The organism is Azospirillum himalayense, assembly GCF_042657465.1.
In the GTDB taxonomy this organism is placed as follows: Bacteria; Pseudomonadota; Alphaproteobacteria; order Azospirillales; family Azospirillaceae; genus Azospirillum; species Azospirillum himalayense.
The window spans coordinates 284,739-337,671 of record NZ_JBHSLC010000118.1 but is presented as its reverse complement, the minus strand read 5'-3'; the positions used below and the strand labels follow the sequence as shown (position 1 = coordinate 337,671).

The 52,933-nt window shown below is 67.3% G+C and carries 62 protein-coding genes and 2 tRNA genes (2 of these 64 only partly in view); 44 read left to right on the top strand and 20 right to left on the bottom strand.

Annotation, left to right across the window (positions count from 1 at the left end; all coding sequences use genetic code 11):
* The 19 genes from rplB to ACFPMG_RS33490 form a co-directional block, all read left to right on the top strand.
* Positions 1–263: the 3' portion of a 50S ribosomal protein L2 gene (rplB, locus tag ACFPMG_RS33580; protein WP_014241035.1), read on the top strand. The gene continues 565 nt to the left of window position 1, outside the view; 263 of the gene's 828 nt are visible here — the last part of the coding sequence; the start codon falls outside the window, past its left edge; it ends in the stop codon at positions 261–263.
* 12 nt (positions 264–275) lie between these two features.
* Positions 276–554: a 30S ribosomal protein S19 gene (gene rpsS / locus ACFPMG_RS33575; RefSeq protein WP_014241034.1), complete on the top strand. Its 279-nt coding sequence runs from the start codon at positions 276–278 to the stop codon at positions 552–554.
* Between the two features lie 3 nt (positions 555–557).
* Complete coding sequence (gene rplV / locus ACFPMG_RS33570) at positions 558–953, top strand: 50S ribosomal protein L22 (protein WP_014241033.1); 396 nt, start codon at positions 558–560, stop codon at positions 951–953.
* A gap of 1 nt (position 954) precedes the next feature.
* A complete protein-coding gene (gene rpsC / locus ACFPMG_RS33565; protein ID WP_014241032.1) occupies positions 955–1,731 on the top strand; it encodes a 30S ribosomal protein S3 in 777 nt (258 codons plus the stop codon).
* 15 nt (positions 1,732–1,746) lie between these two features.
* Positions 1,747–2,178, top strand: a complete 432-nt coding sequence (gene rplP, locus ACFPMG_RS33560; protein ID WP_014241031.1) for a 50S ribosomal protein L16 — start codon at positions 1,747–1,749, stop codon at positions 2,176–2,178.
* Positions 2,175–2,381, top strand: a complete 207-nt coding sequence (rpmC, locus tag ACFPMG_RS33555) for a 50S ribosomal protein L29 (RefSeq protein ID WP_014241030.1) — start codon at positions 2,175–2,177, stop codon at positions 2,379–2,381. Before rplP ends, rpmC begins: the two co-directional genes overlap by 4 nt.
* Before the next feature lie 12 nt (positions 2,382–2,393).
* On the top strand, positions 2,394–2,648 hold the full coding sequence (gene rpsQ, locus ACFPMG_RS33550) for a 30S ribosomal protein S17 (RefSeq protein WP_014241029.1): 255 nt from the start codon (positions 2,394–2,396) through the stop codon (positions 2,646–2,648).
* Positions 2,649–2,665: 17 nt separating this feature from the next.
* Positions 2,666–3,034, top strand: coding sequence for a 50S ribosomal protein L14 (gene rplN, locus ACFPMG_RS33545; RefSeq protein WP_012973215.1), 369 nt, complete (start codon positions 2,666–2,668; stop codon positions 3,032–3,034).
* Positions 3,031–3,351 carry a 50S ribosomal protein L24 gene (gene rplX / locus ACFPMG_RS33540; protein ID WP_088123921.1) on the top strand — a complete coding sequence of 107 codons (321 nt, stop codon included), beginning with the start codon at positions 3,031–3,033 and terminating at the stop codon, positions 3,349–3,351. The genes rplN and rplX overlap by 4 nt, the downstream gene beginning before the upstream one ends.
* A gap of 11 nt (positions 3,352–3,362) precedes the next feature.
* On the top strand, positions 3,363–3,905 hold the full coding sequence (gene rplE, locus ACFPMG_RS33535) for a 50S ribosomal protein L5 (protein ID WP_035675042.1): 543 nt from the start codon (positions 3,363–3,365) through the stop codon (positions 3,903–3,905).
* Between the two features lie 19 nt (positions 3,906–3,924).
* Complete coding sequence (rpsN, locus tag ACFPMG_RS33530) at positions 3,925–4,230, top strand: 30S ribosomal protein S14 (protein ID WP_038526805.1); 306 nt, start codon at positions 3,925–3,927, stop codon at positions 4,228–4,230.
* A gap of 13 nt (positions 4,231–4,243) precedes the next feature.
* The gene (rpsH, locus tag ACFPMG_RS33525) at positions 4,244–4,642 is read left to right on the top strand and encodes a 30S ribosomal protein S8 (protein ID WP_035675041.1); all 399 of its coding nucleotides are present in this window, start codon (positions 4,244–4,246) and stop codon (positions 4,640–4,642) included.
* A gap of 13 nt (positions 4,643–4,655) precedes the next feature.
* Entirely contained in the window at positions 4,656–5,189 is a 534-nt protein-coding gene (rplF, locus tag ACFPMG_RS33520) for a 50S ribosomal protein L6 (RefSeq protein WP_114857557.1), read from the top strand.
* Between the two features lie 8 nt (positions 5,190–5,197).
* Positions 5,198–5,560, top strand: coding sequence for a 50S ribosomal protein L18 (gene rplR / locus ACFPMG_RS33515; protein WP_014241024.1), 363 nt, complete (start codon positions 5,198–5,200; stop codon positions 5,558–5,560).
* A gap of 12 nt (positions 5,561–5,572) precedes the next feature.
* Positions 5,573–6,154 (top strand): 30S ribosomal protein S5, encoded by a 582-nt coding sequence (rpsE, locus tag ACFPMG_RS33510; protein WP_035675037.1) that lies wholly within the window; start codon positions 5,573–5,575, stop codon positions 6,152–6,154.
* Positions 6,155–6,156: 2 nt separating this feature from the next.
* Positions 6,157–6,348, top strand: coding sequence for a 50S ribosomal protein L30 (gene rpmD, locus ACFPMG_RS33505; RefSeq protein WP_014241022.1), 192 nt, complete (start codon positions 6,157–6,159; stop codon positions 6,346–6,348).
* 4 nt (positions 6,349–6,352) lie between these two features.
* Positions 6,353–6,838, top strand: a complete 486-nt coding sequence (gene rplO, locus ACFPMG_RS33500; protein ID WP_014241021.1) for a 50S ribosomal protein L15 — start codon at positions 6,353–6,355, stop codon at positions 6,836–6,838.
* Positions 6,839–6,956: 118 nt separating this feature from the next.
* Positions 6,957–8,297 carry a preprotein translocase subunit SecY gene (gene secY, locus ACFPMG_RS33495; protein ID WP_014241020.1) on the top strand — a complete coding sequence of 447 codons (1,341 nt, stop codon included), beginning with the start codon at positions 6,957–6,959 and terminating at the stop codon, positions 8,295–8,297.
* Complete coding sequence (locus tag ACFPMG_RS33490) at positions 8,297–8,944, top strand: adenylate kinase (protein ID WP_377000277.1); 648 nt, start codon at positions 8,297–8,299, stop codon at positions 8,942–8,944. The genes secY and ACFPMG_RS33490 overlap by 1 nt, the downstream gene beginning before the upstream one ends.
* A 162-nt stretch (positions 8,945–9,106) precedes the next feature.
* Here ACFPMG_RS33490 and ACFPMG_RS33485 read toward each other — a convergent pair whose 3' ends face one another.
* Positions 9,107–9,865 (bottom strand): FadR/GntR family transcriptional regulator, encoded by a 759-nt coding sequence (locus tag ACFPMG_RS33485; protein ID WP_103041394.1) that lies wholly within the window; start codon positions 9,863–9,865, stop codon positions 9,107–9,109.
* A gap of 109 nt (positions 9,866–9,974) precedes the next feature.
* Complete coding sequence (locus ACFPMG_RS33480) at positions 9,975–10,889, bottom strand: DMT family transporter (protein ID WP_377000275.1); 915 nt, start codon at positions 10,887–10,889, stop codon at positions 9,975–9,977.
* Between the two features lie 186 nt (positions 10,890–11,075).
* On the opposite strand from ACFPMG_RS33480, the gene ACFPMG_RS33475 reads away from it, so the two are divergent.
* Positions 11,076–11,948: an N-formylglutamate amidohydrolase gene (locus ACFPMG_RS33475; RefSeq protein ID WP_377000273.1), complete on the top strand. Its 873-nt coding sequence runs from the start codon at positions 11,076–11,078 to the stop codon at positions 11,946–11,948.
* Between the two features lie 6 nt (positions 11,949–11,954).
* Complete coding sequence (locus ACFPMG_RS33470) at positions 11,955–13,088, top strand: carboxylate-amine ligase (protein ID WP_377000271.1); 1,134 nt, start codon at positions 11,955–11,957, stop codon at positions 13,086–13,088.
* Positions 13,089–13,180: 92 nt separating this feature from the next.
* On the opposite strand, the gene ACFPMG_RS33465 is transcribed toward ACFPMG_RS33470, so the two are convergent.
* Positions 13,181–13,450, bottom strand: a complete 270-nt coding sequence (locus ACFPMG_RS33465) for a type II toxin-antitoxin system RelE/ParE family toxin (RefSeq protein WP_377000269.1) — start codon at positions 13,448–13,450, stop codon at positions 13,181–13,183.
* Between the two features lie 362 nt (positions 13,451–13,812).
* Positions 13,813–14,064 carry a type II toxin-antitoxin system Phd/YefM family antitoxin gene (locus tag ACFPMG_RS33460; protein ID WP_377000267.1) on the bottom strand — a complete coding sequence of 84 codons (252 nt, stop codon included), beginning with the start codon at positions 14,062–14,064 and terminating at the stop codon, positions 13,813–13,815.
* Positions 14,065–14,322: 258 nt separating this feature from the next.
* Between ACFPMG_RS33460 and ACFPMG_RS33455 the strand changes: the two genes are divergently transcribed.
* From ACFPMG_RS33455 to ACFPMG_RS33445, 3 genes are all read left to right on the top strand, one after another.
* A complete protein-coding gene (locus ACFPMG_RS33455) occupies positions 14,323–15,633 on the top strand; it encodes an O-acetylhomoserine aminocarboxypropyltransferase (RefSeq protein WP_377000265.1) in 1,311 nt (436 codons plus the stop codon).
* Between the two features lie 10 nt (positions 15,634–15,643).
* Positions 15,644–16,441, top strand: coding sequence for an alpha/beta fold hydrolase (locus tag ACFPMG_RS33450; RefSeq protein ID WP_377000263.1), 798 nt, complete (start codon positions 15,644–15,646; stop codon positions 16,439–16,441).
* A gap of 131 nt (positions 16,442–16,572) precedes the next feature.
* Positions 16,573–18,429, top strand: a complete 1,857-nt coding sequence (locus tag ACFPMG_RS33445; protein ID WP_377000261.1) for a sensor histidine kinase — start codon at positions 16,573–16,575, stop codon at positions 18,427–18,429.
* An 83-nt stretch (positions 18,430–18,512) separates the two neighbouring features.
* Here the strand turns inward: ACFPMG_RS33445 and ACFPMG_RS33440 are convergent, their stop codons facing one another.
* Positions 18,513–18,974, bottom strand: a complete 462-nt coding sequence (locus ACFPMG_RS33440; protein ID WP_038526830.1) for an Hsp20 family protein — start codon at positions 18,972–18,974, stop codon at positions 18,513–18,515.
* 279 nt (positions 18,975–19,253) lie between these two features.
* Between ACFPMG_RS33440 and ACFPMG_RS33435 the strand changes: the two genes are divergently transcribed.
* Positions 19,254–19,661 (top strand): DUF1465 family protein, encoded by a 408-nt coding sequence (locus tag ACFPMG_RS33435; protein WP_377000301.1) that lies wholly within the window; start codon positions 19,254–19,256, stop codon positions 19,659–19,661.
* A 96-nt stretch (positions 19,662–19,757) separates the two neighbouring features.
* On the opposite strand, the gene rpmE is transcribed toward ACFPMG_RS33435, so the two are convergent.
* Positions 19,758–19,982: a 50S ribosomal protein L31 gene (gene rpmE / locus ACFPMG_RS33430; RefSeq protein WP_014241009.1), complete on the bottom strand. Its 225-nt coding sequence runs from the start codon at positions 19,980–19,982 to the stop codon at positions 19,758–19,760.
* Between the two features lie 390 nt (positions 19,983–20,372).
* Here rpmE and ACFPMG_RS33425 point away from each other — a divergent pair, with 390 nt between their 5' ends.
* The gene (locus tag ACFPMG_RS33425) at positions 20,373–22,148 is read left to right on the top strand and encodes an ABC transporter transmembrane domain-containing protein (RefSeq protein ID WP_377000299.1); all 1,776 of its coding nucleotides are present in this window, start codon (positions 20,373–20,375) and stop codon (positions 22,146–22,148) included.
* A gap of 66 nt (positions 22,149–22,214) precedes the next feature.
* Positions 22,215–23,012, top strand: a complete 798-nt coding sequence (locus tag ACFPMG_RS33420) for a DUF2243 domain-containing protein (RefSeq protein ID WP_377000258.1) — start codon at positions 22,215–22,217, stop codon at positions 23,010–23,012.
* A gap of 15 nt (positions 23,013–23,027) precedes the next feature.
* On the opposite strand, the gene ACFPMG_RS33415 is transcribed toward ACFPMG_RS33420, so the two are convergent.
* Complete coding sequence (locus ACFPMG_RS33415) at positions 23,028–24,560, bottom strand: class I SAM-dependent methyltransferase (RefSeq protein WP_377000256.1); 1,533 nt, start codon at positions 24,558–24,560, stop codon at positions 23,028–23,030.
* A 295-nt stretch (positions 24,561–24,855) separates the two neighbouring features.
* Here ACFPMG_RS33415 and ACFPMG_RS33410 point away from each other — a divergent pair.
* Positions 24,856–24,931: transfer RNA gene (locus ACFPMG_RS33410), tRNA-Lys, on the top strand.
* Positions 24,932–25,007: 76 nt separating this feature from the next.
* Positions 25,008–25,083 (top strand) — tRNA-Lys (locus ACFPMG_RS33405).
* Positions 25,084–25,169: 86 nt separating this feature from the next.
* Here the strand turns inward: ACFPMG_RS33405 and ACFPMG_RS33400 are convergent.
* The 7 genes from ACFPMG_RS33400 to ACFPMG_RS33370 form a co-directional block, all read right to left on the bottom strand.
* Positions 25,170–25,625 (bottom strand): MaoC family dehydratase, encoded by a 456-nt coding sequence (locus tag ACFPMG_RS33400; RefSeq protein WP_377000254.1) that lies wholly within the window; start codon positions 25,623–25,625, stop codon positions 25,170–25,172.
* A 238-nt stretch (positions 25,626–25,863) separates the two neighbouring features.
* Positions 25,864–26,187 (bottom strand): CtrA inhibitor SciP, encoded by a 324-nt coding sequence (gene sciP, locus ACFPMG_RS33395; protein WP_051657784.1) that lies wholly within the window; start codon positions 26,185–26,187, stop codon positions 25,864–25,866.
* A gap of 214 nt (positions 26,188–26,401) precedes the next feature.
* Positions 26,402–27,130: a flagellar hook assembly protein FlgD gene (locus ACFPMG_RS33390; protein ID WP_377000252.1), complete on the bottom strand. Its 729-nt coding sequence runs from the start codon at positions 27,128–27,130 to the stop codon at positions 26,402–26,404.
* 49 nt (positions 27,131–27,179) lie between these two features.
* Complete coding sequence (locus ACFPMG_RS33385) at positions 27,180–29,243, bottom strand: flagellar hook-length control protein FliK (RefSeq protein WP_377000250.1); 2,064 nt, start codon at positions 29,241–29,243, stop codon at positions 27,180–27,182.
* A 226-nt stretch (positions 29,244–29,469) separates the two neighbouring features.
* The gene (locus tag ACFPMG_RS33380) at positions 29,470–29,985 is read right to left on the bottom strand and encodes a flagellar basal-body protein (RefSeq protein WP_377000248.1); all 516 of its coding nucleotides are present in this window, start codon (positions 29,983–29,985) and stop codon (positions 29,470–29,472) included.
* On the bottom strand, positions 29,978–30,373 hold the full coding sequence (locus ACFPMG_RS33375; RefSeq protein ID WP_377000246.1) for a rod-binding protein: 396 nt from the start codon (positions 30,371–30,373) through the stop codon (positions 29,978–29,980). Before ACFPMG_RS33375 ends, ACFPMG_RS33380 begins: the two co-directional genes overlap by 8 nt.
* A complete protein-coding gene (locus tag ACFPMG_RS33370; protein ID WP_377000244.1) occupies positions 30,373–31,551 on the bottom strand; it encodes a flagellar basal body P-ring protein FlgI in 1,179 nt (392 codons plus the stop codon). The genes ACFPMG_RS33375 and ACFPMG_RS33370 overlap by 1 nt, the downstream gene beginning before the upstream one ends.
* A 252-nt stretch (positions 31,552–31,803) precedes the next feature.
* Here ACFPMG_RS33370 and ACFPMG_RS33365 point away from each other — a divergent pair, with 252 nt between their 5' ends.
* The 5 genes from ACFPMG_RS33365 (at position 31,804) to ACFPMG_RS33345 (ending at position 36,760) form a co-directional block, all read left to right on the top strand.
* Positions 31,804–32,220: a flagellar assembly protein FliX gene (locus tag ACFPMG_RS33365; RefSeq protein WP_377000242.1), complete on the top strand. Its 417-nt coding sequence runs from the start codon at positions 31,804–31,806 to the stop codon at positions 32,218–32,220.
* A 255-nt stretch (positions 32,221–32,475) separates the two neighbouring features.
* Complete coding sequence (gene dksA / locus ACFPMG_RS33360) at positions 32,476–32,895, top strand: RNA polymerase-binding protein DksA (protein ID WP_035675009.1); 420 nt, start codon at positions 32,476–32,478, stop codon at positions 32,893–32,895.
* A 681-nt stretch (positions 32,896–33,576) separates the two neighbouring features.
* On the top strand, positions 33,577–34,554 hold the full coding sequence (locus ACFPMG_RS33355) for a calcium-binding protein (RefSeq protein ID WP_377000240.1): 978 nt from the start codon (positions 33,577–33,579) through the stop codon (positions 34,552–34,554).
* 172 nt (positions 34,555–34,726) lie between these two features.
* Positions 34,727–35,773 (top strand): hypothetical protein, encoded by a 1,047-nt coding sequence (locus ACFPMG_RS33350; protein WP_377000238.1) that lies wholly within the window; start codon positions 34,727–34,729, stop codon positions 35,771–35,773.
* Positions 35,774–36,250: 477 nt separating this feature from the next.
* Positions 36,251–36,760, top strand: a complete 510-nt coding sequence (locus ACFPMG_RS33345) for a hypothetical protein (protein WP_377000236.1) — start codon at positions 36,251–36,253, stop codon at positions 36,758–36,760.
* A 183-nt stretch (positions 36,761–36,943) separates the two neighbouring features.
* Here ACFPMG_RS33345 and flgH read toward each other — a convergent pair whose 3' ends face one another.
* From flgH to flgF, 4 genes are read right to left on the bottom strand one after another with little or no spacing between them, the layout of a single operon-like run.
* Complete coding sequence (gene flgH / locus ACFPMG_RS33340; protein WP_377000234.1) at positions 36,944–37,729, bottom strand: flagellar basal body L-ring protein FlgH; 786 nt, start codon at positions 37,727–37,729, stop codon at positions 36,944–36,946.
* 12 nt (positions 37,730–37,741) lie between these two features.
* Complete coding sequence (flgA, locus tag ACFPMG_RS33335) at positions 37,742–38,515, bottom strand: flagellar basal body P-ring formation chaperone FlgA (RefSeq protein WP_377000232.1); 774 nt, start codon at positions 38,513–38,515, stop codon at positions 37,742–37,744.
* A 44-nt stretch (positions 38,516–38,559) separates the two neighbouring features.
* Positions 38,560–39,345, bottom strand: coding sequence for a flagellar basal-body rod protein FlgG (flgG, locus tag ACFPMG_RS33330; RefSeq protein WP_014240989.1), 786 nt, complete (start codon positions 39,343–39,345; stop codon positions 38,560–38,562).
* A 25-nt stretch (positions 39,346–39,370) separates the two neighbouring features.
* Complete coding sequence (gene flgF / locus ACFPMG_RS33325; protein ID WP_377000230.1) at positions 39,371–40,093, bottom strand: flagellar basal-body rod protein FlgF; 723 nt, start codon at positions 40,091–40,093, stop codon at positions 39,371–39,373.
* A gap of 487 nt (positions 40,094–40,580) precedes the next feature.
* On the opposite strand from flgF, the gene ACFPMG_RS33320 reads away from it, so the two are divergent.
* The 10 genes from ACFPMG_RS33320 to ACFPMG_RS33275 all read left to right on the top strand — a co-directional run bounded on the left by ACFPMG_RS33320 (position 40,581) and on the right by ACFPMG_RS33275 (position 50,714).
* Positions 40,581–41,102 carry a flagellar basal body-associated FliL family protein gene (locus tag ACFPMG_RS33320; RefSeq protein WP_014240986.1) on the top strand — a complete coding sequence of 174 codons (522 nt, stop codon included), beginning with the start codon at positions 40,581–40,583 and terminating at the stop codon, positions 41,100–41,102.
* Between the two features lie 18 nt (positions 41,103–41,120).
* Positions 41,121–42,203 carry a flagellar motor switch protein FliM gene (fliM, locus tag ACFPMG_RS33315; protein ID WP_014240985.1) on the top strand — a complete coding sequence of 361 codons (1,083 nt, stop codon included), beginning with the start codon at positions 41,121–41,123 and terminating at the stop codon, positions 42,201–42,203.
* Positions 42,200–42,925 (top strand): DUF6468 domain-containing protein, encoded by a 726-nt coding sequence (locus ACFPMG_RS33310; RefSeq protein ID WP_377000227.1) that lies wholly within the window; start codon positions 42,200–42,202, stop codon positions 42,923–42,925. Before fliM ends, ACFPMG_RS33310 begins: the two co-directional genes overlap by 4 nt.
* On the top strand, positions 42,922–43,866 hold the full coding sequence (locus ACFPMG_RS33305; protein ID WP_377000225.1) for a MotE family protein: 945 nt from the start codon (positions 42,922–42,924) through the stop codon (positions 43,864–43,866). The genes ACFPMG_RS33310 and ACFPMG_RS33305 overlap by 4 nt, the downstream gene beginning before the upstream one ends.
* Positions 43,867–44,068: 202 nt before the next feature.
* Positions 44,069–44,407: a con-10 family general stress protein gene (locus ACFPMG_RS35450; protein ID WP_377000223.1), complete on the top strand. Its 339-nt coding sequence runs from the start codon at positions 44,069–44,071 to the stop codon at positions 44,405–44,407.
* 462 nt (positions 44,408–44,869) lie between these two features.
* The gene (locus ACFPMG_RS33295) at positions 44,870–45,586 is read left to right on the top strand and encodes a protein phosphatase CheZ (protein ID WP_377000221.1); all 717 of its coding nucleotides are present in this window, start codon (positions 44,870–44,872) and stop codon (positions 45,584–45,586) included.
* Between the two features lie 4 nt (positions 45,587–45,590).
* On the top strand, positions 45,591–46,277 hold the full coding sequence (locus tag ACFPMG_RS33290; protein ID WP_377000219.1) for a hypothetical protein: 687 nt from the start codon (positions 45,591–45,593) through the stop codon (positions 46,275–46,277).
* Entirely contained in the window at positions 46,274–47,011 is a 738-nt protein-coding gene (locus ACFPMG_RS33285) for a flagellar motor protein MotB (protein ID WP_035674985.1), read from the top strand. The genes ACFPMG_RS33290 and ACFPMG_RS33285 overlap by 4 nt, the downstream gene beginning before the upstream one ends.
* Positions 47,012–47,016: 5 nt before the next feature.
* Entirely contained in the window at positions 47,017–50,448 is a 3,432-nt protein-coding gene (locus tag ACFPMG_RS33280; RefSeq protein ID WP_377000217.1) for a tetratricopeptide repeat protein, read from the top strand.
* 80 nt (positions 50,449–50,528) lie between these two features.
* Positions 50,529–50,714, top strand: a complete 186-nt coding sequence (locus ACFPMG_RS33275; RefSeq protein WP_377000215.1) for a hypothetical protein — start codon at positions 50,529–50,531, stop codon at positions 50,712–50,714.
* Between the two features lie 71 nt (positions 50,715–50,785).
* On the opposite strand, the gene ACFPMG_RS33270 is transcribed toward ACFPMG_RS33275, so the two are convergent.
* Complete coding sequence (locus ACFPMG_RS33270; protein WP_377000213.1) at positions 50,786–52,684, bottom strand: potassium transporter Kup; 1,899 nt, start codon at positions 52,682–52,684, stop codon at positions 50,786–50,788.
* A gap of 210 nt (positions 52,685–52,894) precedes the next feature.
* Positions 52,895–52,933 carry the end of a flagellar type III secretion system pore protein FliP gene (gene fliP, locus ACFPMG_RS33265; protein ID WP_377000211.1) on the bottom strand. Its footprint extends 735 nt past the window's final position, so only the last 39 of its 774 coding nucleotides appear in the window; the start codon falls outside the window, past its right edge; its stop codon occupies positions 52,895–52,897.

Genomic DNA, 52,933 nt, shown 5'->3' with positions numbered 1-52,933 from the left:
TGGCCACCCTGGGTGCCGTGTCGAACCCGGACAACATGAACACCAACAAGGGCAAGGCCGGTCGCAGCCGTTGGCTGGGCATCCGTCCGTCCGTCCGTGGTGTCGCCATGAACCCGATCGACCACCCGCACGGTGGTGGTGAAGGCCGCACCTCGGGTGGCCGTCATCCGGTCACGCCGTGGGGCAAGCCGACCAAGGGCAAGAAGACTCGTCACAACAAGAAGACGGATGGCCTGATCCTGCGCCGCCGTCATTCGAAGTAAGGAGGGCGGACGATGGCACGCTCCGTTTGGAAGGGCCCGTTCGTCGACGGCTACCTGCTCAAGAAGGCGGACAAGTCGCGGGCCTCGGGCCGCAACGAGATCATCAAGATCTGGTCGCGTCGCTCGACGATCCTGCCGCAGTTCGTGGGTCTCACGTTCGGCGTGTACAATGGCCACAAGTTCCTGCCGGTTCTGGTGACCGAGAACATGATCGGCCACAAGTTCGGTGAGTTCGCTCCGACGCGCACCTTCTACGGGCACGCGGCGGACAAGAAGGCGAAGAGGAAGTAAGCCATGGGCAAGCCCTCCAACCCCAGCCGTATCGCGGAGAACGAGGCCATCGCCTCCAATCCGATGATCCGCACCAGCCCGCGCAAGCTGAACCTCGTCGCCCAGCTCATCCGGAACAAGGATGCCAGCAGCGCCGTGGCCGAGCTGACCTTCTCCAAGCGCCGCATCGCCGGCGAGGTGAAGAAGGTCCTCCAGGCCGCGATCGCCAACGCCGAGAACAACCATCAGCTCGATGTGGACCGCCTGTACGTCTCCTCGGCGACGGTCGGCCGCGCCCTGGTGATGAAGCGCTTCCACGCCCGTGCCCGTGGGCGCGGCGCGCGGGTCGAGAAGCTGTTCTCCAACCTGACGATCATCGTGCGTGAGCGCGACGCCGCCGCTGCCGAAGGGGCCGAGTAAGATGGGTCAGAAAGTCAATCCGATCGGGCTGCGCCTCGGCATCAACCGGACCTGGGACAGCCGTTGGTTCGCCAAGCGCGACTACGCCAACCTGCTGCACCAGGACCTGAAGCTGCGCGGCTACCTGCAGGGTCGCCTGCAGCAGGCCGGCTGCTCGCGCGTCATCATCGAGCGTCCGGCCAAGAAGGCCCGCGTCACCATCCACTCGGCCCGTCCGGGCGTGGTGATCGGCAAGAAGGGCGCGGACATCGAGAAGCTGCGCACCGAGCTGTCGAAGATGGCCGGCGGCGAGGTGAGCCTGAACATCATCGAGATCCGCAAGCCGGAGATCGATGCCAAGCTCATCGCCGAGAACATCTCCAACCAGCTCGAGCGCCGTGTCGCCTTCCGCCGCGCCATGAAGCGCGCGGTCCAGTCGGCCATGCGCCTGGGCGCCCAGGGCATCCGGATCAACTGCTCCGGTCGTCTCGGCGGCGCCGAGATCGCCCGCCTGGAGTGGTACCGCGAGGGCCGCGTTCCGCTGCACACCCTGCGTGCGGACATCGACTACGGCACCGCGACCGCGAAGACCACCTACGGCACCTGCGGTGTCAAGGTGTGGGTCTTCAAGGGCGAGATCATGGCGCACGACCCGATGGCGCAGGACAAGCGCATGGGCACCGAGCCGGTGTCGACCGATGGCGAGCCGCGGCGCGAGCGTCGCGAGCGTGGTGACCGTGAGGAGCGTGGGGGCCGTGGTCGCGGCGACCGTGACCGCTCCGAGCGGGCTGACCGCTAGTAAGGGGCACGAGCGATGCTTTCTCCGAAGCGTACCAAGTACCGCAAGGCCCACAAGGGCCGCATCCACGGCAACGCGAAGGGCGGCACCCAGCTGAACTTCGGCTCCTTCGGCCTCAAGGCCCTGGAGCCGGAGCGCATCACGGCCCGCCAGATCGAGGCGGCCCGCCGCGCGATCACCCGCGCCATGAAGCGTCAGGGCCGCGTGTGGATCCGCGTGTTCCCGGACCTGCCGGTCTCCACCAAGCCCGCCGAAGTCCGCATGGGTTCCGGTAAGGGCACGCCCGAGTACTGGGCGGCCCGCGTTCATCCCGGCCGCATCCTGTTTGAGCTGGACGGCGTGCCCGCGGATGTGGCAAAGCAGGCGTTCGCCCTGGCGGCCGCCAAGCTGCCGATCAAGACCAAGCTGGTGACCCGCCTCGGCGGCGGTGAGGAGGTGGCGGCATGAAGTCCGTCGACGTTCGTGCGAAGAGCACCGAGGAGCTGAACGATCAGCTCCTCCAGCTCAAAAAGGAACAGTTCAACCTGCGTTTCCAGCGGGCCTCCGGCCAGCTGGAGAACACCGCGCGGGTGCGAGTGGTGCGTCGCGACATCGCGCGCATCAAGACGATCCTCGGCGAGCGTTCGCGCTCGGCCGAAGCCGGCAAGTAAGGAGGGCTACCTATGCCTCGCCGCGTTCTGCAGGGCACGGTGGTCAGCGACAAGGGCGACAAGACGGTTATCGTCCTGGTCGAGCGCCGCGTCATGCACCCCGTGTACAAGAAGTTCATTCGTCAGTCGAAGAAGTACGCCGCCCACGACGAGGGCAACCAGTTCAAGGTCGGCGATACCGTTTCGATCATCGAATGCCGCCCGATCTCCAAGCGCAAGCGCTGGACGGTCGTGCTTGAGTCCGCCGCCGTTAGCGGCGCCGCGTAAACGGAAGGGTACAAACCATGATCCAGATGCAAACCAACCTGGAAGTCGCCGACAATAGCGGGGCGCGCCGGGTGCAGTGCATCAAGGTGCTTGGCGGGTCCAAGCGGAAGGTGGCCACCGTCGGCGACGTCATCGTCGTCTCGGTCAAGGAGGCCATTCCGAAGGGTCGCGTCAAGAAGGGCGACGTGCATCGCGCCGTCATCGTCCGCACCGCGAAGGAACTGCGCCGGGAGGACGGGTCCGCGATCCGTTTCGACCGCAATGCCGCCGTGCTGATCAACAAGCAGGGCGAGCCGATCGGCACGCGTATCTTCGGGCCGGTCACTCGTGAGCTTCGCGGCAAGAAGTTCATGAAGATCATCTCGCTGGCGCCGGAGGTGCTGTGATGGCCGCGAAGATCAAGACCAAGGACAAGGTCGTCATCCTTGCCGGCAAGGACAAGGGCAAGACCGGTGAGGTCCTCAAGGTCATCCCGGCGGAAAACCGTGTCGTCGTGCAGGGCGTGAACGTGGTGAAGAAGCACCAGCGTCCGAGCGCCACCTCGCAGGGCGGCATCGTTGAATTCGAGGCGCCCATCAACGTCTCGAACGTTGCTCATGTCGACCCCAAGGACGGCAAGCCGACCCGCGTCGGTTTCAAAGTCCTTGAGGATGGCCGCAAGGTGCGTGTCGCCAAGCGGTCCGGCGAAGTCATCGACGTGTGAGGACCGGACCAATGGCTGCACGTTTGAAGGAAGTGTACGACTCCAAGATCCGCGCCGCGCTCAAGGCTGAGTTCGGCTACGCGAACGACATGGAAGTTCCGCGGATCGAGAAGATCGTCATCAACATGGGTGTCGGCGAGGCTGTCGGCGACTCCAAGAAGATCCAGAATGCGGTGAGCGAACTGACGGCGATCAGCGGCCAGAAGCCGATCGTCACGAAGTCCCGCAAGTCGATCGCGCAGTTCAAGCTGCGTGAGGGCATGGCGATCGGGTGCAAGGTCACGCTCCGCCGTGAGCGGATGTACGAGTTCCTGGATCGCCTGGTCACGATCGCGTTGCCGCGTGTCCGCGACTTCCGCGGCATCCCCGGCAACAGCTTCGACGGCCGTGGCAACTATGCCATGGGCGTGAAGGAGCAGATCATTTTCCCGGAGATCGACTACGACAAGATCGATCAGATCCGCGGCATGGACATCATTTTCGTCACCTCGGCGAAGACCGACAAGGAGGCCAAGGCTCTCCTGAAGGCCTTCGACATGCCGTTTGTGGCCTGATTGGCTGGAGCACGACCCCATGGCTAAGACCAGTGCCATCGAGAAGAACAAGCGTCGCACCAAGCTGGTGAAGCAGTTCGCCAACAAGCGTGCCCGCCTGAAGGCCATCGCCTCCGATCGCTCCCTCCCGCCGGAAGAGCAGTTCGCCGCCCGCCTTAAGCTGGCCGAACTGCCGCGCAACTCGTCGAAGGTGCGCATCCGCAACCGCTGCGAAATGACCGGCCGTCCGCGGGCGTTCTATCGCAAGTTTAAGCTGTCCCGCGTCACCCTCCGCGAACTGGCCTCGACCGGCCAGATCCCGGGGATGGTGAAGTCGAGCTGGTAAGGAGGGTCGGAGAATGTCTTTGAGCGATCCGCTCGGCGATATGCTGACCCGCATCCGCAACGGTCAGCACGCCCGTATGTCTGTTGTGCAGAGCCCGGCGTCGAAGCTGCGCAGCAACGTGCTTGAGGTTCTCAAGCGCGAGGGTTACATCCGCGGCTACTCCGAGGAGGAGCTGCGCCCCGGCATCAAGAACCTGAAGATCGAGCTGAAGTATCACGAAGGCGAGCCTGTCATTAAGCAGATCGCCCGCGTGTCGAAGCCCGGCCGCCGCGTTTATTCGAAGATCACCGATCTGCCCCGCGTCTTCAATGGCCTCGGCATCGCGATCCTCTCCACGCCGCGCGGCGTGATGTCGGACAATGAGGCCCGCGCCGCCAACGTCGGCGGTGAAGTCCTCTGCCGCGTGTTCTAAGGGGGACCCTTCGATGTCGCGCATTGGAAAGCATCCCGTGCCGGTTCCGGCTGGTGTTGACGTCTCCGTCAACGGCCAGCAGGTGTCGGCCAAGGGCAAGCTGGGTTCGCTCAGCCTGACCCTCATCGACGACATCACGGCCAAGCTGGAAGACGGCAAGGTCGTGGTGGCCCCGGCGAACGACAGCAAGCGCGCCCGCATCATGTGGGCAACCTCGCGCACCCTGATCAACAACATGGTCACGGGCGTCAACCAGGGCTTCACCATCAACCTCGAGATCAACGGCGTCGGTTACCGTGCCGCCGTGCAGGGCAAGGAGCTGGTCATGCAGCTCGGCTACTCGCACGACGTCAAGTACCCGATCCCGGAGGGCATCACCATCAAGTGTGACAAGCCCACCGCGATCTCGGTGTCGGGCTTCGACAAGCAGAAGGTCGGTCAGGTGGCCGCGGAGATCCGCGGTTGGAAGAAGCCGGAGCCCTATAAGGGCAAGGGCATCAAGTACGACACCGAGACGATCATCCGCAAGGAAGGCAAGAAGAAGTAAGGTCCGCCATGCTCAAGCCAAAGCAACTCCACGAGCGCCGCAAGCAGCGCGTGCGCGCGCAGATTGCCAAGAAGGCCGGCGGGCGGGCTCGCCTCTCGGTTTTCCGGTCCAATCTGCACATCTACGCCCAGATCATCGACGACGAGAACGGCCGCACGGTCGCCTCGGCCTCGTCCGTGGAAAAGGAGCTGCGCGAGCAGCTCAAGCACGGTGGGAACGTCGAAGCCGCCCAGAAGATCGGCGCGCTCATCGCCGAGCGCGCCAAGGCGGCGGGCGTCACCGAGGTCGTGTTCGACCGTGGTGGCTACATTTACCACGGCCGGGTCAAGGCCCTGGCTGACGCCGCCCGCGAGGGCGGGCTGTCGTTCTAAGGAGGCTCCGAAATGGCACGTGAAAGAGGCGAGCGGAGCGACCGTGATCGGCAGCCGCGCGATCGCGACCGGGAAGAGAGCGAGCTGATCGAAAAGCTCGTCGGCATCAACCGCGTCGCCAAGGTTGTGAAGGGCGGCCGTCGCTTCGGCTTCGCCGCCCTGGTGGTGGTCGGTGACGGCAAGGGCCGCGTCGGCGTCGGATCGGGCAAGGCCCGTGAGGTGCCGGAGGCGATCCGCAAGGCGACCGACCAGGCGAAGCGCGGCATGATCCGCGTTCCGCTCCGCGAAGGCCGCACGCTGCACCACGACTCCAACGGTCACTTCGGTGCCGGCAAGGTCGTGCTGCGCACCGCTCCGGCCGGTACCGGCATCATCGCCGGCGGTCCGATGCGCGCGATCTTCGAGGCGCTGGGTGTGCAGGACGTGGTGACGAAGTCCATCGGCACCTCGAACCCGCACAACATGATCAAGGCGACCTTCGACGCCCTGTCGCAGGTTTCCAGCCCGCGCAGCGTCGCCGCTCGTCGCGGCCGTCGCGTAAGCGACATCCTCGGCAAGCGTGAAACCGGCGCCGCCGGTGCGCAGGAGGCTTGATCATGGCCGAGAAGAAGACCGTCATCGTCACCCAGACCGGCAGCCCGATCGGTCGTAAGCACGACCAGCGCGAGACGCTGGTCGGTCTGGGTCTCAACAAGCTGCACCGGACCCGCGAACTGGAGGACACTCCGGCCGTGCGGGGCATGATCGCCAAGGTCGCGCACCTGGTCCGCGTCGAGAACGAGGGCTGAACCCATGACGAAGCTGAACGATCTCCGGGACAACCCCGGTGCCCGTAAGGAGCGCATGCGCGTCGGCCGCGGTATCGGTTCGGGCAAGGGCAAGACCGGCGGCCGTGGCGTCAAGGGTCAGACCTCGCGCACCGGCGTGGCCATCAACGGCTTTGAAGGCGGCCAGATGCCCCTTCACCGCCGCCTTCCGAAGCGCGGTTTCCGCAACATCTTCGCGAAGGAATACTCGGTCGTGAACCTGGGCCTGGTCCAGAAGTTCATCGACGCCGGCAAGCTCGACGCCAGCCAGACCATCGATGCGGTGGCCCTGGAAGCGGCGGGCGTCACCGGCAAGGTGAAGAAGGACGGCATCCGTCTGCTGGGCAAGGGCGCCCTGACGACGAAGGCCAGCTTCACCGTGGCCGGCGCCTCCAAGTCGGCTGTGGAAGCGGTCGAGAAGGCGGGTGGCAGCGTCACGCTGACCGCGTCCGCCGCCGAAGCCGCCGAGTGATCGGAAGCCCGCGCTTGCGCGCGGGCATCTTCCGGCACTAAATGAAGCGAAGTTGCGAGGGGCGGCCTGCATCCTGCAGGACCGCCCCGTTCGTGCATTAGGGACAGGGATACGACCCATGGCATCAGCGGCCGAGCAGCTTGCCGCGAACATTAATTTCGGTGCCTTCTCCAAGGCGACCGAGCTGAAGAAGCGGATCTGGTTCACCCTTGGTGCCTTGATCATCTACCGCCTGGGCACCTACATCCCGATTCCGGGCGTCAACCCGCAGATCCTGGCCGATATTTTCCGGCAGCAGGGCGGGGGCATCCTGGGCATGTTCGACATGCTGGCCGGCGGCGCGCTGCACCGCATGACGATCTTCGCGCTCAACATCATGCCGTACATTTCGGCCTCCATCATCGTGCAGCTCCTGACCGCGGTGTCGCCGCAGATGGAAGCGCTGAAGAAGGAGGGCGAGTCGGGCCGCAAGAAGCTGAACCAGTACACCCGCTACGGCACGGTGCTGCTGGCGACCGTGCAGGCCTGGGGTTTGGCGGTTGGGCTCGAGGCGATGACCGGCGCATCCGGCGCCGCGGTTCCCGAGCCGGGGCTGTTCTTCAAGATCGCCACGGTCATCACGCTGGTCGGCGGCACCATGTTCCTGATGTGGCTGGGCGAGCAGATCACCGCCCGCGGCATCGGCAACGGCATCTCCCTCATCATCTTCGCCGGCATCGTCGCCGAGCTGCCGCGCGCTCTCGTCAGCACGCTGGAGCTGGGCCGCACCGGCGCTCTGTCCACGCTGTTCATCGTCTTCCTGCTGCTGATGGCGGTGGGCGTCGTGTTCTTCATCGTGTTCATGGAGCGCGCGCAGCGCCGTCTGTTGATCCAGTATCCGAAGCGGCAGATGGGCAACCGCGTGTTCGGCGGCGAAGCGTCGCACCTGCCGCTGAAGCTGAACACCTCGGGCGTCATCCCGCCGATCTTCGCGTCGTCGCTGCTGCTTCTGCCGCTGACCGCGGTCGGCTTCGCCGGCGGCGAGGGTCCGGAGTGGCTGCAGACCGTCACGCGCTATCTGGCGCACGGCACGCCGCTCTACATGATCCTGTATTCGGCGCTGATCATCTTCTTCTGCTTCTTCTACACGGCCATCGTCTTCAACCCCGCGGACACGGCCGAGAACCTGCGTAAGTATGGCGGCTTCATTCCTGGCATCCGTCCGGGCAAGAACACCGCGGACTACATCGACTACGTGCTGACCCGGTTGACGGTGATCGGTTCGGCCTACCTTGTGGCGGTTTGTCTCCTCCCCGAAATCCTGATTTCCCAGCATTCGGTTCCGTTCTATTTTGGCGGCACCAGCCTGCTGATCGTGGTCACGGTGACGATGGACACGGTTGCGCAGATTCATTCCCATCTGCTGGCCCACCAGTATGAGGGGCTGATTAAAAAAGCGAAGCTTCGGGGGAGAAAGTAATGAATCTCATTCTGCTCGGACCGCCGGGCGCCGGGAAGGGGACCCAGGCGCGGCGTCTCGAAGACACGCGCGGGCTCGTCCAGCTTTCCACGGGCGATATGCTCCGCGCGATGGTCGCCGAGGGTGGTCCGCTTGGGCAGCAGGCGAAGGACATCATGTCCGCCGGCAAATTGATGCCGGACGAGCTGATGGTCAAAATCATCGCTGAGCGCATTTCCAAGCCGGATGTGGCCAACGGCTTCATCCTCGATGGTTTCCCGCGCACCGTCGCCCAGGCCGAGGCGCTGGACACCATGCTGTCGGACAAGGGCCTGAAGCTCGATCACGTGATCGAGATGAAGGTCGTGGACGACATCCTGGTGGAGCGCATCACCGGTCGTTACACCTGCGCCAAGTGCGGCAAGGGCTATCACGACGTCTTCGAAAAGCCGAAGGTTGAGGGCGTCTGCGATGCCTGCGGCAGCACGGAGTTCAAGCGCCGGGCCGACGACAACGCCGACACGGTGAAGACCCGCCTCGCCCAGTACCACGAGCAGACCGCGCCGATCCTGCCGTATTATCAGAGCCGCGGCGTTCTGAAGACGGTGGACGGCATGGCCGAGATCGACGACGTGACCAAGCAGATCGAGGGCATCCTGGCGGCCTGACCGGGCCGCCTGACTGGGATCGCCGCGACTGGGATCGCCGCGACTGGGATCGCCATGATCGGCTGAAAAGAAAAGCCGCGAGGATCTTCGGATCCTCGCGGCTTTTTCTATTCCGGGACGATGAGGCGGGGAGGGAGATCCTCCCAAAGGCGCTGTCCCTCTTTACGGAGCGGCGTCGGTGTCGGGGCGCGAGAGGTCTTCCGCTTTGCGGCTCAGATCGTTGTAGCGGTCGAGCACCCAGCCGAGGTGATCGGTGGCCGCAACGGCGGCGGCGTCGGCGTCACGGCGCCGGATGGCGTCGTAGATGGCGCGGTGATGGTCGATCATCAGCGCCTCGCGGCCCAGCGCGAAGGGCTCGGTGTGATGGTATTCCATCATCTGGCCGAGGATATCGCGGATGGTCGCCAGCAGGTGCAGATAGACCGGGCTTCCCGCCGCCTGGGCGACGGCGAGGTGGAAGTCCATGTCGTCAGCGGCCTGCTTGCCGTCGCGGCCCGTCTCGCCCATCGCGGCGAGGACCCGCCCGATGTGGTCGATCTGTTCCTGGGTCGCGCGCTCGGTGGCGCGCCGGGCCGCCCAGCTTTCCAGGGCCTGCCGGATCTCCACGAGGTCGCAGAGGTTGGCGTGCTTCACGCGGACCATCTCGGTCAGGGCGCCGTCCATGGCGCCCGCGGAGGACACCACGCGCGTGCCGCCGCCCTGCACGGCGGTCAGGAAGCCCTGCGTCTTCAGCTTCTGCAGGGCCGCGCGCACCGACACCCGGCTGACATGGAGCTGCTCCGCGAGCTGGCGCTCGCCGGGCAGACGTTCTCCCGGAACGAGTTCGCCGCGGGCGATCCGTTCGAGAATCCGCTCCGCCACCCATTCGGAAATGCGCTGGGAGGAGGCCGGTACGTGGTGGGGTTCTTCGGTGTCGGACACGGTGGCATGCCCTTTCATCAGCAATCGGTCATAGGTCGTACCCGAGTCGGGCAAATCACGTCAACTCGCATCCGGACGGCGGCGTATGGTCCGCGTCGGCCGTGGCGTTTCATCGGCTCCCGCGCCGCGCCACTAAGATTCCCGCCAGCACCACGGCGCCGCCGACCGCCTGGAACGCGCCGAGCGGTTCGGCGAGCAGCGCCCAGGCCAGCACCGCCGCCGCTGCCGGCTGGAGCAGCAGGCTGACGGAGGAGAAGGCGGCGGGCAGATGGGCCAGCGCGTAGGCGATCAGGCTCTGGCCGCCGGCGTGGCTGACCAGGGCGAGCCCCAGCAGCACGCCCCAGCCGCCGAGCGAGCCGGCAATCAGGCTCTCCCCCGACAGCAGGGCGACGGGCAGCAGGGCGAGGCCGGTGACCACGCCGCTCCAGGTCATGATGGTGGCGGTGGAGAACTCCGCCCGCAGACGGCCGACCATCAGGAAGTAGCCGCTGTAGAACACCGCGGTCAGCAGCCCCAGGGCGTCGCCGAACAGATGGTCGGGGCTCAGCTGCAGGCTCTGCCCCATCAGGATGATGGCGCCGCACAGCGCCAGCGCCAGCCCGGTGAGGAAGGTCCGGCTGAACCGCTCCTTGAACACCAGCCAGGACACCAGCGTCACGAAGATCGGCGCGAAGTTGGCGAGCAGCGTGGAGTTGGCGACCGAGGTGTAGCGGATCGACCAGTGCCAGATGGCGAGATCGCCCGCGAAGAACAGTCCGGCGGCGCTCAGCCGGGCGTAGTCGTTGAGCGACGACGGTTTGCGAGAGCGCGCGCCGCCCTTCGGCTCCATGGCCATCCAGACCCACAGGGCGGGGATGGCGAAGGCCAGCCGCCAGAAGGCGGTGGCGCTCGGTCCCAGTTCGGACAGGCGCACGAAGATCGGGGCGAAGGCGATTCCCAGCGCCCCGGTCAGAAGGGCGATCAGCGCGATCCGCTGCGCGGAGTCGACGCGCGCGACGGGGGCGAGGGTGCTGGCGTCCGGCATGGCGTCCGTTATAACGGACGCAACCTGCGGGCGCCACGTCCCCCCGCCGCATGGCTCACCTGCGGAAGGCCCGGATTGTGGGACATCGTCCCGCCGGTGGGATCATCCGCGCGTCCGGACCGTTGCCTTGGGGACCAGCCGGCGGGAACTTCCGCTGCGACCGAGACCCTGCAATACTGTGCCATCATGACGCAGCGATCCCCCTGCAAGCCCGCCGAACATCCCCGACCGGTGACCCTGCCGTCGCCGCCCCGCGCCGGGCCGGCCCCACCGTTGCTGGGTCCCGACGATCCGCCGCCGGTCACCGTGCTGCGCCCGGAGTCGGAAAGCCCGGTCCTGCTGCTGTGCGACCACGCCTCGCGCGCCATCCCCAAGGCGCTGGGGACGCTGGGGCTGGATGAGGTGAATCTGTGCCGGCACATCGCCTATGACATCGGTGCGGCGGAGGTGACGCGGCGGCTGTCGGAGCGGTTCGGCGCGACGGCGGTGCTGTCCGGCTATTCCCGGCTGGTGATCGACCCGAACCGTGCGCTGGACGATCCCACGGCGATCCCGGTGGTCAGCGACGACGTGGTGATCCCCGGCAACCGTGCCCTGGACCGCGCCGAGGAGGAGCGCCGGATCGACGCCATCTTCCGGCCCTATCATGAGGCCGTCGCCGCCGAGGTCGCCCGGCGGCGCGAGCGCGGGCAGGTGCCGGTGCTGCTGTCGATCCACAGCTTCACGCCCGCCATGCGTGGCGTCGCCCGGCCCTGGCACGTCGGCATCCTCTGGGACCACGACCCGCGCATCCCGATGCCGATGATCGCACGGCTGCGCGCCGACGGGCGCTGGTGCGTCGGCGACAACGAGCCCTATTCGGGCCGGACCACCCTGGGCGGCACGGTGGAAAGCCACGCGACCCCCGCCGGGCTGCCCAACGTCCTGGTCGAGGTGCGCCAGGACCTGATCGCCACGCCGGAGGGGGCGGAGCTGTGGGCGACGGTGCTCGGCGATGCGCTGGAGCCGATTCTGGCCGACCCCGGCCTCTATCAAATCAAACTGTTCCCGCGGGAGTGAGCGTTCATGGAGCCGGCCTTCACGCTGGGGCTTGAGGAAGAGTATCTGCTGGTGGACCGCAACTCGCGGGACATCGCGCGCAACCCGCCGGACGAGATGCTGGCGGCCTGCCAGGAGCAGGCGCCGGGCCAGATCCATCCGGAATTCCTGCGCTGCCAGATCGAAGTCGGCACGCCGGTCTGTTCCGACCTGAAGGAGGCGCGGGCGGAACTGGCGCGGCTGCGCGCGACGGTGGCCGGGGTGGCGCGCGCCCACAATCTGGCGCCCATCGCCGCCTCCACCCATCCCTTCGCCGCATGGGAGCCGCAGAAGCACACCAACCGCGACCGCTACAACATGCTGGCCCGCGACCTGGGGGCTCCGGCGCGGCGGCTGATGATCTGCGGCATGCATGTCCATGTCGGGATCGAGGACGACGATCTGCGCATCGACCTGATGAACCAGGTCCGTTACTTCCTTCCGCATCTGCTGGCGCTGTCCACCTCCTCGCCCTTCTGGCGGGGGCAGGACATGCAGCGGAAATCCTACCGGCTGGCGGTGTGGAATGAGCTTCCGCGCACCGGCATGCCCGACAGCTTCCAGAGCTTCGGCGAGTATCAGCAGCAAGTGAACGTCCTGGTCAACGCCGGGATCATCGAGGACGCGAGCAAGCTGTGGTGGGACATCCGCCCGTCCCAGCGTTTCCCGACGCTGGAGATGCGGATCACCGACGTCTGCACCCGTCTGGACGACGCGGTGACGGTGGCGGCGCTGTTCCGCTGTCTGCTGCGCATGCTGTGGCGGCTGCGGCTGACGAACGTGACGTGGCGGCCCTACAAGAACCTGCTGATCGGCGAGAACCGCTGGCGCGCCCAGCGCTACGGCCTCGACGAGGGGCTGGTCGATTTCGGGCGCGGCACCATCGTTCCCTACGCCGACCTGATGGAGGAACTGATCGAGCTGACCCGCGAGGACGCGGAGCGATTCGACTGCGTGGCGGAGGTCGCCAACGCCCGCGACATCATCCGCCGCGGCACCAGCGCCCACCGGCAGGTGGCCATCTACCGCGAGGCGCTGGAGCAGGGCGCCACCGGCTGGGAGGCCCTGGCCCAGGTGGTCGATTGGCTGGTTGAGGAGACGATGGTGGGGGTGGACGGTTAAATCAAAAAAATACATTGCTATGTGATCAAAACGCCAAGGAAGATACCCTTTTGCAAAGCGTCTTCCTTGGCCTGTTCTGATGGCATTGAATTTTACCAGACAAACCTCTCAACCGTCTCGACCTTGACGACGCGAATGCGTGGGCCATCGTGACGATATACGATTCGGTATTTTGGATAGTCGACGGGGTAGGGCAGGTAGCGCATCCCGATCTCGCGAGGAAGCGGTTTGCTGTCCGGATGATAAGGCGAATCCGTCAGGCTTCGAATAAGAGCAATAAGCTCACCGGCAGCTTCGGGATCAGCATCGCGCATAGACTCCTCTGCCTGTTTGGTGAAAGTGGGAGGCAGTTGCTTCATCATTTACTCCTTTTTGAGGTCGCGTAGATAAGCGAAGGTAAAAGTTTGCAGATTTCGGCGAGAGAATTCGGAGGCTCTGAATCAGAGCTCCGCCTGGAGCTGCGTGTATTCGTGTAAATTTAGTTCTAAGAATTTTTTCTCCTGAAGCGGAATCGCATGGATTAAGGGCGTGGTTGGAGCGCGTTGCGGCGCCTGAGCGTGGTTTTCCGAGGCAAGATCTCTTTGTGGTCGCCGGTAGCAGCCTACCCAATTGCTCCAGTGGCCGCATAAGGGTTCCAATTATTAGAAGGAACAGGGACAAGTTTTTTTCCGGTATCATGAAGTTCTCCTGTGTATGCGTTCTTTGTGCTTGCGTTTTCTTTCATCTATTTGATAGATGACAAGCTTTCCATAAGCTCTATTGACTCCTTTTCTGTGATGTATCCGGTTTTCTCGGCTTCAAGAGCTTTTTGCTCAAGAAGATACTCATCGATTTCTGTCAGTCTATTATACTCAGACGCAGAAATCATGAAAACTACCGGCCTGCCTGACTTGGTAATAGCAACCGGTTCAACAAGCGCACGTTCAATCGCTTGCCCAAACCGATTTTTGGCTTCTGTCGCCGGAATCGATTGCATGCTGTGATTCACCTCCTTCCACACTAGCTTCAATAGCTTATTTAGCTAAAATGGCTACGTCAAGGAGAAATCGATTGGAGTGCCTGTCTAGCTTTGACGTTGGAAGCCTATTAAGAACGCTCCACTTGACCTTTGCGTCATCCAGCCATACCCTCGCCGCAAATCAGCTCACCGAGTTGAGCAGGGCAGGCAATAAAACGAAGCAGCAGAGGGCCGCTCGCACCACGGGCGGCCCTTACCTTTTTCAGGGGGAAGGGAATGGCCGACGCCAAGTTCCTCAAGTTCGACACGCTGAGCCTGCACGCCGGCCAGCGGCCCGACCCGGCCACCGGGGCGCGGGCGGTGCCGATCTACCAGTCCACGTCCTACGTCTTCGACGACACCGACCACGCCGCCTCGCTGTTCAACCTGGAACGGCCGGGGCACATCTACTCCCGCATCTCCAACCCCACGGTGGCGGTGCTGGAGGAACGGCTGGCGGCCCTGGACGGGGGTGTCGGCGCGGTCTGCACGGCCAGCGGCCAGGCGGCCCTGACGCTCGCCATCATGACGCTGATGGACGCCGGCGGGCACATCGTCGCCTCCTCCTCGATCTACGGCGGCAGCCGCAACCTGCTGGCCTACACGCTGCCGCGATTCGGCATCACCACGACCTTCGTGAATCCGCGCGACCTCGACGGCTTCCGTGCGGCGATCCGGCCGGAGACGCGGCTGCTGTTCGGCGAGGTGCTGGGCAATCCGGGGCTGGAGGTGCTGGACATCCCCGGCCTGTCGGCCATCGCGCATGAGGCCGGTCTGCCGCTGATGGTCGACGCGACCTTCGTCACGCCCTATCTGTGCAAGCCGCTGAGTTTCGGCGCCGATCTGGTCATGCATTCCTGCACCAAGTGGCTGGCCGGGCACGGCGTCGCCATCGGCGGGGTGGTGATCGATGGCGGCGCCTTCGACTGGGAGGCGTCCGGTAAGTTCCCGACCCTGACCGAGCCCTACGCCGGCTATCACGGCATCGACTTCGCGGAGGAGTACGGGCCGGCGGCCTTCGTCATGCGCGCCCGCGCCGAGGGCCTGCGCGATTTCGGCGCCTGCATGAGCCCGATGAACGCCTTCCAGATCCTCCAGGGCGTGGAGACGCTGCCGCTGCGCATGAAGGGCCACATCCACAACACCCGCAAGGTGCTGGGCTTCCTCGAATCGGAGGCCTACGCGGAGAACGGCAGCGTCGCCTGGGTCACCCATCCGGAGCTGCCCGATCATCCCGACCACCGGCTGCGCGCCCAGCTCCTGCCGCACGGCGCCGGCTCGATCATCTCCTTCGGGATCAAGGGCGGGCGGGAGGCCGGGCGGCGCTTCATCGAGAAGCTGGCGCTGTTCTCCCACCTCGCCAACGTCGGCGACGCCAAGTCGCTGGTCATCCATCCCGCCAGCACCACCCACGCCCAGCTCGACGCCGAGGCGCTCGCCGCCGCCGGGGTGGGGGAGGACATGATCCGCCTGTCCATCGGACTGGAGGATTGCGACGACCTGATCGACGATCTGCGCCAGGCGCTGCGCGCCGCGACGAAGGCGTGAGGAGGCTGCCATGGACCTGATCGTCAACGGCCAATCCGTCTACGCCCACACCGGCGGGCGGCCCTTCGATTCGGCTCTGCCGACGATCGTGCTCATCCACGGCGCCGGCATGGACCACACGGTGTGGAGCCTGCAAAGCCGCTACCTCGCCCATCACGGGCGGTCGGTCCTGGCGGTGGACCTGCCGGGCCATGGCCGGTCCGGCGGGGCGCCGATCCCCTCCATCGAGGCGTTGGCCGACTGGATCGTGGCGCTGCTGGACGCGGCGGGCGTGGCCAAGGCGGCGCTCGCCGGCCATTCCATGGGCGCCTTGGTTGCCCTGGAAACCGCGGCGCGGCATGGCCACCGCGTCGAATCGCTGGCCCTGCTGGGGGTGGCGGAAACGATGCCGGTCCATCCCGACCTGCTGGCCGCCGCGGCGCTGAACGATCCGTCCGCCATCGAGCTGGTCGTCGGCTGGGGGCATGGGCCGCGCGGGCATGTCGGCGGTGCGCCGGCACCCGGGCTGTCGCTCCTCCCCGGCGGGCGGCGCTTGATGCAGCGGGCGCGGCCCGGCGTTCTGGGCGTCGATCTGGGCGCCTGCAACGCCTATGTCCGCGGCGGGGCGGCGGCCGCGGCGGTGTCCTGCCCGGCGCTGTTCCTGCTGGGCGGAGTCGACCGCATGACACCGGCGAAGTCCGGCAAGGCGCTTGCCGCCAAAGTCAGTGGCTCCGAAGTCGTTCTGCTGTCCGGCATAGGCCATATGGTTATGACTGAAGCGCCAAACGCAACCACAGATGCTTTCGCGACTCGGTTTTCTGCGCGTTAGGCCTGTCATTTCTTCGTTGATTACAGGCCCATCATGAATCGTTAACGGATTCACGCCTTACTGTTCTGCACTGGAGTGACGATGTGGAATGGTGAGCTGTGCGGAGTCTTGAGCGGTCTGTTCATGCCCTGATGGCGGCTGCCGGTGATGTCGTCGCCCTGGTGTCGCCGGACGGGCGGTTCGCCGATGTGGGAGCCGCGTCGCTGAGCGCGCTCGGCGTTGCGCCGGAGACGCTGTTGGGGACAGCCGTGCTGGACTGGGTCCATCCGGAAGACCGGGACGTGGTCGCCCGGTGTCTCGCCCGACACGGCGACGGAACGTCCGCCGACATCGTCGGTCCCATCGCCTGCCGGCTGCGCCACGCGGCGGGCGGATGGCGTCGCATGGAGGTGACGGCGCAGAACCGGCTGGACGACCCCGACGTCCAGGGAATCGTCATCAACGCCCGCGACGTGACCGACCGGCTGGAGGCGGAGGAACGGCTGCGGGAGTGCGAAGCGCGGTACCGGACGCTGGCCCGCTCCGCCCCGGTCGGCATTTTCCAGACGGATCGCGACGGCGGCATCGTTTCCGCCAACCCACGCTTCGCCGCCATCGCCGGGCTGTCGCCCGATGCCCCGCATGGCCATGACTGGCGTGCGGCCTTGCATCCGGACGACCGCCTGCGATTGGAGGCGGACTGGGCGGAGGCCGTGGCGGCGGGGCAGCCCATTCTCCTGAATGTCCGCTTCCGCGGCGCCGACGGCACGATCACCTTCGCCCTGTGCCAGGGCTCGCCGCTGGCCGATGCGGGCGGGCGGGTGAAGGGCTGGGTCGGCACGCTGACCGACATGACCGAATATGTGCGGACCGCCGACGCGCTGCTGATGGCGGAAGCCCGGACCAACGCCATCGTGGACGCCGCGGCCGACGCCATCGTCACCATGGACGGGGAGGGCATCGTCCACAGCTTCAACCCGGCGGCGGAGGCGATGTTCGGCATCCCGGCGGCAGACATGCTGTGGAGCCGGATCGACCGGTTGATTCCGGATATCGGCGCGCTGCTTCAAGATGGCGGGCTGGCCGTCTACCAGCCGGGCGGCGAGGCCCAAGGCGCCGGCGCCGTGCGGGAGGCCGTGGCGGTGCGGGGTGGCGGCGACCGCTTCCCCATCGAGTTGTCGGTGAGCGCGGTCGAAACGGGCGGGCGCCGCGTCTTCACCGGCATCATCCGCGACATCACCGCGCGCAAGCGGACCGAATGCGACCTGATCGCCGCGAAGGAAGCCGCCGAATCGGCGGACCGCGCCAAGTCGACCTTCCTCCAGATCATGAGCCACGAACTGCGGACTCCGTTGAACGCGGTCATCGGCTTCGCCCAGGTGATCGAAATGCGGCTGCTCGGCGCGGCGGAGGTGGACCGCTACATCGACTACGCCGGCTCCATCCGCCAATCGGGCGAGCATCTGTTGGCGATCATCGACGACATCCTGGACATCACGACCATCGAAGCCGGCGGGCTGCGGTTGAACGAAACCCCCGTCGATCCGTCCGCCCTGGTGGGGGAGGCGCTGAATCTCGTCGCCATCCAGTCAGGCAAACGCGGCGTGCCGATCCACATCGATCTGGAAGATGGCTTGCCGACGCTGACCGGCGACGCGCTTCGCTTGCGGCAAGTGCTGGTGAACCTGCTGTCGAACGCCGTCAAGTTCTCCAATCCCGGCGAGCCTGTTCTCATCCGCGCACGCCGCTGGGGGGATGGTGGGCTGGAACTGGCGGTGACCGACACCGGGATCGGCATCGCGGCGGAGGATCTGCCGAAAGCGATGACGCCCTTCGCGCAGGTCGATCAGTCGATGGCGCGGCGCTACGAGGGAATGGGACTCGGCCTGTCCATCTCGAAACGGCTGGTCGAGGCGCATGGCGGCGCGCTGCGCATCGACAGCGCGCCAGGGCGGGGAACCACGGTGACCGTGGCCTTGCCGCCGGGTCGCGTCATGGCCGACGGATGACGGGGACGGCGAGACCTTCCTGCGGACGCAAAAACGGCGCCCCGGCTTCCCGGAGCGCCGTGCCGACGTGTGGAGGTTTCCGGTTACGCGGCCTGCTGGGTCAGCGCGGGTTTCGCCGTGCCGTTGGTGCCGATCTGAATGGTCCGCGGCTTCATCGTTTCCGGCACCTCGCGCACCAGATCGATGTGGAGCAGCCCGTTCAGCAGATTGGCGTTGCCCACCTTGATGAAGTCGGCAAGCTGAAAGCGGCGCTCGAAAGCGCGGCCGGCAATACCCCGGTAGAGGAATTGGCCGGTCTCCTGTTCCTTCTTAGCTTTCCCTGTGACCACCAAAGAGTTCTGCTGAGCGGTGATCTCCAGGTCCTCCGGGCCAAAGCCGGCGACGGCCATGGTGATCCGGTAAGCGTCGTCGCCCGTCTTCTCGATGTTGTAGGGCGGGTAGGACGCGGCGGCCTCGTCGCCGGTCATCGCGTTCTCCAGGAGACGCGAGAGGCGATCGAACCCGACGGTCGAACGGAACAGGGGCGAAAGGTCGTAGGAGCGCATGACATATCCTCCAGATGAGCGATACAGCGAGCGGAGACCACGATCATCGTCGGTCCCCCGGTTTGCGGTTCCGGCGAACCCCAACTGGGCGTCCGCCGACACCGCGACAGATAAGCGAGCGACTTGCCCGTTCAAGAGGGCGCTTTTTGAAAATCGGCGGGCCGCGCTGCCCCCGCCCACAGGGCGGGCGGCGGGGGTCCACAACCACTCATCGATTGTTAATCAGTTGCGGCGAGGCTCGGAATCGGGCCACTCGGCCGCGGGAGGGGTACGGCCGTGATGGCAACACCGACCTTCTTCAACGGGACCTATGACGAGACGATGGCGTTGCTGATCGAGGCGCGCAACTACATCGCCTATCACGACGCCGTCAGCCATCGGGCGCTGCCGCCCCAGGTCCGGCTTCAGATCTCGTACGAATCCATGCGGGTGACCAGCCGCCTGACCCAGGTCATGGCCTGGCTTCTGGCCCAAAAGGCCGTCCATGCCGGGGAAATGACCCGTGAGCAGGCGGCGAGCGATGACTTCGCCCTGTCGGGCGGGGACATCTGCACCGATCCCTCCGGCCCCGACAACGAACAGCTTCCGGAGGGGCTGCGCAGCCTTCTGGAGCGCAGCCACCGGCTCTACATGCGCGTCGCCCGCTTGGACGAGCGTGCCCGCGACGCGGTGGCGCTGGCCGGCTGAGGGCCAACCTCCCGGAAGACCGCAAACAGAAGCCGCAAACGCGAAAAGGGCGCCCGGCGGACCGGACGCCCCTTTTCGTTTTGCGGGCGAAGAAGCTTACTTCTTCAGGCCGAAGCTCGCGAAGCGCTTGTTGAACTTGGCGATCTGGCCGCCCGTGTCCAGCAGCTTCTGCACGCCGGTCCAGGCCGGGTGCGACTTCGGGTCGATGTCGAGGCGCAGCGTATCGCCCGGCTTGCCCATCGTGGAGCGGGTCTTGAACGTGCTGCCGTCGGTCATCACCACGTTGATCTCGTGGTAGTCGGGATGGATATCAGTCTTCATGGCCGGGGTTCCTGCAAAGCGAGCGCGGTCTATAGCAAAGCATGCGGCATGATGCAACCGCGTTCCTGCGCCGGGAAGGCGGCCGTAAAGGCGGTGCGGTTCCGAACGGCCGCCGCTTTCCCTGTACCGCCACATCATTCATCATGCAGGCACGGAGTCACGGAGGATCAAACGCCTTTGGAACGGGGCGTCGCCGGCGCGATCTCTGTGCCTCCGCGCCTCCAAGGTTCCGTTCGCTCGCCAAACCATACCTTGTTCATACGCCCCCCCCTTGCTATATGCCGGGCTTGCCCCCGTGCACCGCCTGCACACTCCTGCCGCTGGGGAGCCCTGGTGTCCCGTCCGTCATCGAAATCCGATCCGGTGTCCGAAGCGACGCCTTCCGCCGGAATGCGCCGCCGCAACCTCTCGCCGCTGCGCCGGTTGTTTCCCTTCCTGTGGCCATACCGGCTGCAGATCATGGGGGCCATGCTGGCCCTGACCGTTGCCGCCGGGACCGTGCTGGGGCTGGGGCAGGGGATGCGCGTCCTGGTGGACCAGGGCTTCGTCGCGGGCAATTCGGCGCTGCTCGACCGGGCGCTCCTGGTGTTGCTGGTGGTCATCGTGCTGATGGCGGCCTCGACCTTCGGGCGCTTCTATCTGGTGAGCTGGATCGGCGAGCGGGTGGTGGCCGACATCCGCCGTGCCGTCTACAGCCATGTGGTGAAGCTGTCCCCCGGCTTCTTCGAGACCACCAAGACCGGCGAGATCCTGACGCGCCTGACCACCGACACGGAGGTGCTTCAGACCGTGGTCGGCTCCTCCGTCTCGATCGCGCTGCGCAACACGCTGATGTTCGTCGGCGGCACGGTGATGCTGCTGGTGACCTCGCCGAAGCTGGCGGGGCTGGTGTTCCTGGGCGTGCCGGTGGTCATCCTGCCGATCATCATCCTGGGGCGGCGGGTGCGTGCCCTGTCGCGGGCCAGCCAGGACAAGATCGCCGACCTCGGCTCCTTCGTCGAGGAGACGCTGGGCGCCATCCGCACCATGCAGGCCTACACGCACGAAACGATCGACCGCAGCCTGTTCGGGGCGCGGGTGGAGGACGCCTTCGCCACCGCCCGCCGGCGGGTGACGGTGCGAGCCATCATGACGATGATCGTCATCGTGCTGGTGTTCGGCTCGGTCGGCCTCATCCTGTGGATCGGCGGGCACGACGTGCTGGCCGGGCGGCTGACGGTGGGGCAACTCTCGGCCTTCGTCATCTACTCGGTGGTCGTCGCCGGCTCGGTCGGAGCGATCAGCGAAGTGGCCGGCGACCTCCAACGCGCCGCCGGCGCCACGGAGCGGCTGTTCGACCTGCTGGACACCGAACCGGAGATCCGCGCCCCGGCAAACCCGCGCACCCTGCCGGAACCGGCGGAGGGCGCGCTGTCGTTCCGCAACGTGCGCTTCCACTATCCGTCGCGGCCGGACTGGGCGGCGCTGAAGGATTTCTCGCTGGAGATCGAGCCGGGGGAGACGGTGGCCCTGGTCGGCCCGTCGGGCTCCGGCAAATCCACGGTGTTCCAGCTTCTGCTGCGCTTCTACGACCCGCAGGCCGGGGCGGTCATGTTGGACGGGGTGGACGTCCGCGACGCCGACCCGGTGGAGGTGCGGCGTCGGCTCGGCCTCGTGGCGCAGGACCCGGTGGTCTTCTCCGCCAACGCCTGGGAGAACATCCGCTACGGGCGCCCGGATGCCACCGACGCCGAGGTGCTCGCCGCCGCCGCGGCGGCCCACGCGCTGGAGTTCCTGCAGGCGCTGCCGGAAGGGTTGGACACCTTCCTGGGCGAGAAGGGCGTGCGCCTGTCCGGCGGGCAGCGCCAGCGCCTGTCCATCGCGCGGGCCATCCTGCGCGACCCGCCGGTGCTGTTGCTCGACGAGGCGACCAGCGCGCTCGACGCGGAGAGCGAGCGCATGGTGCAGGACGCGCTGGACAGGCTGATGACCCGGCGCACCACGATCATCATCGCCCACCGTCTGGCCACCGTCCTGAACGCCGACCGGATCGTGGTGATGGAGCAGGGACGCGTCGTCGCCACCGGACGTCACGCCGATCTGGTCCGCGAAGGCGGCCTCTATGCCCGCCTCGCGGCGCTCCAGTTCGACCGCGCGGCGGACGAGGCCGGACTGGTCGGCGGGTAAGGAGCTTCTGCCGCCGTTCGGACGCCGGGTCCGGAACCCGTCCGCGCTTGCGGCGGTTGTCGGGCCATGTCCTCAGACACGGCGCATTTCCCTTCATCGGCACGGGCGGCAGCGGGATTTCCCTGGGCGGGATACCTGCTGGGCTTCGCGCTGGGCGGCTTCTTCGACGGGATTCTGCTGCATCAGGTGCTGCAATGGCATCATCTGCTGTCGGCGGTGGAGTCCTCGGCCGTGCAGGACATTCGCGTCCAGATCCTGGCGGACGGCCTGTTCCACGCCGCGATGTACGTCGTCGCGGCCGGCGGTCTGTGGCTGCTCTGGCGGAGCCGGCACCGGTTCGCCGAAGCGGGGGCGGACCGTCTCCTGTTCGCCAACGCGCTGATCGGCTTCGGCGTCTGGCACATCCTCGACGGCGTCCTGTCCCACTGGATCCTCGGCATCCACCGCATCCGCATGGATTCGGCGACCCCGCTGCTCTGGGACCTGCTGTGGTTCGTCGTCTTCGGCGTCGCCGTCGTCGCGGTGGGCTGGCGGTTGCGGCGCGGCGGGGGAGCTAGCGGCGGTGGACGTGCCGCACCGGTCGCGCTGACGCTGGCGGTCCTGATCGCCGGGCCGGTCGCCGCCCTGCCGCCGCCGGGCGTGACCACGGTGATGGTGCTGTTCCAGCCCGGCACGACGGCGGTAGACGTGTTTGCCGCCGTCGCGGCGGTGGATGGGCGGGCGGTCTGGCAGGACCCTTCCGGCCAGCTCTGGGCCATCGACCTCGGCGAGGGCGGCAGCCCGACCGTGCTGTACCGGCACGGCGCCCTGCTGGTCAGCAACACGCTGCTGCCGACCGGCTGCCTCGACTGGTTCCGGACCTGAACGGCCGTTCGTTCGTCACGCCACGCCGAGGCGGCACAGCGTCGGCAGGCGCAGGCGGGTGAAGCGGTCGAACCGGGCGCGCAGTTCCGCCACATTCGCCTCCTCCCCGGCGAGCCGCGCTCCGTCGCGCGACAGGGCGAGCCCATCCGCCGACAGGGCCTCCCAGGCGGTCGCCGCGGGGTCGGTGCCGGTGCGCCGGGCCAGCAGGAACAGCGCCTCCAACCGTGACACCGCGACACCGGAACCGAGGACGGGCGACGCCAGCGTGTCCAGCGTGTCGTCGCGGCGGTTGCGCTCCAGGATGGCGGCGTTGAAGCGGTCGGCCTGGAGCGCGCGCGCCGCCTGACCGGCCTCGGGCAGGGCGGGCGACGCCAGCGCGAGGCTGGTCAGGATCATCAGCGCGCTCAGCACGGCCTCCTCGCCATGGCGGTTCAGAGCGGGGAGGGCGGCCAACTCGGCCAGCGTGGGCGTGCCGGCGGCCAGCGCCTCAGCCAGCGGGCCGTGCAGGTCCTGGGGCAGCGGCACCCGCCCGACCGGGGCCAGCACCACCTCCGGCAGATCGTCGGGCGGCACCAGAAGGGCAAAGCGGGTGGCGCGCAGCCGCTCCCGCCGCTCCGCCGCGGTCAGCCGCTCCGCCCCCTTCACGAACAGGTCGCGGCGGAAGGCGCGGTTGGTCAACAGGTCGCGCAGCGTCTCGCGGTAAGCCGGATCGCGCGCTTCGGCCAGCAAGGGCAGGGCGTCGGCGTCCGGCGGCAAGGACAACTCGTCCATCTGCTCCATGGGGACGGCGGGGCCGGCGAAGTCGAGCTTGGCCGCGGCCAGTTCCCGCGCCACGTCGGCGTGGTAGAAGGCGGTCCAGTCGCGGTTCAGATATTCGTGCGCGATGTAGTTGGGCGACTTGCGTCTCAGCGAGTCCAGCCGCGCCGGCAGCGTGTCGGCCTGGGCGAACCAGCCGGCGCTCAGGGCGGTCAGCCGGCTGGCGAAGGCCACGGCCTCTTCGATCCGCTCCGGCAGCGGACCGGTGCGGTCGGCGCAATGCTCGACCAGGACGCGGCGCAGCGGCATGTAGGCGAGCGTGCCGGGCAGGGCGTTGTAGCTGACGAAGACCAGCCCGCCGGGCTTCAGCCGACGCTTCAGCATTTCGACCAGGATCGCCCGGTTTTCCGCGCTGACCCACGACCAGACGCCGTGCAAAGTCACGATGTCCAGGTCCTTGGACCCGCCTTGGGCGTATTCGGCGAAGCTCTCCTCCCGGAAGGCGGCGTTGCCCAGCCCCGCCTCGGCGGCGAGGCGCTGGGCGCCGGCGATGTGGCCGGGGTTGAAGTCCACCGCCTCGAACCGGGCGTCGGGATGGCAGCCGGCCAGGACGGCGCTGCTCACCCCATGGCCGCAGCCGATCTCCGCACAGGCGAAGGACCCGGCGAGGTCCATCGGGGGTCTCCAGCCGCGCAGGGTCAGCGCGAAGGACAGCAGCGCCGGAGACAGTTCCCGATAGAAGGCGTGGATGTAGCCGATCCCGCCCACATAGCCCTCGGTCCAGCCCTGCATGGTCCCCAACCCCTCCGTCATCCGCTGGGGAAGGGTGATAGCGCCGGGCTTGGCAGGCTGTCAAAGAAGGCGGCTGGAAGGATGGCTGGAAAGGGTGTGTGCGGAGCCGGAACGAGCCCCGCAAAAAAATGCGATCCTATCCATTTTGGTATCGACAAGCCCCGGACCCTTCGTTATAAACCGCGCCACACCGGCCGGGACGACGGCTTGGCCGGACAGGAACCCTAGTCGATACGGTCAGGCACCCCCTGACGCAGAGACGAAGGCTCCGGTGCCGGTGTGAACGAGAAGTGATGGGCGCATAGCTCAGTTGGTAGAGCAGCTGACTCTTAATCAGCGGGTCCAAGGTTCGAGTCCTTGTGCGCCCACCATCACTTTCAGGACCGAAAGGGTTCGTTCCCAAGATCCCTTTCATGCCGCCGGGCAATTTCGTGCCCGGATGGGAATGGGCGCATAGCTCAGTTGGTAGAGCAGCTGACTCTTAATCAGCGGGTCCAAGGTTCGAGTCCTTGTGCGCCCACCATTCCCAAGACAACGGCACGACAGCGACGCACACAAAAGGGCTGCCCTCGGGCGGCCCTTTGTGCGTTTGGGGCATCGCTTGCGCCGTCACTCCGGAGCGGGGCCGGGGCGGCGGGGGACGAGCAGGTTCGCGGTCATCTGCTGCACGGTCTCGTCGTCCTGGTTGAGGGTGGTGGTGCGCACGCGGGCGATGCCGCGGTCGGGGCGCTTGGCCGACACGCGGACCTCCAGGATCTCGCTCTCGATGCGCAGCACGTCGCCGGGGCGGGTGGGCTTGGGCCAGCGGATGTCCTCCACCCCCATCCCGACGAAGCCGCCGGCCAGCGCGCCGTCCCCCGTGACGATCATCCGCATGGTCAGCCCGGCGGTGTGCCAGCCGCTGGCCGCCAGCCCGCCGAACACGCTCTCCCGTGCCGCCTCGGGGTCGAGGTGGAAGGGTTGCGGGTCGAACTGCCGGGCGAAGGCGACGATGTCCTCCTCGGTCACGGTCACCGGGCCGCCGGTGAAGCGGTCGCCAGGGGTCAAATCGTCAAGATAGCGCATGGGTCGGTGGACTCCCGTGGCTGGTTGCCTTGCCGCTCCGGGTTAATCTTTGCGGGGCGGGAATAAAAGCGATATCTGCCACGCAAAAATTGCAAAGCTGTCGGGATGTAAAATGTCGGGGGAGGGGAATGCCCATCGATAACGCGTCGAGGCACCAAATTCGACGAATCATAGAACAACGACGCCGCAGGGCTGGCCTGCGGCGGTCTGGTCCGGTCGGAGGGTGAGCGAGAGGCGCCTATTCGGCGGCGGTGCTGGCCATGCGGCTGCGCACGGACGGCGGCGGTTGGTTCCCACGATAGTCCTGAAGCCGCGTGGCGCGCAGGCCCCGCATGCCGTGGCTGTCGATCAGCCGTTGCCAGGACAGGAATTCCTCCACGGACAGGGTGTAGCGGCGGCACGCTTCCTCAAGGCTGATCAGCCCCGAACGCACGCCGGCCACAACCTCCGCCTTGCGCCGCATCACCCAGCGCTTGGTGTCCGGAGGGGGAAGATCATTTTCTGTCATCGGCCGTCCTGCTGGACCGATGACCGACGCTCCACTGGAGCCATCGTCGCTCATTTCAAGCTCGCGAGATGACATGCGCGGACGCTCCACCATCAGCAGTGTATTCCACGATTTGGTGGTAACCTACCCCTTCTCCGCTTAACAAAAGCCTAAACGATAGGGTTAATGTTTTAAGCATAAAAGGCATGGCGCATGGGCCCACCCGGACCCCTGCCCATGCCTTTGCCCATGCCTTCGGAAAACGCTCAAGCGGGACGGGAATCCGTCCTCAGAACACCTTGGAGAGTTTGGACAGCGGAACCTCGACGCTGCCCACGGAGACCACCGTTTCGCCGTCCTTGTTGGACCCGATGCCGCTGACCGTGCCGAAGGTGAAGGGGGTCGCCTTGATGATGTCGTCCTTCTTCTCGGACACCGGGGCGATGTTCAGGCGGTATTGGCCCGGCTGGACGGCGTTGCCGCCGTCGTCCTTGAAGTCCCAGTTCACGACATGCTTGGTGCCCGCGGCGGTCTCGCCGGTCATCGACCGGACGAGGCGGTTCTGGCTGTCCAGGATGTCCACCCGCACCGACTTGGCCGACTTCTCCAGCTCATAGGCCAGCGGGGCCGCCGTCATGCCCTGAGTGTAGTCGAAGCTGTCACCCTCGAAGGTGACCGTGCGGCCCAGATAGGCGAGGTTGGTCGAATTGGTCGAGGCGTTCTGCAGCTTCAGCAGCTTGTCCAGGCGGCTGTTCGTCCCGATGTTCTGCTCCACGTTCGCGAAGTCGACCAGCTGCTTGGTCATGTCGTTCGTGTCCATGGGCTTCAGCGGGTCCTGGTTCTGCATCTGCGTGGTCAGCAGCTTCAGGAAATGCTCGAAGTTATCGCCCAGCCCCTTCACCGCGGTGTCGAGTTTCTGCTCGTCGGCGGTCTTGGTGGTCTTGGTTGAGGTGTCGGTCTTCGTCTTGGTCTGGTTCAGGTTCCAGCTGCTGCCGTAATCGGTGTTGGTGGTGGCCATGGTCGTCGTCCTTCGCTGGAATGGCTGCGGCTGGTCTGAACGTTCGGGGTCAGGCTTGGATGTCGACGCGGCCGGGGGCCAGCGTCAGGGTGTAGGCGGCCTGCGCATCCTCCCCCTCGCCCGTGCCGCCGCCGAAGCCGCGGCCCCGCCGGCCCGAGCCGCCCTGCCGTCCCGACTCCTGGAACGACTGGCCGCCTTCGCCGCGCAGGCTGAAGTTGAGGCTGTTGCTGTCCGCCTTCAGCCCAGCGTCTTGCAAGGCGCGTTCCAGGTTGCGGCTGTCGCGCTGCAGAAGTTCGAGGGTCTGGGCCTTCTCCACGGCCACCGACGCGGTGACCCGCCCGTCCTGGCCGATCTCCAGCTTGATGTCGATGCGGCCCAACTCGGCGGGGCGCAGGTTGATGGTGAACTGGTCGTTGCCGTCCGACACGTTCTTGCTGATGTGGACGCCCACCTGCTCCTGCACGCCCATCGGCAGGCCGGCGGATCCGCGGGACGGGCGGAGCTGGGCGGTGGTCAGCCCCGTCTCGACGCCGCTTGTCGTGTGCACGCCCTCGATCCCGGCGAAGACCGGGTGCGTCGGGGTGGTGGCGTGCAGGGAGCCGTCGGCCGGCGGGGCGGCGTCCGATGCCGCAGCCGCGGCGGCGGCTGTCAGGAACGCGCTTTGCCCGGCAGGCTTTGCCGGGTCGGCAACCGGTGCCTGGGGCGTCGGCGGCTGGGCCAGGGCGGCGTTGCCGCTCGGGTCCTGGTTGCCGCGGTTGCCGGCGTTGGCTCCGGCATCGCCGTCGGCCCCGGTCCGGGTCGTGCCCTTGGCCTTTGCCGCGGCGAGATCGGTCAGGGTTTGCGGCAGCGGCGCGTTTTCGTCGTTCGGCAGGTCGGCGAGGGGGAGGGCGCCGGAGGGCAGCGCGTCGGCGGCCTGCGCCGGCTTGTCATTGGCGGCGTCCCTGGCCTCGGCGTGGGGCGCGGGCACATCGATCGGCGGCCCCCCCGCCGGGACGGCCGGCACCGGCGCGGCGTCCGCCAGCACCGGAGGCGTTTCCGCGACCGGCTTGGCCGTGGCCTTCACGGATTCGTCGGTGGCGACCTTGGCCTTTCCGTCCTGATGAGGAACAGCGGTGGCTGCCAGGGCAGCGGCCAAAGCGGCTTCGGCGGCAGCGTCAATGGCCGTAGGAGCCCCTGCACCGTCCGGAGTCGGGGTGCCGGGGGGCGTGGCCTCGGCCGGAGCCGCCGCATCGACCGCGCCGACGGCAGCGGCGTCATCATTCTTGTCGGTTTCGCCATCCGGTGTGCCGCTGGCCACCGGGGCGACGGCCAGCGACAGGGTGGCCTCCATGTCGGTCAAGGTGTTGGACTGGTCGGCGGTGATCAGCTCCACGGTGGTCTCGGTCACGGTGACGGTCAGGTCGAGAATCACGGCTTCACCGTTCCCGTCCTCGGCCGCCTGATCGCCGGCACCGTCCTGCGTGGTGCCATCGCCCGTCGCGCCGCTGGACTCTTCCGGCGGAGTCTCCTCCGCCGTGTCGGCCAAGGAGGCGGCGTCGACGGGCATCGGCCTGACGGAACCGTCCTCCTGAGCCGCCTTGGCGCCGGCGGCCTTCGCGTCCTTCGCCGCGGCGTGGTCCGCGGCGGCGGCCTCCCGCCGTTCGGTGCGCGTCGCGTGGGCGGAGTCGCCGGCCTTGGCCGCATCGGACGCGCGGGCGTCCCTCCGCTCGGCGGTGCGCTGGGCCTCGTCCTTGCGGGCGGCGCGAGCGTCGGCCTGTGCGGTGGCTTCGGAGGCCTGACGCGGCCTGGGCGGTTCCGCGCGAATGGGGTCTGGGCGGGACGGCGGACCGCGCTCCCCAGACTTGCTATCGGCGGCCTTGCTATCGGCGGCCTTGCGGTCAGCGGCCCTGTTGGCGGCAGCCTGGTCGGCGGCGCCCGCTGCGGCGTTGCGTCGGTCCTGCGCCGCGGTCTCCGCCTGGAGCTGATCGCGCTTGCGGGTGGTGGCCTCGCTGATCAGCCGATCCATCATCGAGGCGAACTTGTCGCTTCGCGGAGCCGAGTTCTGGCTGGAGGAGGTCTGGCCCCTGACCAGGCTTTCGAACGCGGAGGGCGCGACGGTCGTTTGGATGGCCATGGAAGGGATTCCCCGAAGCGGACAGGTGCTCCCCGTTGGGAAGCAACTAACGGGCCAGTTTCAGGCCGGAGCCGGCCTGTCCATTCGAGCCTCCGCGCCCGGCAGTTCCGTCCGCAAGGCGGCAAATTCAGCCGGGTGACCGGCGCTTCTTGCCGGACCCGGCAAACGCCGAAGGGCCGCCCGGTCGGACGGCCCTTCCTGTGGATATTGAGGGTGCTGACGCGGGTCAGAGCCGGGTGTTCAGCGTGGCGGAGGTGGACGGCCCGTGGCTCGGCGTGACGTAGGTCGCGCGGGGCGGAACCGGGGCGGTGCCGTAGGCGGGGGTGGTGGTCTGCCGGGCGCGGTTGATGGCGCCGACCACGGTGTCCACCAGGATCTTCTGCGCCGCGCTGTTCCGGCGGAGTGCGTCGGCGTTGGCGGCGGACGCTTCGTACAGGCCGCGCGTCGCCTCGCGCAACGCGGCCTTGGTCTCGTCGGGCAGGGCGGCCATGCCCTCGCGGTCCACGCGCAGCAAGCGCGACACCTCCTCGTAGACCAGCGTCATCGGCTGCTTCTCGCGCCCCAGCCGGGCCAGCTCGGCGCTGGTGCAGTGGCGCATCACCGCCTCGGTCTCGCGTGCCAGATGCGCGCTCAGCCGGTTCATCAGCTCGACCAGGGCGATGGCGCGCTCCTCGGCGTTCTTGGGCAGATTGGCGGCGGGAGCCTTGGACGGCTGCGGGAAACGGACGTCGACCTTATCCATGGTTGCCCTCCTGTGCGCGCAGAAGCTCGCGGTAAACCTGATCGGCGATGCCGAACCCGCCGCTGCGGGACACCTGCTTGCCGTATTCGTTGGTCAGCATGGAGCGGAACATCTCCTCGGCATGGCCGCCGCCGAAGGTCTGGTCGACCTCGATCCCGTCGAACATGTGGCCCAGCATCTGGGAGACGAAGACGCTCTCGAACTCGTTCGCGGACTGGCGGAGCTTGGCGCGGACCGCCGGGTCCACCTTGCTCTCCGCGCTTTTGGGATCGACCAGATCGGTCCGCACCGCCGTCCGGAAGCCTGCTTGCGCGTTGCTCTGGGCGCGCTCGGCGGCCGCGGGCAGGCGCGGGGGCGGAAGGCCTGGAAGGGAAAGCGTCGTATCCATCAGATCACCTCGATCTCCGCCTGCAGGGCTCCGGCGGCCTTGATCGACTGAAGGATGGCGATCATGTCCCGCGGACCCACGCCAAGCGCATTCAAGGATTGTACCAACTCCTGAAGCGTCACCCCCGAATTCATCACGGCGAGGCGATTGTTCGACTGGTCGTCCACCTGGATGTCGGTGCGCGGCACCACGGCGGTCTCGCCCTGGCTGAAGGGGCCGGGTTGGCTGACCTGCGGCGTTTCGGTGACGCGGATCGTCAGGTTGCCCTGGGCGATGGCGACGGTGGAGATGCGGACGTTCTCGCCCATCACGATCACGCCGGACTTCTCGTCCACCACCACGCGGGCGACCTGATCGGGGGTGACGCGGAGCTGCTCGATCTCCGTGATCAGCCCGACGATGTCGCCGCGCCGCGCCTCCGGCACGCTCAGCAGGACCGAGGAGGGGTCGGTGGCCTGCGCCCGATTGCCGCGGAGCTGGATGTTGATGGCGGTGGCCACGCGCTGGGCGGTGGTGAAGTCCGGGTTGCGCAGCGACAGGCGCAGCACCGGCAGTTCGGCCAGCGAGAACTGGATCTCGCGCTCGACGATGGCGCCCGAGGAGATGCGGCCCGAGGTGGGGACGCCGCGCGTCACGCTGGCCCCCTGGCCCTGGGCGGAGAAGCCGGACACCGCGATCGGCCCCTGGGCCACGGCGTAGACCTCGCCGTCGGCGCCCAGCAGCGGGGTGACCAGCAGCGTGCCGCCGAGCAGGCTCTTCGAATCGCCCATCGCCGACACGGTGGCGTCGATGCGCGTGCCCTGGGCGGAGTAGGGCGGCAGGGTCGCCGTCACCATCACCGCCGCCACGTTCTTGGTGCGCAGGTTGGTGCCGCGGGTGTTGACGCCCATGCGCTCCAGCATGCCGACCAGGCTCTGCTCGGTGAAGGGCGAGTTGTTGAGGCTGTCGCCCGTGCCGTTCAGGCCGACCACCAGGCCGTAACCGATCAGCATGTTGTCGCGCACGCCCTCGACGTCCACCACGTCCTTGATCCGTGCCGACGAGGCCGAGGCCGGCGCCGACAGCGCGAGCAGCGCCGCGGCCAGCGCGGCCAGCATGGCGACCGCGCGCAGCAGAACGGCGGCGCGGGGCATGACGGCATGGCGCAGGACGGCGCGGGGCAGGGCGGTGGCGGTCATGGCGGGGACACTCCTCAACGGCTGTCCCTTCCCATACAAACGGCGTGCCAGAGACGCGGATGGCAGGCAAAGGGCAGGATCGGCAAGGGGAAGCGGCGGCGGTGGATGAAAAGGCCGGAAATTGGCACCGTGTCCAACCGCTTTATGCCACGGAAGCGGGGCAATTTTTGCCCGATTGCGGCAAACCTTGACCGGATGTTAAGGTGCTTCCATCTAGAGTATCGCGCTTTTCCGAAACCGGTTGCACGGAACATGAAAGTCGAAGGCCCCGGAAAACTTCGCGGCAGCAGCTCGGTCCGGCGCACAGGGAAGGCCGAAGGCTCATCCGGTGCGTCCTTTTCCAAGCAGCTCGTCGGCGAGACCAACGCCGCCCAGGGCGTCCACGCCGCGGCACCGCTGGCCGGCATCGCCAGCGTGCTGGCGTTGCAGGAAGTGGACGACGCCACGGCACGCGCGTCGCGCGGCAAAATGCGCGCCGAGGAGATGCTCGACAAGCTGGAGGAGATCCAGCACGGGCTTCTGGCCGGCACGCTTCCGGCGCAGAAGCTGATGGACCTCGTGAAGGTGGTGCAGTCGCGCCGCGTCCATGTGGACGATCCGCGGCTGGCCGACATTCTTGATCAGATCGACCTGCGCGCCCAGGTCGAGCTGGCGAAGCTCACCCCCTGAGCGCCTTTTCCGGCTCCACGGCCCGTGGGGCCGCCCATGGACCCAGCGCAGGGTGGTCTGGTGTCGCCGGCCTTCCCGATCCTAGGACCGGCTTTTCGGCATCGGCCGTACGGCTATCGCAGAAGCTTTCACAAAACTTTGCTTCTCCAAGGGCTTGTTCGTGCTTCGATAGGCGAAGCGCAGGGTTGCGGTTGCCGATGCGCCTACCTATACTCCGCGCCGCCCGGATCACCCTTTTGCGTTGGATGCTCTCGGATGTCGTCTCCGCTTCTGCCTAAGAACTACACCCCGTCGGAAGACGAGGAGTTCATGAATCCCGTGATGCGGGAATATTTCCGCCAGAAGCTGCTGCGCTGGCGCGCGGAGCTGCTGGCCGAATCCAGCGAGACCCTGAGCAGCCTTCAGGAAGGCGGCATCCAGGAACCGGACATCGCCGACCGCGCGTCGGCCGAGACCGACCGGGCGCTGGAGCTCCGCACCCGTGACCGCGAGCGCAAGCTGATCTCAAAGATCGACGCGGCGCTGGAGCGGTTGCAGGATGGGTCCTACGGCTATTGCGAGGAAACGGGGGAGCCCATCTCCGTCCGCCGCCTCGACGCCCGCCCCATCGCGACGCTGAGCCTGGAAGCCCAGGAACGGCACGAGCGCATGGAGCGCACCCAGCGCGACGACTGATGCCCTGGGCGGATGACGGCTTCCGCCGTCCGCCCACGGTCGGACCCGACAGATCAATGCGATAGCGTTGATTGAAAGGCTCATGCCGGCGGCGTCTTCGGGGGGCGGCGGCATCGCGTTGCGTCTCCCAGTCCGCGCATCGGACAGACAAAAGCCCCCTCTTGTCCCGGTGGGGGCTTTTGTCTGTCCGATGCCTTTCCATGAAGCCGAAACGCGCCTCGCCGTCCGCAAGGTGCCGTTTGCAAGGCTGTCCCATTCCGCCCTCCCGGCGCTTTCGCCGGTCGGCGGTTTCGGCCAATCCCGTTGTGGATGTTCGACCCGCCCGTGCATCCGGATGTTGCCTCCGGCGATGTCCATCTTTTTCCAGCGCAGGCCCCACCGTTCCAATGCGCGCAGGGCGGCCAGGCCCTGCCACGATTGGGTTGAGGGCGGGCGTCGTCGCTTCCGCCACCCCCGGTTCGGAAGGGTTGTTTGAGCGGCAGGCGCCTTCAATAACAATTGTGTTTATAGCTTTTACCGCGCCTTAAACTTGCTGTGCCTCTATACGAAAACAACTTCTCAGGATGGGGGTGCTCAATGCCGCATCGAAAGATTGCCGCCCGCGAGCGTGCCGCCCAACCCAAGACAATGAAATGAGAGTCACCCCTGGTGGCTCGGATTCATGTACCGGAGGATGGCGTCATGGCGGTAACAACATACAGCGATGCAACAGCCGATTACTATTTTGGCGACAGTGCCAACGATTATATAAGCAGCGCTCCAAAGTGGCTTGATGACAAGCCGAACTACATGGATGGCGGCGCGGGTAACGACTCGATGTTCGGCTCGTACGGCTTGGACTATATGTATGGGGGAAGCGGAAACGACTTCCTTTTGGATATCTGTCTTGGTGTCCTGCACGGTGAGGACGGAGATGACTATCTGGATATTTCGGCCGGCGGTGGATATCTGTATGGTGACGCTGGCAACGATACGCTGACCTCGGGATCTGGTGAGTCGACATTGTCCGGCGGTGCCGGAAACGACACCTTCATCTTCACGGGAAGCCAGAATTACGGCTATTGCGCGATAGACGGCGGTGATGCGGCCCATGCCGGTTACGATGCCGGTCAACCGAACCATCACGGTGTGGACAAGATCGAGGCCTATGGCGCCAACACGGTGATCGGCCTCAAATCGATCGCGCGCATCGACTCGATTGTCGGCAATGGAAGCAATATCACCATCGAGACGGCCAACACCGCCACCTATCTTGATTTCAGCAACACGACAATGACCGGCATCGCGCAGATCAATGGGCTCAACGGTAACGACACGATCATCGGCTCAAGCGGCAGCGACACGATCTTCGGCGGGTGGTCAACCGGCGATTTCCTCTTCGGCGGCGATGGCGACGATTACCTGATCGGCTATGGTGGTGAACTGACCGGCGGCGCCGGGGCCGATGTCTTCCGGTCGGTCGGTTCCGTGCTTGTCAATGACTTCAGCGAGTCCCAAGGGGATCGGATTTTCATCCAGAACGGTTGGACGTGCCAGTATGGGGCTTACGGCAGCGGCACGGCCCTCGTGTTCAGCTCCAACGGCGTTTACCAGTCGCAAATGGTGTTGGCGGGTGTGGCCCCGGGTGACGTCAAGGGCAGCTGGTTCCTGGTGGGATAGCATCGCATTGATCCGCCGGGTCCGACCGTGGGCGGATGATCGAGCCATCATCCGCCCACGGTATGGAGGCCGTCCGACAACATTCCGGGAAGCAAACCGCCCGCTTCGACCCTCAAAGCCAGGGTCTCGATTCGTGCTCCGAGTTGGGATTTTTCACAACAAAGAGGTCATCATGATCGTCACGGGAACGTCACCGGTTACGAGCACCCCCCCTCTTTCCAGGACCGAAGCGGGGCTGGGGAGCGGTGTGTCCATCGCCGCACCGCTCGGCCCGGAAGTGTCCGTCACCCTGTCCGCCAGGGCGCGTGCCTTGCCAAACGAGACATCTCCGGAAAGCGGCTCGGCCTATTGGCAGGAGAGGGTACGGATGGCAACGGAACAAATGGAAAGGGAGATCCACTTGGTCCAGCGGAACCAAGGGATGGCCCTGATGGGAGCCGGCGGCATCCGCAATGGGAGCGCCGACCCGCAGATTGAGCCGCAGCTGGATGCCATGGGACGGGAGGCGTCGTCGGAAAGCGACGTAAATTATTGGGACACCCTTGCTGGGCGGGAAGGGCTGCGAAAGGCCAACGAGGCGATGGATAGGCTCCTGGCGCAGCGGAGCCAGCAGATGGCCGAGATGAAGGCCAATGGCGCCTGGGACGGGAGCCCGGCGGCTCAACTGCAGCATTGGCTGGACGCCAAGGGGCGAACCCTTGACCTGCGGGACAAGATCATCGGCATTCCGAAGGATAAGAACGTCATGCTGGATGGCGCGGCCAGCAACCTGGAGTCCCTCGTGGCCGTCCAGAAGGGCCTGACCGTGCCCGCCACCGATCCGTTCTCCGGACGCCCGTCTTTCGTGCCGAACGCCGAGTCCACAGGGACCATCGGCATCATGGGAGGGGTCTCGTCCGATGCTCCCGATCACGGCGAGGCGATGTTCCTCGTCTTCGACCGCGAAACCGCCGCCACCGTGACCGATACGACCTTCACCCTTCGCCCGGCGGACGGCGGGTCTCCGCTCAACGAACTGCTCGACACCATTCAGCGCAACCAGGAACCGCCTGGGGCGATGGCCGGCCAATACACGCGCCTTGATCTCGTCGATGGGGCGGGGCGGACGGTTGGCATGGTGATGTCCAGGGGCTTGGACGCTCTGGCCCAGGACAAGGCCGCCGACATGCTGGCGGCCGTGTTCGGCATCTTCCGGGGATCGGTAAGTCATTCGGTCTGATGCCGCTGTCCGAACGCGCAGGCTCGGCCTGTCGTCCGGCGTCGGTGCGATTCCGACCATGAGATGAAGAATGGGCGGCCCGCCCCTCTGTCGGAGCTTGGTTCGCTCGGGCCGGCCGCGGGCCCGCTGCAAGGAGCCCTCACCCTACCGGCGCTGGCCACTCCAGGCCAGCCGGGGAAACGGGCTGCCACCCCCTATCGAATGAAGGACGTCTTCCGATGACCGCCTCACCCTTCGGCGTGGCGCTTTCGCGCGCCTGACCGCGTCCGGGTCGGCTGCCCTTAAACCCATGGTGCGGGTTGCCAGAACGGCCTGTTGAGGGTGGAATGGACGTTCTGAAGCGGATCGAGACATTGCGGACCCTGGTCGGTGAGACGCAGACACGCAGGAAGCGTCTCCTGGATCGATCCCATGAGCGCCTGCGCTCCGCCGAGAAGGCGTTGGAGGGGTCCCACCGCCTGCTGAAAGGGAAGCCCCATGACCCAGGCACGCCACCCGGTGAACCACACTGTGACGCAGGGCGCTGATGCGGAAGATTGGCGCCGGCGCAGCGAGGCAAGGCGCGGCCGGGCCGAAGAGGCTCGCGCCGGGGCGGAACGGATGCGCGAGGAGGCCGAAAAGGAACGCTCCGCGACGTTCCAGCGCCATGTCGAATCGGAAGGCGCGCGACTCATGGCGGAAGAGGGGCGAATCACCGGCGAGGCGCAGCGGCAGGAGGCCGAGGACGGGCGCATCCAGGACGAAGACCATCGCCGATCCGCCGAGATGGCCAGGCTTGCGGCGGAGGAGGCTCGGCGCGCCGAAGAACAGGCGCGGCTGCTCCACGAGGACACCCGGCGTTTCACCGAGGAAACCCGCCTTAATGCCGAACACATGCGTGCAGAGGCGGAGCGCGCCCGGGCGGCGAACGAGGAGCAGCGCCAGATCATTGAGGAGATGCGGGAAACCGTCCGACGTTACGAGGCGCTTCTGGCCCGGATCGGGTGACGGGGCGCCGAGGGGAAGTTTGAAGGGGGCGGCAGGAAGGGCACGGCAGATCCGGCCGGGCGGCAGAAACTTCCCGCCCGCGCACCAGCGGCCGAGGCTCCCGGTAGCCGGCCGGAAGGGGGGCGGTGCCCCCTTCCGGTCTGATGATGGGTCCTTTCCAGCCCTTGCGTTCCCGGAACGTCCTCAGAAGGGCATGATGATGTCGAAGAGCTGCTGGCCGTAGCGGGGCTGCTGCACGTCGGTGATCTGGCCGCGTCCGCCGTAGGAGATGCGGGCCTCGGCGACCTTCTCGTAGCTGATGGTGTTCTGAGCGGTGATGTCCTCGGGCCGGATCACGCCGGTGATGATCAGGTCGCGCACCTCGTAGTTCACCCGCACCTCCTGCCGCCCCTGGATGACCATGTTGCCGTTGGGCAGGCTCTGGGTGACCAGGGCGGCCACCTTCAGGGTGATCTGCTCCTTGCGGTTGATGGCCCCCTTGCCGTCGTTGGAGGTCGAGCTGGAGAGGTCGAGCAGGCTGTCGGCGCTCACCCCGTCGGGCAGCGCGCGCTGCAGGGCCTTGCCCTCGAAGCCGAAGAAGCTCGGCATGCCGGCCTTCTCGGAATTGCCGCGGGTGCGGGTGGTCTGGTTGTTGAGCTGGGCTTGGTCGTTGATCTGGATGTCGACGGTCAGCAGATCGCCGACCTTGGCCGCGCGCTGGTCCTTGAAGAAGGCCTTGGCGCCGGTCCGCCACAGGGAATTCGGGTTGCGCTCCGTCGGCAGCGGTGTGGGCATCGGCAGGCTGACCGGCTGGTAGCCGGGCTGGGCCTGCGGGTCCTTGATCTTGGTGAGTTCCGGAGCGGAGCCGATGTCCGCCACGCGCGACATGGCGTTGCAGGCGGGGAGGCCGGCGGCGACGGCGGCGAGCAGAGCGAAGCGGAAAGCCGTGCGGGCGGTGTTCGTGGGGGCGGGCATCCTGAGGGCGGACATGGAGCTTTCTCCTTACTTCGCGGTGAGGCCGGGCTTTGCCACGGCGACGATGTTGGGACCGGCGACGGTCGCCTCGAGGATGCGGTTCGACTGGGTGTTGATGACGCGGATCACGTCGCCCCGGCCGCCGTCCTGCAGGGCCTTGCCCTGGGCCGACAGGGTCAGGTTCTCGGTGGCCAGCGTGATGGTGACCAGCGCGCCCTTGTCCACGACCCGCGGCGACTGCAGGTCGCGCAGCCGGACCGGCTGGCTCACCGGGACGCCGCGCCGGGGAGTCAGGCCGATGAGCTGGGCGTCGGTGGCGGCGATGTCGCTTCCGGCGAGGTCGGCGCGCACGTCCTGCCAGTCCACGTCGCCGGGGCCGATCACGTCGCCGGGCGCGATGCGCCGCGACAGCACCGGCACCTGCACCACGCCATAGGCGCGGCCCGACACCGGAAGGCGCACGACCGGGCGGGTGTCGGCGACGATCATCTCCGCGGCGAAGCGGCCCTGCGCCGGGTTGTAGTAGAGGTTCTCCACCGTCAGGCTGCCGGCGCCCGCCGGCGCGCGCAATTCCACCGCCCGGTTGTCCAGCTCCATCTGCAGGCGGCCCGTGGTGATCTGGCGGGACAGCGCATCGGACAGCACCGCCTCGACATGGGCCGGGCTGTAGACCACCGCCTGTGCCGCCGCGGTGCCATCCATCGTTTGGGCGAGGGCCGACCGGGCAAAGACCGTCGGGCCGCCGGCGAGGGCGGCGGCGAGAAGGGCGGTGCCGAGGATGCGGAGAGCGGGGCGGGGCATGGCGGGAGTTCCTTGCGAAAACGAGCCTTACGACGGTGCCGAAATCAGCGGAGCTGCGAGGCCTGCTGCATCATCTCGTCGGTGGTCTTGATGACCTTGGAGTTCATCTCGTAGGCGCGCTGGGCGGAGATCAGGGTGGTGATCTCCTGCACGATGTTGACGTTGGAGGTTTCCAGCGCGCCCTGCACCACGCGGCCGAAGCCGGGAGCGCCGGGGTTGCCGCCGACCGCCTCGCCCGACGCGCCGGTCTGCAGGAACAGGTTGTCGCCGACCGCTTCCAGGCCGGCCGCGTTGGCGAAGGTGGCGAGCTGGAGCTGACCGACATTCTGCTGGGCCACCTGGCCGTCCAGCTTCACCATCACCTCGCCCGAGGCGTTGATGGCGACGTCCACCGCTTCCGCCGGGATGGTGATCGCCGGCTGCACCGGATAGCCGTCGGCGGTGACGATGATGCCCTCCGGCGACAGCTTGAAATTGCCGGCGCGGGTGTAGGCCGTGTCGCCGCTGGGGAGTTGCACCTGGAAATAGCCGGAGCCGTTGACGGCGACGTCCAGCTTGTTGTCGGTGACCGTCAGGTTACCCTGCTCCAGCACGCGGGCCACCGCGGCGACGCGCACGCCGGCGCCCACCTGCACGCCGGTCGGCACGATGGTGCCGGCGTCCGACGAGGTGGAGCCGATGCGGCGGAAGTTCTGGTACAGCAGGTCCTGGAACTCGGCCCGCTGCTTCTTGAAGCCGGTCGTCGTCGCGTTTGCGATGTTGTTCGAGATGGTTTCGACGTTCAGCTGCTGGGCGATCATGCCGGTGGCGCCGATGGCGAGGCTGCGCATGGTTCTTGCTCCTTTACGCGGTCGATCAGGCCGTGCGGCCCAGCTTCTGGATGGCGCTGCGGATGCGCTCGTGCTCGTTCTCGATCAGCTTCTGGTTCGATTGGTACTGGCGCTGGATCTCGATCAGCGCCGTCATCTCGACCACCGGCTTCACGTTGGAATTCTCTAGCATTCCCTGTGCCACCTTCGTGTCGGCGGGGGCCGCCTGCGGCTCCTCGTCGCTGACGTAGAGACCGGCGCCGACCTCGGTCATCAGCTGTTCGTTGCGGAAGGTGACGATGTTCAGCCGGCCCACCGGACCCAGCTCGGTGGAGACGGTGCCGTCGCCGGACACCATGATGTCCCTGGTGCCGTTCGGGATCGCGAGGGGCTGGCCGTTGTCGCCGAGGACCGGCAGGCCGCCGCCGTCGACGATCTGGCGCTGGTCGTTCAGGCGGAAATTGCCGGCGCGGGTGTAGCGGGGGCCGCTCGCCGTATCGACCGTGAAGTAGCCGTGGCCGGTCAGCGCCATGTCCAGCGGGTTGCCGGTCTGCATCATCCCGCCGGCCGAGAGGTCGCGCACCACGGCGCGGTCCTGCACGAAGCTGATCTGCTCGTGCATGCCCGGACGCTCCAGGAACTCCGTGAACAGCATGCGCTGCTGCTTGAAGCCCGTGGTGTTCATGTTCGCGATGTTGTTCGAGATCACGTCCAACTGGCGGCGCAGGGTCATCTGGCGCGACAGGGACACGTAGATCGGGTTTTCCATCGGCGGCCTCTTTCCATTCGGACCGGGGGAGCGTCCCGACCGGCGCAAATGGCAATGCACGGCGCGTGCCAGCGCCGAAAACGACCAGGATGATTGGAATGGCCGCGGACGCCGCCGCCGGGGAAGCGCCTGCCGGGCAAGAACTGCCGGTGGGCTGGCAAGGGCTGCCGCCCGACGCCGGGCAAAAGCGTCCCGGTGCCGCGGCGTTGGCGGCGCGCGGATCATGGCAGCTTCCTCCGCCGGAGGCGGCGGGCATGGAAAGGCGGGGCAGGGTGGTGCGGACGGGGATGGCGGGCGTGGTTCGGGCGTTCGCTCCTCGGTTGACGGGGATTTCCGGCGATGCCCCAATCAAGAACCGTGCCGCTGTCTGTGGTTGCGCTTCTGTCACAGCCCCGGACTGTGCCTGAAAGGCTTTGTTAACTATCCGAAAGATAGGGTTGCTGCGCTGGTAAGGCCACGCTCCGCCACCGCTCGCGCTTAGGATTCCATGACCGCGCACGCTGAAGACGACGTTTCGACCGATGGCCTGCCGCGCAAGAAATTCAGCGGCAAGAAGCTGGTCCTGTTCGTCATCCTGCCGCTGGTGCTGCTGATCGGCGCCGGGGCGGGCGTGTATTTCAGCGGCCTGCTCGACTCGCTGCTCGGCAAGAAGGAGGAGCACGCGGAGGTGCCGGCGGAGCCGGCGCAGCCCGATCCGCACGCGGCACCGGTCTTCTACGACCTGCCGGACATGCTGGTGAACCTGAACAGCAGCGGCAAGCGCCCGGCCTTCCTGAAGATCAAGATCTCGATCCAGCTTGCCAAGGGCGAGGACATCCCGGCGATCGAGCATGTGCTGCCGCGCATCATCGACAACTTCCAGGTCTATCTGCGCGAACTGCGGCTGGAGGACCTGAAGGGGTCGGCCGGCATGTACCGCCTGCGCCAGGAACTGCTGATGCGGATCACCGCGTCCGCCCATCCGGTGAAGGTCAAGGACGTTCTGTTCAAGGAAATGCTGGTCCAGTAGGGGCGGCGGAAACGGGCCATGAGCAACACCGAGGAACTGAGCGAAGAGGAACGCCTTGCCGCCGAATGGGCCGCCCTCGCCGAAGACGGCGGCGACATGGGCGAGATGGCGGACATGGGCGGTGGCGGCTCGACCCGCGTCCTGAACCAGGACGAGATCGACAGCCTGCTCGGCTTCGACCAGGGCGGGGCCGGGGACGGCGACAACTCCGGCATCATGGCGCTGGTCAACTCGGCGCTGGTCAACTACGAACGCCTGCCCATGCTGGAGGTGGTCTTCGACCGCCTCGTCCGCATGATGTCCACGTCCTTGCGCAACTTCACCTCCGACAACGTCGAGGTGAGCCTCGACCAGATTTCCTCGGTGCGCTTCGGCGACTATCTCAACTCAATCCCGCTTCCGGCGATGCTGTCCGTCTTCAAGGCGGAGGAGTGGGACAACTACGGCCTGATGGTCGTGGACTCGGCGCTGATCTACTCCATCGTCGACGTGCTGCTGGGCGGGCGGCGCGGCACCGCGGCGATGCGCATCGAGGGCCGGCCTTACACGACCATCGAGCGCAACCTCGTCGAGCGCATGGTCCATGTGGTGCTGTCCGACCTGTCCGCCGCCTTCGACCCGCTGTCGCCCGTCACCTTCCGCTTCGACCGGTTGGAGACCAACCCGCGCTTCGCGACCATCGCGCGCCCGGCCAACGCGGCGGTGCTGGTCAAGCTGCGCATCGACATGGAGGATCGCGGCGGCCGCCTGGAGCTGATGATCCCCTACGCGACGCTGGAGCCGGTGCGCGAGCTTCTGCTCCAGATGTTCATGGGCGAGAAGTTCGGCCGCGACTCGATCTGGGAAACCCACCTCGCCTCGGAACTTCTGGTCACCGATGTGGACATCTCCGCGGTGCTGGACGAGGTGACGATGACCCTGCACGACGTGCTGAACTGGCGCGTCGGCACGCGAATCCTTCTGAACGCCACGCCGGACGGCACCATCGAGCTGCGCTGCGGCGACGTTTCCATGTTCCAAGGCCGCATGGGCCGCAAGGGCGGGCACATCGCCGTGCGGATCGAGCGGGAGCTGCCCAAGCAGGAGGTCATGCGGCTATGAGCCCGACCCTCACGCTCGTCCTCGATCTGGTGATGGTGGGGCTGCTCGCCGCGACCATCGCCTACGCGATCATCCTCAACCGGCAGATCATCAAGCTGCGCGAGAGCCGCGGCGAGATGGCCGAGCTGGTGCGCGGCCTGAACGAGGCCATGTCGCGCGCCGAAACCGGCGTGCGTGGTCTGAAGAAGACGGCCCACGACACCGGCGACGATCTGCAGCGCACGGTCGCCAAGGCGCAGACCCTGCGCGACGAGCTGGAATTCATGATCGAGGCCGCCGACGCCATGGCGAACCGGCTGGGCAACGTTGGCGGGGAGCGTCCGAAGCCGGGCCCGGCGGCGCGTCCGGCGGCACGCCCCGGCCTGTCCGCCCGTCCGCCCGTCGCGTCGCGCCCGGCCGTCGCCCCGCGCCCGATCGTCGAGGACGATCTCGGTCACGACGATCACGACGATCATGATCTCCACGGCCACGATCTCCACGGCAACGATCTCCACGACGGCGGTCACATCGATCACGACGATCTGCCGCCGCTGCGTTCCGCCGCCTTCCGGAACGAGCCGCTGCGCGCTGATCCGCTGCGGGCCGATCCGTTGCGGGCCGATCCATTGTCGCGCCGCCCGGCGCCGTCGTCCGATCCCATCCTGCGCGAGGGCGAAAGCCTGTCCCGCGCCGAACGTGAACTTCTGCAAGCCATCGAGAACGCCGGCAAGGGGGTCGGATGAGCGACGCCACCACCACGAAAGGCGCACCCGCTGCCGTCGGCGGAGGGGAGCCCAAGGTTGTGATCCGCCCGGCCGGGGCCACCCCGACCGGCGTCCGCACCAGCCCGAGCGTTGCCGGCCAACCGCCGGCCCAGAACATGGCCCAGGCCGCTGCCAAAGCGAAGCCGAAGGCCAAGGTGAAGGCGAAGGCGAAGCGCAAGCCCGCCGTTCCGCGCCGCCCGCTGTCGGAGCGGATGCGCGAGAAGATGAAGGCGTGGCGGTTCCGCATTCTGCCGCTGACCATCTTCGTCGCCGTCCTGATGCTGGGGGTGCGCGTCGGCGATCTGTGGCGGATCACCACGCGCGATGCCCGCCTGCCGGAGTTCCCGGCGACCCTGGCCCAAGGGCAGAGCGCTGTTCCGGCGCCACCCATGCAACTGGCCGCCAACGGCGCCAAGCCCTCACCCGAACCGGCACCGGCCCAGGGCGGATCGAGCAACGGTGCGCCGCCCAACCCGACGCCGCCGGACAACGCCGCCCTCGGCCCGGTGAAGAACGAGGAGCTTCTCCAGCATTTCGCCGAGCGGCGCGCCGAGATCGAGCGCCGCACCAAGGAGCTGGAGCAGCGCGAAGCCCTGCTGACCGCCGCCGAGAAGCGCATCGATCAGAAGGTGCAAGAGATGGACAAGGTCCGCTCCGACATCCAGAAGCTGATGCGCCAGGGCGATGAGAAGCAGGCCGCACAGCTCGAAAGCCTCGTGAAGATCTACGAGACGATGAAGCCCAAGGAAGCTGCACGCATCTTCGAGGAGCTGGACATGCCCGTCCTCCTGGGTGTGGTGGAGAAGATGAAGGAAACCAAGACGGCGCCGATCCTGGCCGCGATGGACCCGCTGAAGGCCAAGGAGCTGACCTCCGCCCTCATCGAGCGGCGCGGGGTGCCCGCGTCACCGAAGAACTGAATACGCTCTTTGGTTGAGGTGACGGCAAGACGGGTATGACCGTGCGGTTGGTCATACCCGCCGCCGACGGCGCCTCTACTGAATATACGTACACGTACTGTCAGGATGGTAGAAGGCCTGCAACGGTCGGCTTCGGTTCATGTTGGCTCCGGCGTGTTCGGGCAGCGCAAGTTTGCCCAACAACAAGAAGGAAGGAGACAAGATGAACGACCAGAACCAGGGCCGTAGCTCGGGCGGTCAGCACTCCGGCGGCAACTTCAAGAACGATCCGGAGCGCGCGGCGGAAGCCGGCCACAAGGGCGGTCAGGTTTCCGGCGGCAACTTCAAGAACGACCCGGAGCGCGCCTCCGAAGCCGGCCATAAGGGTGGACAGGCGTCCGGCGGCAACTTCAAGAACGATCCGGAGCGTGCGTCGGAAGCCGGCCACAAGGGTGGACAGGTGTCCGGCGGCAACTTCAAGAACGATCCGGAACGCGCATCGGAAGCGGGCCGCAAGGGCGGCGAACACAGCCATGGCGGCGGGCGGGGCAGCGGGAGCTGACCGCCGGGACTGTTTTACCGGAACTGTCTTACCCCTGACTGTTTCATCGGCCCACGAGCCGAACGGAACAGTCGCACGGTGCAACGGTGAAGAAGGGCCGCCCCCGAGGCGGCCCTTTGTCCGTTTACGGGCACCGATTGAAACAAATTGCCGCAGCTCTCTTTGAAATTCGACAATGGCGAGCGTTGGTCGAAGGCTTGCGGGCGCAGAACAACGCTTCCGCTTTCTTTCTGGATGCGTGATCCCGCCCCGTCTTTGCGTTGCAACGTTTCAGGCGCTTAACGGCGTGTTAACCGAGCGAAATTAGGGTTGGAAAGGCTGACGAGGCTCCGAGTCGGCGGCGGCCGTGCGAGGACGCGAGGTCGGGTCGAACCCGCTTCCGGCGTCTGCGTCCGGGCCGGCCGACGCACCCGATCGCACGCAGGCCGGACAAGACCACGGAACGCTCACATCGGAACGCACATGGCCCCGCCCGTTTCCACCTCGCTCGCCGACCAGAAACTCCTGCGCCAGCAGCTCGACGCCGCCCACGCCGAGGCGGCCCAGCCGCTGACCCGCGAGGAGGTGACGGACATCGTCCGCTCCATCCTCGGCAGCATGGACGGCGACATCTCCGCCACAGACCTGCGCCTCTACAAGGAGGTGGTCGACCTCGCCCGCTTCATCGAGAGCGCCAAGCAGGAGCTGGCGGCGCTCCAGCCCGCGGAAATCCGCGACCAGCACATCCCCAACGCCACCGATGAGCTGGACGCCGTCGTCGGCGCCACGGAACAGGCCACCTTCGCCATCTTCGACGCCTGCGACGTCATCACGGGCATCTCTGGCCAGATCGATCCGGAGAACTCCGCGAAGCTGACCGAGCAGGTGACCAAGATCTTCGAGGCCTGCAACTTCCAGGACATCACCGGCCAGCGCATTTCCAAGGTCGTGCGCACGCTCAAGCACATCGAATCGAAGGTGGACATGATCGTCGCGGCCTTCGGCGACGAGGTGCGGCAGAACCACACCCGCCCCGCCGCCGCGGTCGCCGCGGCCGAGGTTCACACCGATCCGTCGCCGAACTTCGCCACCGACCGCCCGGCGGACGACCCGGAGGCCGGGCTGCTGCACGGGCCGCAGATGACCAGCGCCGCCATGGACCAGGACGAGATCGACCGCCTGCTGGCGAGCTTCGATTAATCCCATGGCTGCGCCCGGCCACAGGAAGCCGGACCTGTCGGGCAGCCGGCCGAACCCGAACAACGGAAGCATCGTGCTTCTGCTGTCGCTGTTCCTGCTGCTGCTCGTCTTCTTCATCGTGCTGAACGCCCAGTCCGTGCAGACCGCCCAGCGGGTGCGCACGGTGCTGGTGTCGCTGGAGCGCAGCTTCCCCGCCTTCTACATCGACCCCCGCCTGCGCGAGCCGGCCGACCCGCTGGCCTCGCGCGCCGGCACTGTCTTCGCGGTGCAGCGGCTGGACGGTCTGGGCAACCTGTTCGCCACCGCCGTCGCCGTGGCGAAGGTCGACAGCGTCACGCCGGGCCGCCTGCTGGAGGTGCGCCTCCCCGCCGATGAGCTGTTCCTGCCCGGCACCGCCGATCTGCGTCCGGACCGCATCGGGCTGATCGACCGGGTGGCCGACGCGCTGCTGCAGAACCGTCCCGGCGAGCGGATCGAGCTGGACGCGCTGCTCTCCATCGGCCCGGCGGGCGGTCCCAGCCAGCCGCCGGGGCCGGTGGTGCGGGCGGGCGCACTGGCCCGGCTGCTGATCGCCGACGGGGCGCCGGCGGACGCGGTGACGGTGGGCATCGAGCGCGGCGCGCCGGGCGCTGTCCGCCTGCTGTTCAGCCTGCGTGCCCTGGACGACGCGCCGGGGGGAGGGCGCCGATGATCCGCCTCCCCAAACTCCCCAAGGCCGAGGACAAGAGCGGCGGCCACAACCGGACGATCTGGCTGATCAGCTTCACCGACCTGATGTCGCTGCTGCTCGCCTTCTTCGTGCTGATGTATTCGATGAGCGAGCCGGAGGCCCAGCGCTGGACCGGGCTGGTCAAGTCGCTGTCGTCGGCCCGGTCCACGGCGGTCACGCCCTCCGCGACTCCGCCCGAGCCGAAGGCCGCCTTCAACGCCGCCACAGTGGAGTCATATTCGGCGATCAATCTGGATTATCTCAGCGCCCTGCTTCGTACCCAGACCGCGGCCAACGAGGATCTGGCGGCGGTGGAGGTGCGGCGGGAGGACGATCGCGTGGTGATCGGCCTGCCGGCCCATGTGATGTTCGACCCGACCGGCGGCAGCTTCACCGACCAGGGGCGGCGCGTGCTGTATCTGCTGGGCGCGGCGGTGGGCCGGATCGGCAACCGGATCGAGGTGGTCGGTCACGCCGAGCGCGAGGACCAGTCTGCGGGGCTGGCCTGGGAACGCGCCCTGACGCGCGCGGTTGCCGTTGCGGCGCTGCTGCGCGAAACGGGCTACAAGCGCGATCTCGTGGCGCGCAGCCTGATGAGCGAAGCGCCCGGCATCGATCCGGTGCCGGGCGGGGCGCGGGTGGATGTGGTGGTGCGTGAGGAGACGGCCGGGCCGCCGGTGTCCGGGGCGGCCACCGATGCGGAGCCGGAGGAGTGAAACGGATGGGGCGGGGCGGGGCATACCGGCGCTGGCTGAGCGGCTTCGTGGCCGCCACGGCTGTGCTTGCCGTCCAGATCGCCGTTTCGCCGACCGCCTGGGCGATCGACGTTCCGGTGCGCGCCGCCACCCACAAGACCTTCGGCCGCATGGTCTTCGACTGGCCGCGCCAGACCGGCTACAGCGCGTCGGTGGAGGGCAACACGCTGGTCGTCCGCTTCGACGAGCCGATCAACGCCGCGCTCGACCGCGCGGTGGCGGCCTTGCCCGGCTATCTGTCCGGGGTCAGGATCGGCGGCGACGGCAAGACGGTGACCTTCGACCTGAAGCGGCCGGTGACGCTGAAGAGCTTCCGCAACGGCAACGCCGTCGCGCTTGACCTCACTCCCGCCACGGAGGCACCGGCCCAGAGCCAGACGCCGGCCCAGGCCCCCGCTCCAGCGGCCAAGGCCGAGACACCGGCCACACCCGCTCCGGCGCGCTCCGCGGGACGGGTGACGGTCAGCGCCGCCGACACGCCGGAGCAGAGCCGCCTGTCCTTCACCTGGCCGGAGGGTGCCAACTACACGCTGCGCCGCGACGGCGCATCGGCCACGCTGCTGTTCGATCGCAACGGCACCGCCGATCTGGCGCCGGTGGCCAGGACAACGCTGCGCAACATCCAGAATGTGGAGCAGTTCCGGCAGGCCAACGGCGCGCTGGCCTTCACCTTCGCCGTGCCGCAGGACGCCGAGATCAAGGACAGCAAGTCGGGCCGTTCCGTGGTGATCGACGTGCAGAATCCGGGCACGCGCGCCGGTCTGCCGATGGGCGACGCGGCGAATGCGGCTCCGCCGTCCGGCGCCACCACGACCACGGTACGTCCGCCCTCGGCAGAAGCCGCGGCACCGCAGCCTGCAACGGCGACACCCCCGGCCCCCGCCAGGCCGGCTGCGGCACCGCCCCCGCCGAAGGAGGTTGCGGCGGCCCCCGCGCCCGCGAAGCCCGAAGCCGCCAAACCCGATCCGGCCAAACCCGATCCGGCGAAGGCCGAGCCGCAGGGACCGACGCTGGTGTTCGACGCGGGTGGCCCGGCGTCCATCGCCGTTTATCCGCGCGCCGGTCACCTCTACATCGTGTTCGACAAGCCGCTGCCCATCGGCGCCGGAAAGGCCATCGGCGGGGCCGGGACGGTCGGCGCGATCGAGCCGGTGCCGGCCACCGGCGGCAGCGCCTTCCGCACCAAAATCGGGCCTCTGGTCTGGCCGAAGATCGAACGGCAGGGGACGAGTTGGAAGATCACGCCGACCAGCCGCCTGACCGGCACGCCGCCCTTCGAGCTGAAGATCGATCCTGAACCGGATTTCCTGCTGGGCGCCCGTCTGCTGGTGCGCGCCGCGGATGCGGCGACCGTGGTGACGCTGTCCGATCCCGACGTCGGCGACCGCCTCCAGGTGGTGCCGCTTCCGGTTCCCGGTAACGCCATTCCCGAGTCGCACCGTTATGCCGACCTTGAGTTGCTGCCCAGCTACCAGGGGGTCGTCGTGCGGCCGATCGCCGACGCGGTCACCGTGCGCCCGGTCAAGGAGGGGGTGGAGGTGACGGCGGCGGGTGGCCTGCACCTGTCGCCCATGGCCGATGCCGGAAGCCGCCCGGCGGCGTCCTCGCAAACGGCCTCGCTTCCGCCGAAGCCGTCTCCCGGCGGCGCCTCCAACACGCTGACGCCGCCCACCGACCCGAAGCCGGTGCCCTCCGGGCGCCGCCTGTTCGACCTGCCGGCCTGGAAGAAGGGCGACCTCGACCATTACACCGAGGCGCGGCAGAATCTTCAGCTCAACATCGTCAACGCGCCCGACTCCGAACGGCCCCGCGCCCAGCTCGACCTTGCCCGCTTCTATCTGGCGAACGGCTTCGGGCAGGAGGCCATCGGCATGATGGATGTGCTGCAGGAAGCGCAGCCCGATCTGGAAGGCTGGCCGGAATTCCGCGCCCTGCGCGGGGCCGCGCGTTTCCTCGCCGGAAACACCGACGCCGCGGCGGAGGATTTCGCCCACCCGAACCTCGCCAACAACGGCGAGGCCGCGCTGTGGCGCGCCGCCATCGCGGCGGACCGCAACGACTGGCCGGCGGCCCAGTCCGGCTTCAAGGCGGCGGCGCCGATCCTGAATTCCTACCCCGACCCGATCCTGACCAAGCTGGCGACCCGCGCCGCCGAGGCCGCGCTGAAGACCGGCGACGCGCCCTTCGCCAAGCGGCTGCTCGACCGCATCGTCGAGCGCGGCGGCACGGACGCTGAGGAACGGCCCGACGTCCAGTATCTCCGCGGCCTCTACTACGCCCAGACCAACGAGCCGGAGCGGGCGCTGGAGCAGTTGACCGCCTCCTACAACAGCCTCGACCGCTATTACCGGGCCAAGGCCGGGCTGGCGCTGGTCAACCTGCAACTGGCGGAAGGCCACATGTCGCCGCCGGCCGCGGCGGAGCGGCTGGCCGGGCTGACCTTCACGTGGCGCGGCGACGAGCTGGAGATGCAGATCCGCCAGCGCATGGGCGAGGTGCTGATCGCCGCCGGCCAGTACGCCGACGGCTTCAACGCCATGAAGGAGACCGCCGCCCTGGTCGCCGACACGCCGCGGGCGGAGGAGATCACCCGCGAGATGTCGCGCATCTTCGCCGATCTCTACAAGGACGGGGCGCAGAAGCTGCCGACCATCGAGGCGCTCCAGCTCTACGACCAGTTCCGCGAGCTGACCCCGGTGGGCGAGGCGGGCGACGAGGTGATCCGGCAACTTGCCGAGCGGCTGATCTCGGTGGACCTGCTGAACCGGGCCGCCGACCTGCTGCAGCATCAGGTGGAATACCGCCTGTCCGGCGAGGACAAGGCGCGGGTCGGCACACGGCTCGCCTCCGTCCGCCTGCTCGACAACAAGCCGGAGGACGCGTTGCGCGCGCTGGAGCTGTCCAACGTGCCGAACCTGCCGGCCGATCTCGTCGGCGAGCGCCGCCTGATGCAGGCCAAGGCGCTGGCCGAGCTGGGCCGCGGCGACGAGGCGCTGCTGCTGCTTTCCGAGGACGACAGCAAGCCGGCCAACTCGCTGCGGGTGGACATCGCGTGGCGCGCCCAGAAATGGGAGGCCGCGGCCTTTGCCCTGAACAAGCTGATCGGTCCGCCGCCGCCGACACAGCCGATCAACCCGGCGACCTCGCAGCTTGTCCTGAACCGTGCGGTGGCGCTGGCCTTGGCCGGGGACGGCACGAACCTGAACCTGCTGCGCAAGGAGTTCGGCTCGGCGATGACCAACGGTCCCGACGCCGACGCCTTCCGCGTGCTGACCCGGCCGGAGCAGGCGCTGGGCCTGATCGACGTCAACACCGTGCGCTCCCGCGTCGCCGAGGTGGACGTGTTCCAGAAGTTCCTGAAGAACTACCGCGGCAAGCAGAGCGCGGCGATCAACTAGGCCCCTCTCCGGATTCGACCGGGGCGGGAGGTTGTGTTAGGGTTTTGCATCGGAATGCATGCGTCCCAGGGGATTCGGTGATGGATCGCGAATCGGAAATCCTGTCGAAGCTCGATCAGCTCATCGATATGCAGCATGCGACTCAGGGCGACATCCGCGAGTTGAAGGGGCAGATGTCCATCATGCTGATGTGGCTGCAGTCCATGGATCAATGTTTTTCGGCGTTGATGGCACCGGTCAATCCGCCGGTCAAGCCTGCAGCCTGACCTTGCTCTCTCGCAAAAAAAAGCCCCTTTCCATCGGAAAGGGGCTTTTTCGTTGGCGCGTCGGCAATGCGTCAGAGCTGGACCTGGGTGCCCAGCTCGACCACGCGGTTCGGCGGGATCTTGAAGAAGTCGGTGGCGCTGACCGCGGTGCGCGACATCACGACGAACAGCTTCTCCCGCCACTGGGCCATCTGCGGGTTGATGCGGGGGATCAGCGTCTCGCGGCCCAGGAAGAAGGAGGTCGTCATCACGTCGAACTCCAGCCCGAACGCCTTGCACAGCCGCAGCGCCTTGGGGATGTTCGGCTCCTGCGAGAAGCCGTAGCGCACCGTCAGACGGTAGAAGCCGTCGGCCAGCCCCTCCAGGACAACGCGCTCCTTGGCCGGAACGCGGGGCACGTCCTCGACCATCACGGTCAGGAAGACGATGCGCTCGTGCATCACCTGATTGTGCTTCAGGTTGTGCAGCAGGGCGATCGGCACCGTGTCGGCGCTGGAGGTCAGGAAGATCGCCGTTCCCTTCACCCGCTGGATGTCGGAGGACTTGGCGTGCCGCTTGACGAAGCCGTCCAGCGGCAGGGAATCCTCGGCCAGCCGGCGATTCAGGACGGCGCGGCCGCGGCGCCACGTCGACATCAGCCCCAGAGTCACCGCGGCGATGACCAGCGGCACCCAGCCGCCATGGGGGATCTTCACCGCGTTGGCGAGGAACAGAGCCAGATCGACGCTGAGGAACAGCGCGCCCAGCGCCAGACAGACGGACAGGCTCCAGCCCCAGCGGCGGTGCGCCACGACCAGCGCCAGGATGGTGGTGATGACCATGTCGCCGGTCACCGCGATGCCATAGGCGGTCGCCAGCCGGCTGGAGGATTCGAACCAAAGGACCAGCCCGATGACCGCGAACAGCAGGCCCCAGTTGGCGCGCGGGATGTAGATCTGCCCGCCTTCCTCCTGCGAGGTGTGGCGGATGTCCAGCCGCGGGCACAGGCCGAGCTGCACCGCCTGACGGGTCAGCGAGAAGACGCCGGAAATCACCGCCTGGCTGGCGATCACCGCCGCGCAGGTCGACAGCAGGATCATCGGATAGAGACCCCACTCCGGCACCAGCAGATAGAAGGGGCTGCGCACCGCCGTGGGATCGCTCAGCAGCAGGGCGCACTGGCCGAGATAGTTCAGCAGAAGCGCGGGCAGCACCACGGCCAGCCACGCCACCTTGATGGGGCGGCGGCCGAAATGGCCCATGTCGGCGTAGAGCGCCTCGCCCCCGGTGACCGCCAGCACGACGGCGCCCAGCACCAGGAAGCCGATCCAGCCGTTGGAGGCGAAGAAACGGACGGCATGGCGCGGGTCGAGCGCGGCCAGAACCTGCGGCTCCTTGACCAGCTCGATCAGGCCGAGCAGGCCCAGCGTGGCGAACCAGGCGACCATGATCGGGCCGAACAGCCGGCCGACCCTCTCGGTGCCGCGGCTCTGGATCGCGAACAGGGCGATCAGAATGCCCACGGTCACCGGCACGACGACCCGCTCCAGCGCCGGTTGCGCCACCTCCAGCCCCTCCACCGCGGAGAGGACGGAGATGGCCGGGGTGATCATGCCGTCGCCGTAGAACAGGGCGGCGCCGAACAGGCCCATCGCCATCAGGCCGGACAGCCGTCCGGTCGAGTCGGGGCGGCTGTTGGTCGCCAGGGCCAGCAGGGCCAGGATGCCGCCTTCGCCCTTGTTGTCGGCGCGCATGACGAACAGCACGTATTTGACCGTGACCACGAGCACCAGCGCCCAGAAGACCATGGACATGATGCCCAGGATGTTCTGCGGCGTGAGGGCGAGCCCATGCTCCGGCGAAAAGCATTCGCGCAGCGTGTAGAGCGGGCTGGTGCCGATGTCGCCGTAAACGACGCCAAGCGCACCGAGGGTGAGCGCGGCCAGCCTGCCCTTGTCGGGTGCCGCGGCTTTCAGGGTCGTGTCTGACATGTGGGACGTCGAGGAGGTCCGTTGGGAGTCCGAGCGGGGGACGAAGAAGCCACAAGCTGCGGGTACGGCGGCGGTCGGTGCGCTCGCGCGGGCCGATCCTCATACGCTCTTCCCGGATCCAATACTAGCGCAAGCCGATGCGCCCGTCCGCTGGCCGTTTCACCTGCGACGATCTGTGCCGGAATCTGTCGACGCCCCGGAAGGCCGCGCCTACAGCGTGCCGAAGCTGCGGGCCAGCGACCCGGCGAT

Bases quoted from the DNA above. Each gene is read 5' to 3' on its own strand.
- flgA (WP_377000232.1), bottom strand. From the start codon at position 38,515: ATGCCCCGCCCCGCTCTCCGCATCCTCGGCACCGCCCTTCTCGCCGCC.
- ACFPMG_RS33435 (WP_377000301.1), top strand. From the start codon at position 19,254: ATGGCAACACCGACCTTCTTCAACGGGACCTATGACGAGACGATGGCG.
- rpsE (WP_035675037.1), top strand. From the start codon at position 5,573: ATGGCACGTGAAAGAGGCGAGCGGAGCGACCGTGATCGGCAGCCGCGC.
- rplO (WP_014241021.1), top strand. From the start codon at position 6,353: ATGACGAAGCTGAACGATCTCCGGGACAACCCCGGTGCCCGTAAGGAG.
- rpmE (WP_014241009.1), bottom strand. From the start codon at position 19,982: ATGAAGACTGATATCCATCCCGACTACCACGAGATCAACGTGGTGATG.
- ACFPMG_RS33345 (WP_377000236.1), top strand. From the start codon at position 36,251: ATGACCCAGGCACGCCACCCGGTGAACCACACTGTGACGCAGGGCGCT.
- ACFPMG_RS33270 (WP_377000213.1), bottom strand. From the start codon at position 52,684: ATGTCAGACACGACCCTGAAAGCCGCGGCACCCGACAAGGGCAGGCTG.
- ACFPMG_RS33310 (WP_377000227.1), top strand. From the start codon at position 42,200: ATGAGCCCGACCCTCACGCTCGTCCTCGATCTGGTGATGGTGGGGCTG.
- secY (WP_014241020.1), top strand. From the start codon at position 6,957: ATGGCATCAGCGGCCGAGCAGCTTGCCGCGAACATTAATTTCGGTGCC.
- rpsN (WP_038526805.1), top strand. From the start codon at position 3,925: ATGGCTAAGACCAGTGCCATCGAGAAGAACAAGCGTCGCACCAAGCTG.
- rplF (WP_114857557.1), top strand. From the start codon at position 4,656: ATGTCGCGCATTGGAAAGCATCCCGTGCCGGTTCCGGCTGGTGTTGAC.
- ACFPMG_RS35450 (WP_377000223.1), top strand. From the start codon at position 44,069: ATGAACGACCAGAACCAGGGCCGTAGCTCGGGCGGTCAGCACTCCGGC.
- ACFPMG_RS33440 (WP_038526830.1), bottom strand. From the start codon at position 18,974: ATGCGCTCCTACGACCTTTCGCCCCTGTTCCGTTCGACCGTCGGGTTC.
- rplR (WP_014241024.1), top strand. From the start codon at position 5,198: ATGCTCAAGCCAAAGCAACTCCACGAGCGCCGCAAGCAGCGCGTGCGC.
- ACFPMG_RS33295 (WP_377000221.1), top strand. From the start codon at position 44,870: ATGGCCCCGCCCGTTTCCACCTCGCTCGCCGACCAGAAACTCCTGCGC.
- fliM (WP_014240985.1), top strand. From the start codon at position 41,121: ATGAGCAACACCGAGGAACTGAGCGAAGAGGAACGCCTTGCCGCCGAA.
- ACFPMG_RS33385 (WP_377000250.1), bottom strand. From the start codon at position 29,243: ATGGCCATCCAAACGACCGTCGCGCCCTCCGCGTTCGAAAGCCTGGTC.
- ACFPMG_RS33450 (WP_377000263.1), top strand. From the start codon at position 15,644: ATGGACCTGATCGTCAACGGCCAATCCGTCTACGCCCACACCGGCGGG.
- ACFPMG_RS33285 (WP_035674985.1), top strand. From the start codon at position 46,274: ATGATCCGCCTCCCCAAACTCCCCAAGGCCGAGGACAAGAGCGGCGGC.
- ACFPMG_RS33445 (WP_377000261.1), top strand. From the start codon at position 16,573: ATGGCGGCTGCCGGTGATGTCGTCGCCCTGGTGTCGCCGGACGGGCGG.
- ACFPMG_RS33480 (WP_377000275.1), bottom strand. From the start codon at position 10,889: ATGCCGGACGCCAGCACCCTCGCCCCCGTCGCGCGCGTCGACTCCGCG.
- rpsH (WP_035675041.1), top strand. From the start codon at position 4,244: ATGTCTTTGAGCGATCCGCTCGGCGATATGCTGACCCGCATCCGCAAC.
- ACFPMG_RS33370 (WP_377000244.1), bottom strand. From the start codon at position 31,551: ATGACCGCCACCGCCCTGCCCCGCGCCGTCCTGCGCCATGCCGTCATG.
- ACFPMG_RS33355 (WP_377000240.1), top strand. From the start codon at position 33,577: ATGGCGGTAACAACATACAGCGATGCAACAGCCGATTACTATTTTGGC.
- ACFPMG_RS33280 (WP_377000217.1), top strand. From the start codon at position 47,017: ATGGGGCGGGGCGGGGCATACCGGCGCTGGCTGAGCGGCTTCGTGGCC.
- ACFPMG_RS33425 (WP_377000299.1), top strand. From the start codon at position 20,373: ATGCGCCGCCGCAACCTCTCGCCGCTGCGCCGGTTGTTTCCCTTCCTG.
- ACFPMG_RS33470 (WP_377000271.1), top strand. From the start codon at position 11,955: ATGGAGCCGGCCTTCACGCTGGGGCTTGAGGAAGAGTATCTGCTGGTG.
- ACFPMG_RS33455 (WP_377000265.1), top strand. From the start codon at position 14,323: ATGGCCGACGCCAAGTTCCTCAAGTTCGACACGCTGAGCCTGCACGCC.
- rplE (WP_035675042.1), top strand. From the start codon at position 3,363: ATGGCTGCACGTTTGAAGGAAGTGTACGACTCCAAGATCCGCGCCGCG.
- rpmD (WP_014241022.1), top strand. From the start codon at position 6,157: ATGGCCGAGAAGAAGACCGTCATCGTCACCCAGACCGGCAGCCCGATC.
- ACFPMG_RS33475 (WP_377000273.1), top strand. From the start codon at position 11,076: ATGACGCAGCGATCCCCCTGCAAGCCCGCCGAACATCCCCGACCGGTG.
- flgH (WP_377000234.1), bottom strand. From the start codon at position 37,729: ATGTCCGCCCTCAGGATGCCCGCCCCCACGAACACCGCCCGCACGGCT.
- ACFPMG_RS33365 (WP_377000242.1), top strand. From the start codon at position 31,804: ATGAAAGTCGAAGGCCCCGGAAAACTTCGCGGCAGCAGCTCGGTCCGG.
- ACFPMG_RS33415 (WP_377000256.1), bottom strand. From the start codon at position 24,560: ATGCAGGGCTGGACCGAGGGCTATGTGGGCGGGATCGGCTACATCCAC.
- rplN (WP_012973215.1), top strand. From the start codon at position 2,666: ATGATCCAGATGCAAACCAACCTGGAAGTCGCCGACAATAGCGGGGCG.
- sciP (WP_051657784.1), bottom strand. From the start codon at position 26,187: ATGAGCGACGATGGCTCCAGTGGAGCGTCGGTCATCGGTCCAGCAGGA.
- ACFPMG_RS33460 (WP_377000267.1), bottom strand. From the start codon at position 14,064: ATGCAATCGATTCCGGCGACAGAAGCCAAAAATCGGTTTGGGCAAGCG.
- flgG (WP_014240989.1), bottom strand. From the start codon at position 39,345: ATGCGCAGCCTCGCCATCGGCGCCACCGGCATGATCGCCCAGCAGCTG.
- ACFPMG_RS33465 (WP_377000269.1), bottom strand. From the start codon at position 13,450: ATGATGAAGCAACTGCCTCCCACTTTCACCAAACAGGCAGAGGAGTCT.
- ACFPMG_RS33490 (WP_377000277.1), top strand. From the start codon at position 8,297: ATGAATCTCATTCTGCTCGGACCGCCGGGCGCCGGGAAGGGGACCCAG.
- dksA (WP_035675009.1), top strand. From the start codon at position 32,476: ATGTCGTCTCCGCTTCTGCCTAAGAACTACACCCCGTCGGAAGACGAG.
- ACFPMG_RS33275 (WP_377000215.1), top strand. From the start codon at position 50,529: ATGGATCGCGAATCGGAAATCCTGTCGAAGCTCGATCAGCTCATCGAT.
- rplV (WP_014241033.1), top strand. From the start codon at position 558: ATGGGCAAGCCCTCCAACCCCAGCCGTATCGCGGAGAACGAGGCCATC.
- rpmC (WP_014241030.1), top strand. From the start codon at position 2,175: ATGAAGTCCGTCGACGTTCGTGCGAAGAGCACCGAGGAGCTGAACGAT.
- rplP (WP_014241031.1), top strand. From the start codon at position 1,747: ATGCTTTCTCCGAAGCGTACCAAGTACCGCAAGGCCCACAAGGGCCGC.
- ACFPMG_RS33320 (WP_014240986.1), top strand. From the start codon at position 40,581: ATGACCGCGCACGCTGAAGACGACGTTTCGACCGATGGCCTGCCGCGC.
- ACFPMG_RS33420 (WP_377000258.1), top strand. From the start codon at position 22,215: ATGTCCTCAGACACGGCGCATTTCCCTTCATCGGCACGGGCGGCAGCG.
- ACFPMG_RS33350 (WP_377000238.1), top strand. From the start codon at position 34,727: ATGATCGTCACGGGAACGTCACCGGTTACGAGCACCCCCCCTCTTTCC.
- ACFPMG_RS33290 (WP_377000219.1), top strand. From the start codon at position 45,591: ATGGCTGCGCCCGGCCACAGGAAGCCGGACCTGTCGGGCAGCCGGCCG.
- ACFPMG_RS33390 (WP_377000252.1), bottom strand. From the start codon at position 27,130: ATGGCCACCACCAACACCGATTACGGCAGCAGCTGGAACCTGAACCAG.
- rpsQ (WP_014241029.1), top strand. From the start codon at position 2,394: ATGCCTCGCCGCGTTCTGCAGGGCACGGTGGTCAGCGACAAGGGCGAC.
- flgF (WP_377000230.1), bottom strand. From the start codon at position 40,093: ATGGAAAACCCGATCTACGTGTCCCTGTCGCGCCAGATGACCCTGCGC.
- rpsC (WP_014241032.1), top strand. From the start codon at position 955: ATGGGTCAGAAAGTCAATCCGATCGGGCTGCGCCTCGGCATCAACCGG.
- ACFPMG_RS33400 (WP_377000254.1), bottom strand. From the start codon at position 25,625: ATGCGCTATCTTGACGATTTGACCCCTGGCGACCGCTTCACCGGCGGC.
- ACFPMG_RS33305 (WP_377000225.1), top strand. From the start codon at position 42,922: ATGAGCGACGCCACCACCACGAAAGGCGCACCCGCTGCCGTCGGCGGA.
- rpsS (WP_014241034.1), top strand. From the start codon at position 276: ATGGCACGCTCCGTTTGGAAGGGCCCGTTCGTCGACGGCTACCTGCTC.
- ACFPMG_RS33380 (WP_377000248.1), bottom strand. From the start codon at position 29,985: ATGGATAAGGTCGACGTCCGTTTCCCGCAGCCGTCCAAGGCTCCCGCC.
- ACFPMG_RS33375 (WP_377000246.1), bottom strand. From the start codon at position 30,373: ATGGATACGACGCTTTCCCTTCCAGGCCTTCCGCCCCCGCGCCTGCCC.